This window comes from Micromonospora lacuserhaii, assembly GCF_036902735.1.
Taxonomy (GTDB): domain Bacteria; phylum Actinomycetota; class Actinomycetes; order Mycobacteriales; family Micromonosporaceae; genus Micromonospora.
In genome coordinates this window covers 1-50,671 of record NZ_JBAKHO010000041.1, presented here as the reverse complement: position 1 = coordinate 50,671, position 50,671 = coordinate 1, and the positions used below count along the sequence as shown (strand labels likewise).

At 73.8% G+C, this 50,671-nt stretch carries 43 protein-coding genes and 1 pseudogene; 28 read left to right on the top strand and 16 right to left on the bottom strand.

From position 1 onward, the window contains the following. Positions 1-228 precede the first annotated feature (228 nt). The 3 genes from V6U81_RS22060 to V6U81_RS22050 are packed head-to-tail and all read right to left on the bottom strand — an operon-like array spanning position 229 to position 2,556. Positions 229-1,779, bottom strand: a complete 1,551-nt coding sequence (locus V6U81_RS22060; RefSeq protein ID WP_420884061.1) for a PH domain-containing protein — start codon at positions 1,777-1,779, stop codon at positions 229-231. After that, positions 1,776-2,312: a PH domain-containing protein gene (locus tag V6U81_RS22055; protein WP_420884062.1), complete on the bottom strand. Its 537-nt coding sequence runs from the start codon at positions 2,310-2,312 to the stop codon at positions 1,776-1,778. Before V6U81_RS22055 ends, V6U81_RS22060 begins: the two co-directional genes overlap by 4 nt. Before the next feature lie 13 nt (positions 2,313-2,325). Further along, on the bottom strand, positions 2,326-2,556 hold the full coding sequence (locus V6U81_RS22050; protein WP_334491784.1) for a hypothetical protein: 231 nt from the start codon (positions 2,554-2,556) through the stop codon (positions 2,326-2,328). A gap of 239 nt (positions 2,557-2,795) precedes the next feature. Between V6U81_RS22050 and V6U81_RS22045 the strand changes: the two genes are divergently transcribed. From V6U81_RS22045 to V6U81_RS22015, 7 genes are all read left to right on the top strand, one after another. Next, on the top strand, positions 2,796-3,920 hold the full coding sequence (locus V6U81_RS22045; RefSeq protein ID WP_334491783.1) for an AAA family ATPase: 1,125 nt from the start codon (positions 2,796-2,798) through the stop codon (positions 3,918-3,920). Continuing rightward, on the top strand, positions 3,899-4,900 hold the full coding sequence (locus V6U81_RS22040) for a DUF58 domain-containing protein (RefSeq protein WP_334491788.1): 1,002 nt from the start codon (positions 3,899-3,901) through the stop codon (positions 4,898-4,900). The genes V6U81_RS22045 and V6U81_RS22040 overlap by 22 nt, the downstream gene beginning before the upstream one ends. After that, the gene (locus tag V6U81_RS22035; RefSeq protein ID WP_334491782.1) at positions 4,897-5,847 is read left to right on the top strand and encodes a VWA domain-containing protein; all 951 of its coding nucleotides are present in this window, start codon (positions 4,897-4,899) and stop codon (positions 5,845-5,847) included. The genes V6U81_RS22040 and V6U81_RS22035 overlap by 4 nt, the downstream gene beginning before the upstream one ends. A gap of 654 nt (positions 5,848-6,501) precedes the next feature. Continuing rightward, the gene (locus V6U81_RS22030; protein WP_334491781.1) at positions 6,502-7,206 is read left to right on the top strand and encodes a 3-oxoacyl-ACP reductase FabG; all 705 of its coding nucleotides are present in this window, start codon (positions 6,502-6,504) and stop codon (positions 7,204-7,206) included. Positions 7,207-7,227: 21 nt separating this feature from the next. Then, the gene (gene fabI, locus V6U81_RS22025) at positions 7,228-7,995 is read left to right on the top strand and encodes an enoyl-ACP reductase FabI (protein WP_334491780.1); all 768 of its coding nucleotides are present in this window, start codon (positions 7,228-7,230) and stop codon (positions 7,993-7,995) included. Between the two features lie 70 nt (positions 7,996-8,065). Continuing rightward, positions 8,066-9,097 (top strand): ferrochelatase, encoded by a 1,032-nt coding sequence (locus V6U81_RS22020; RefSeq protein ID WP_334491779.1) that lies wholly within the window; start codon positions 8,066-8,068, stop codon positions 9,095-9,097. A gap of 39 nt (positions 9,098-9,136) precedes the next feature. Further along, positions 9,137-9,916, top strand: coding sequence for an HAD-IIA family hydrolase (locus tag V6U81_RS22015; RefSeq protein ID WP_334491778.1), 780 nt, complete (start codon positions 9,137-9,139; stop codon positions 9,914-9,916). Positions 9,917-9,919: 3 nt separating this feature from the next. On the opposite strand, the gene V6U81_RS22010 is transcribed toward V6U81_RS22015, so the two are convergent. After that, complete coding sequence (locus tag V6U81_RS22010) at positions 9,920-10,714, bottom strand: hypothetical protein (protein WP_334491777.1); 795 nt, start codon at positions 10,712-10,714, stop codon at positions 9,920-9,922. A 182-nt stretch (positions 10,715-10,896) separates the two neighbouring features. On the opposite strand from V6U81_RS22010, the gene V6U81_RS22005 reads away from it, so the two are divergent. Continuing rightward, a complete protein-coding gene (locus tag V6U81_RS22005; RefSeq protein ID WP_334491776.1) occupies positions 10,897-11,709 on the top strand; it encodes a DUF3097 domain-containing protein in 813 nt (270 codons plus the stop codon). A gap of 38 nt (positions 11,710-11,747) precedes the next feature. On the opposite strand, the gene V6U81_RS22000 is transcribed toward V6U81_RS22005, so the two are convergent. Next, positions 11,748-13,058: a serine hydrolase domain-containing protein gene (locus tag V6U81_RS22000; protein WP_334491787.1), complete on the bottom strand. Its 1,311-nt coding sequence runs from the start codon at positions 13,056-13,058 to the stop codon at positions 11,748-11,750. 92 nt (positions 13,059-13,150) lie between these two features. Between V6U81_RS22000 and V6U81_RS21995 the strand changes: the two genes are divergently transcribed. The 4 genes from V6U81_RS21995 to V6U81_RS21980 all read left to right on the top strand — a co-directional run bounded on the left by V6U81_RS21995 (position 13,151) and on the right by V6U81_RS21980 (position 18,383). Continuing rightward, entirely contained in the window at positions 13,151-13,624 is a 474-nt protein-coding gene (locus V6U81_RS21995; RefSeq protein WP_334491775.1) for an NfeD family protein, read from the top strand. 5 nt (positions 13,625-13,629) lie between these two features. After that, positions 13,630-14,736 carry an SPFH domain-containing protein gene (locus V6U81_RS21990; RefSeq protein ID WP_334491774.1) on the top strand — a complete coding sequence of 369 codons (1,107 nt, stop codon included), beginning with the start codon at positions 13,630-13,632 and terminating at the stop codon, positions 14,734-14,736. A gap of 150 nt (positions 14,737-14,886) precedes the next feature. Next, entirely contained in the window at positions 14,887-15,684 is a 798-nt protein-coding gene (locus tag V6U81_RS21985) for a hypothetical protein (RefSeq protein WP_334491773.1), read from the top strand. A 452-nt stretch (positions 15,685-16,136) separates the two neighbouring features. Beyond that, entirely contained in the window at positions 16,137-18,383 is a 2,247-nt protein-coding gene (locus V6U81_RS21980) for a transglycosylase domain-containing protein (protein WP_334491771.1), read from the top strand. A 90-nt stretch (positions 18,384-18,473) separates the two neighbouring features. Here V6U81_RS21980 and V6U81_RS21975 read toward each other — a convergent pair whose 3' ends face one another. Then, a complete protein-coding gene (locus tag V6U81_RS21975; protein ID WP_334491770.1) occupies positions 18,474-18,899 on the bottom strand; it encodes a GNAT family N-acetyltransferase in 426 nt (141 codons plus the stop codon). 156 nt (positions 18,900-19,055) lie between these two features. On the opposite strand from V6U81_RS21975, the gene V6U81_RS21970 reads away from it, so the two are divergent. The 3 genes from V6U81_RS21970 to V6U81_RS21960 all read left to right on the top strand — a co-directional run bounded on the left by V6U81_RS21970 (position 19,056) and on the right by V6U81_RS21960 (position 22,443). Continuing rightward, positions 19,056-19,619 (top strand): dihydrofolate reductase family protein, encoded by a 564-nt coding sequence (locus V6U81_RS21970; RefSeq protein ID WP_334491769.1) that lies wholly within the window; start codon positions 19,056-19,058, stop codon positions 19,617-19,619. A gap of 108 nt (positions 19,620-19,727) precedes the next feature. After that, the gene (locus V6U81_RS21965) at positions 19,728-20,537 is read left to right on the top strand and encodes a TrmH family RNA methyltransferase (protein ID WP_334491768.1); all 810 of its coding nucleotides are present in this window, start codon (positions 19,728-19,730) and stop codon (positions 20,535-20,537) included. 52 nt (positions 20,538-20,589) lie between these two features. After that, the gene (locus V6U81_RS21960; RefSeq protein ID WP_477463584.1) at positions 20,590-22,443 is read left to right on the top strand and encodes a PucR family transcriptional regulator; all 1,854 of its coding nucleotides are present in this window, start codon (positions 20,590-20,592) and stop codon (positions 22,441-22,443) included. A gap of 26 nt (positions 22,444-22,469) precedes the next feature. Here the strand turns inward: V6U81_RS21960 and V6U81_RS21955 are convergent, their stop codons facing one another. Continuing rightward, positions 22,470-23,819 (bottom strand): MurL-like N-terminal domain-containing, encoded by a 1,350-nt coding sequence (locus tag V6U81_RS21955; RefSeq protein WP_334491766.1) that lies wholly within the window; start codon positions 23,817-23,819, stop codon positions 22,470-22,472. Positions 23,820-23,909: 90 nt separating this feature from the next. Here V6U81_RS21955 and murD point away from each other — a divergent pair, with 90 nt between their 5' ends. Then, positions 23,910-25,259, top strand: coding sequence for a UDP-N-acetylmuramoyl-L-alanine--D-glutamate ligase (murD, locus tag V6U81_RS21950; protein WP_334491765.1), 1,350 nt, complete (start codon positions 23,910-23,912; stop codon positions 25,257-25,259). Positions 25,260-25,264: 5 nt separating this feature from the next. Here murD and V6U81_RS21945 read toward each other — a convergent pair whose 3' ends face one another. Then, positions 25,265-26,251 carry a hypothetical protein gene (locus V6U81_RS21945; protein ID WP_334491764.1) on the bottom strand — a complete coding sequence of 329 codons (987 nt, stop codon included), beginning with the start codon at positions 26,249-26,251 and terminating at the stop codon, positions 25,265-25,267. 292 nt (positions 26,252-26,543) lie between these two features. Between V6U81_RS21945 and V6U81_RS21940 the strand changes: the two genes are divergently transcribed. Further along, a complete protein-coding gene (locus V6U81_RS21940) occupies positions 26,544-27,851 on the top strand; it encodes an aspartate aminotransferase family protein (RefSeq protein WP_334491763.1) in 1,308 nt (435 codons plus the stop codon). Between the two features lie 56 nt (positions 27,852-27,907). Further along, positions 27,908-29,416: a CoA-acylating methylmalonate-semialdehyde dehydrogenase gene (locus V6U81_RS21935; RefSeq protein ID WP_334491762.1), complete on the top strand. Its 1,509-nt coding sequence runs from the start codon at positions 27,908-27,910 to the stop codon at positions 29,414-29,416. Here the strand turns inward: V6U81_RS21935 and V6U81_RS21930 are convergent. Then, complete coding sequence (locus V6U81_RS21930) at positions 29,388-30,773, bottom strand: acyltransferase family protein (protein WP_334491761.1); 1,386 nt, start codon at positions 30,771-30,773, stop codon at positions 29,388-29,390. The two genes, V6U81_RS21935 and V6U81_RS21930, sit on opposite strands and share 29 nt — an antisense overlap. Positions 30,774-30,968: 195 nt before the next feature. On the opposite strand from V6U81_RS21930, the gene V6U81_RS21925 reads away from it, so the two are divergent. Beyond that, positions 30,969-31,526, top strand: a complete 558-nt coding sequence (locus V6U81_RS21925) for a hypothetical protein (RefSeq protein ID WP_334491760.1) — start codon at positions 30,969-30,971, stop codon at positions 31,524-31,526. 458 nt (positions 31,527-31,984) lie between these two features. On the opposite strand, the gene V6U81_RS21920 is transcribed toward V6U81_RS21925, so the two are convergent. Next, positions 31,985-32,974: an N-acetylglucosamine kinase gene (locus V6U81_RS21920; protein ID WP_334491759.1), complete on the bottom strand. Its 990-nt coding sequence runs from the start codon at positions 32,972-32,974 to the stop codon at positions 31,985-31,987. A gap of 199 nt (positions 32,975-33,173) precedes the next feature. Between V6U81_RS21920 and V6U81_RS21915 the strand changes: the two genes are divergently transcribed. From V6U81_RS21915 to V6U81_RS21895, 5 genes are read left to right on the top strand one after another with little or no spacing between them, the layout of a single operon-like run. Continuing rightward, on the top strand, positions 33,174-34,121 hold the full coding sequence (locus V6U81_RS21915) for a MurR/RpiR family transcriptional regulator (RefSeq protein ID WP_334491758.1): 948 nt from the start codon (positions 33,174-33,176) through the stop codon (positions 34,119-34,121). Further along, the gene (locus tag V6U81_RS21910; RefSeq protein WP_334491756.1) at positions 34,118-34,867 is read left to right on the top strand and encodes a sugar isomerase domain-containing protein; all 750 of its coding nucleotides are present in this window, start codon (positions 34,118-34,120) and stop codon (positions 34,865-34,867) included. Before V6U81_RS21915 ends, V6U81_RS21910 begins: the two co-directional genes overlap by 4 nt. 25 nt (positions 34,868-34,892) lie before the next feature. Beyond that, positions 34,893-36,305, top strand: coding sequence for an N-acetylglucosamine/diacetylchitobiose ABC transporter substrate-binding protein (ngcE, locus tag V6U81_RS21905; RefSeq protein ID WP_334491754.1), 1,413 nt, complete (start codon positions 34,893-34,895; stop codon positions 36,303-36,305). Between the two features lie 45 nt (positions 36,306-36,350). After that, complete coding sequence (locus V6U81_RS21900; protein WP_334491753.1) at positions 36,351-37,292, top strand: carbohydrate ABC transporter permease; 942 nt, start codon at positions 36,351-36,353, stop codon at positions 37,290-37,292. Positions 37,293-37,305: 13 nt separating this feature from the next. Next, on the top strand, positions 37,306-38,262 hold the full coding sequence (locus tag V6U81_RS21895) for a carbohydrate ABC transporter permease (RefSeq protein ID WP_334491752.1): 957 nt from the start codon (positions 37,306-37,308) through the stop codon (positions 38,260-38,262). A gap of 84 nt (positions 38,263-38,346) precedes the next feature. Here the strand turns inward: V6U81_RS21895 and V6U81_RS21890 are convergent, their stop codons facing one another. Beyond that, the gene (locus V6U81_RS21890) at positions 38,347-40,074 is read right to left on the bottom strand and encodes an ABC transporter ATP-binding protein (RefSeq protein WP_334491751.1); all 1,728 of its coding nucleotides are present in this window, start codon (positions 40,072-40,074) and stop codon (positions 38,347-38,349) included. Continuing rightward, positions 40,071-41,885 carry an ABC transporter ATP-binding protein gene (locus tag V6U81_RS21885; protein WP_334491750.1) on the bottom strand — a complete coding sequence of 605 codons (1,815 nt, stop codon included), beginning with the start codon at positions 41,883-41,885 and terminating at the stop codon, positions 40,071-40,073. The genes V6U81_RS21890 and V6U81_RS21885 overlap by 4 nt, the downstream gene beginning before the upstream one ends. 146 nt (positions 41,886-42,031) lie before the next feature. Here V6U81_RS21885 and V6U81_RS21880 point away from each other — a divergent pair, with 146 nt between their 5' ends. Continuing rightward, positions 42,032-43,711, top strand: a complete 1,680-nt coding sequence (locus V6U81_RS21880) for a bifunctional 3'-5' exonuclease/DNA polymerase (protein WP_420884060.1) — start codon at positions 42,032-42,034, stop codon at positions 43,709-43,711. A 256-nt stretch (positions 43,712-43,967) separates the two neighbouring features. Then, a complete protein-coding gene (locus V6U81_RS21875; RefSeq protein WP_334491747.1) occupies positions 43,968-45,308 on the top strand; it encodes a nicotinate phosphoribosyltransferase in 1,341 nt (446 codons plus the stop codon). 85 nt (positions 45,309-45,393) lie between these two features. Here the strand turns inward: V6U81_RS21875 and V6U81_RS21870 are convergent, their stop codons facing one another. Then, the gene (locus V6U81_RS21870) at positions 45,394-46,074 is read right to left on the bottom strand and encodes a L,D-transpeptidase family protein (RefSeq protein WP_334491746.1); all 681 of its coding nucleotides are present in this window, start codon (positions 46,072-46,074) and stop codon (positions 45,394-45,396) included. Between the two features lie 501 nt (positions 46,075-46,575). Here V6U81_RS21870 and V6U81_RS21865 point away from each other — a divergent pair. Next, entirely contained in the window at positions 46,576-47,169 is a 594-nt protein-coding gene (locus V6U81_RS21865; protein WP_334491745.1) for a nucleotidyltransferase family protein, read from the top strand. A 47-nt stretch (positions 47,170-47,216) separates the two neighbouring features. Beyond that, positions 47,217-48,284, top strand: coding sequence for an aminoglycoside phosphotransferase (locus tag V6U81_RS21860; RefSeq protein WP_334491744.1), 1,068 nt, complete (start codon positions 47,217-47,219; stop codon positions 48,282-48,284). A 4-nt stretch (positions 48,285-48,288) separates the two neighbouring features. Here the strand turns inward: V6U81_RS21860 and V6U81_RS21855 are convergent, their stop codons facing one another. The 3 genes and pseudogenes from V6U81_RS21855 to V6U81_RS21845 form a co-directional block, all read right to left on the bottom strand. Further along, entirely contained in the window at positions 48,289-49,176 is an 888-nt protein-coding gene (locus V6U81_RS21855; protein WP_334491786.1) for an amidohydrolase family protein, read from the bottom strand. Between the two features lie 5 nt (positions 49,177-49,181). Next, the gene (locus tag V6U81_RS21850) at positions 49,182-49,991 is read right to left on the bottom strand and encodes a metal-dependent hydrolase (protein WP_334491743.1); all 810 of its coding nucleotides are present in this window, start codon (positions 49,989-49,991) and stop codon (positions 49,182-49,184) included. A gap of 101 nt (positions 49,992-50,092) precedes the next feature. Further along, a pseudogene (locus V6U81_RS21845) lies at positions 50,093-50,671 on the bottom strand (hypothetical protein); the annotation flags it as partial.

Below are 50,671 nucleotides of genomic sequence, written 5' to 3'. Positions count from 1 at the left end.
GAACAACGGCATGCGCCGTCACCGGCCCCCACCACAACCCACTAACCCGTCACAAGACCCATAAATATGCCGCTGCGTCATATCGCTCGTGACACCAACACGGTGCTCCGCGGTGACTTTGTGTGACGCCGGTGCGCCCGGCGTGCCCAGCGCCGCAGGGACGTCGACCGCACCTGCCCCCGGCTGGGTCCGCGTCGACCCGTCGCCCCCGCCGCCGGCGTGTCCGGCTCAGCGGGCGGTGCGGGCGGCGTGCGCCCTTGCGGTCAACTCGGCCGCGAGCGTCCACGCCTCCGTCAGGTCGCGGTCCTGCGCGGCGGCGCCCGCGCCACCGGCCGTGTCGGCGTGCACCGTGGCCAGCCGTAGCCGCCGCTGCACCGGGCCCTGCACCACCCGGACGCTCTGGATCCGGCCGTACGGCACGATCGCCAGTTGCCGGGTCAGCAGCCCGGAGCGCACCGTGAAGGCCCGCTCGCCCAGGCCGGCCCCGAGCACCCGTACGCCGAACGGCCGCAGCCAGCGCGCCCGGGCCGGCGGCGGCGACAGCGGCAGCCCGGTCAACCGCACCGCGGGCAGCACCTCCGCGACGATCCACTCGGCGGTGCGCAGATCGCCGACGGGCAGCAGCCGGTCCGGCCGGTTGCGGTCGTCCGGCTCGCCGCTGGAGTAGCCGGCCACCTCCAGCCGTAGCCGCAGCCAGCCCTTCATCCGCCAGAGCAGCGGCCAGGTCACCCCGACCGTCTGCACCCGGTCCAGGGGCACGGTCTGCACCCGGGTCTCCAGCAGCCCGTTGCGGATCCGCAGGCTGTCGTCCTCCCGGGCCAGCCGGAAGTTCCAGTCGTCGAGCACCCGGCGGACCGGTTGCAGGATCACCCCGGCCATCGCGGTCAGCGTGCTGGCCACCCCGATGAACGACCAGGAGCCTTCGGAGAGGAACTGCACGATCACGAACGCCAGGCCGAACGGGAGCAGGAACGCCTGTGGGGTGAGCAGCTGGCTGACCAGCAGGTCGCCGTTGCGGACCTCGTGCAGGGTCGCGCCGGCCGGCTCGGCCACCGGCCCGACTCCCGTGCCGGGCCCGGCTCCCGGGGCCGCTTCGGCTCCCGCGACCGGTCCGGCGCCCGGAGTCGCCCCGACGCCCGGGGCCGCCCCGACGCCCGGGGCCGCTCCGACGCCTGGGCCCGGTCCGACGCCCGGGCTTGGTCGGGCGCCCGCGACCGGTCCGGTGGCGGCCCGGCCCGGCGCCCGGCCGGCGACCACGAGCAGCCTGCCCCGCAGCGCGGCGGCCTCGGCCACCCCCAGGTAGGCCAGCGGCGCCTCGGTCTTGCCCCCGCCGACCACCTCCAGCCGCAGCTCGGCCAGGCCGGTGAGCTGGGCGAGCAGCGGTCGGACCAGCTCCACCGCCTGGAGGCGTTCCAGCGGGATGGCCCGGGTGCGACGCCAGAGCAGCCCCTCGTACACCCGCAGCTCCCGGCCGACGATGTGGTAGCCGGTGTTCCACCAGCTGATCACCGCCAGCGCGGTCGCCCCGAGGGCCAGCACCGCGGCCAGCACCGCGAACCAGCCGAAGCCGACCCGGGACAGGGTCGACCAGGAGAGCCCGGCGATCACCACGAACAGCGACTTCGCCCCGTGCAGCACCGGGCTCAGCGGATGCAGCCGCTGCCGGGGCTCCGTATCGGCCGGCGTATCGGCGGTGGGGGCCGGCTCGGGTGGCGGCGGCCCGACCGCCCGGACCGGGTCGGGTGGGGCCGGCTCGGAGTCGCGCAGGCCGTCGGTCACAGCCCCTCCGCGCGGTCTTCACCCAGCGCGGTGAGTCGGTCGCGCAGCCGGGAGGCCTCCGCCGGGCGCAGCCCGGGCACCCGGGCGTCGCTGGCCGCGGCGGCGGTGTGCAGCTGCACGGTGGCCAGGTTGAAGGCCCGCTCGAGCGGCCCGGCGCTGACGTCGACGAACTGCATCCGGGAGTACGGCACGATGGAGAGCCGTCGGACCAGCAGCCCGTGCCGGACCAGCAGGTCGTTCTCGCGTTCGGCGTACCCCCAGGCCCGGACGGCCCGGACGATCGCCACCGCGCGCCACCCGCCGAGGAGCACCACCAGGGCGAGCACCGCGCCGAAGAGCCAGTGCCCACTGAACGCCCAGCCGAGGGCGAGCCCGACCAGCACGACGGCCAGTCCCATCGCCAGCCGCAGCAGCTCCACCCGGATCAGGTCACCGGAGATCGGCTGCCACCGGACCGTGTCCGGCCAGGGTTCCAGCGCGCTGACCGGGGCCGGTCGCGGCCCGTCGGGCACGTCGTCGTTCACCGGGAGGATCCGCTGTGGGCGCTCACGGTTCGAGCGTATGCGATTCGGAGAGGGGAGCGACCTCCCGCAGGAAGCCGCGCGCGTTGAGGAAGTCGCCGAGGGTGCCCCGGTGCTCGGGGCAGGCCAGCCAGGTCTTGCGCCGCTCCGGGTCGTGCAGCCGGGGATTGTTCCAGCGCAGCGCCCAGACGGCGGGAGCGCGGCACCCACGGGACGAACAGATCGGAGCCTGGTCGGCGGGGGTGGGTTCGGTCACCCGGGGCAGTCTAGGCCGCCGGTGCCGGAAGATTGAGCGCCGGGCGGCCACGGGGGGAGCCGCCCGGCGACGGGGTGAATCGTACACGCGCCGGACCCCTCCGTGTCCACCCTCGTTCAGCGATTCGGTCAACGGGACGGCGGGGCCGAAATCGGGTTCTCCCCGCCTCGGCTCTCAGTCGGGCATGCGAGTCTTGATGCGCACCACGCCGCGACGACCGATCATGCTGTGGAGGACCGGTGGCCCAGCCGACCACGCCCGACGCCCAGACCCCGAACGGGGCGGCCCCGGAGACACCCGCGCCGGTGGGCACGCCGGCGCCGGTGAGCACCCCGGCGCAGGACGCCAGCCTGCTGGAGCGGGCCCTGTTCGAGATCAAACGGGTCATCGTCGGGCAGGACCGGATGGTCGAGCGGATGTTCGTCGCTCTGCTCGCCCGGGGTCACTGTCTGCTGGAGGGCGTTCCCGGGGTGGCCAAGACCCTCGCCGTGGAGACGCTGGCCAAGGTGGTCGGCGGCGACTTCGCCCGGGTGCAGTTCACCCCCGACCTGGTGCCCGCCGACATCATGGGCACCCGGATCTACCGGCAGTCCAGCGAGAAGTTCGACGTCGAGCTGGGCCCGGTCTTCGTCAACTTCCTGCTCGCCGACGAGATCAACCGGGCGCCGGCGAAGGTGCAGTCCGCGCTGCTGGAGGTGATGAGCGAGCAGCAGGTCTCCATCGGCGGCGAGACCCACCGGGTGCCCAACCCGTTCCTGGTGATGGCCACCCAGAACCCGATCGAGCAGGAGGGGGTCTATCCGCTGCCGGAGGCGCAGCGGGACCGGTTCCTGATGAAGATCGTGGTCGGCTACCCCACCGACGCCGAGGAGCGGGAGATCGTCTACCGGATGGGGGTCACCCCGCCGGAGCCGGCCCGGATCTTCACCACCGACGAGCTGATCGCCCTCCAGCAGAAGGCGGACCAGGTCTTCGTGCACAACGCGCTGGTCGACTACGCGGTCCGGTTGGTGCTGGCCACCCGTACCCCGGCCGAGCACGGGATGCCCGACGTGGCCCGGCTGATCCAGTACGGCGCCAGCCCGCGCGCCTCGCTCGGCCTGGTCCGGGCCACCCGGGCGCTGGCCCTGCTCCGCGGCCGGGACTACGCGCTGCCGCAGGACGTGCAGGACATCGCGCCGGACATCCTGCGGCACCGGCTGGTGCTCAGCTACGACGCGCTCGCCGACGACGTGCCCGCCGATCACGTGGTGCACCGGGTCATGTCGACCATCCCGTTGCCGTCGGTGGCGCCCCGTCAGCAGGCGAGCCCACCGCCGCCGGTCAGCGGCCCGCCGGCCGGCTGGCCCGGGCAGCGGCCGTGACCTCACCCGTGCGCCCGCCCGACGCCGGCGGGGAGCGCACCGAAGCGGTGCTGTCCCGGTTGCAGCTGCTGGTCACCCGCAAGCTGGACGGGCTGCTCCAGGGCGACTACGCCGGGCTGCTGCCCGGGCCGGGCAGCGAGGCGGGGGAGTCCCGGGAGTACCGCCCCGGCGACGACGTACGCCGGATGGACTGGCCGGTCACCGCCCGGACGACCATGCCGCACGTGCGTCGTACGGTCGCCGACCGGGAGTTGGAGACCTGGCTCGCGGTCGACCTCTCCGCCAGCCTCGACTTCGGCACCGGACGCTGGCTCAAGCGAGACGTGGTGATCGCCGCCGCCGCCGCGCTGACCCATTTGACGGTGCGCGGCGGCAACCGGATCGGTGCGGTGATCGGCACCGGCGCGGAGGCCGCCGCGCCGGCCGGCCGATGGCGCGCCGCGCCGCCCCCGGTCGGGCCGGGCGTGCTGACCCGGGTGCCGGCCCGCTCCGGCCGCCGGGAGGCGCAGGGCCTGCTGCGGGCGCTGGCGGGCACCCCGGTGCGCCCGGGCCGCAGCGATCTCGGGACGTTGGTCGACGCGCTCAACCGGCCGCCGCGCCGCCGGGGCCTGGCGGTGGTGATCTCGGACTTCCTCGCGCCCCCGCAGCAGTGGGGACGACCGCTGCGTAAGCTGCGGGTCCGGCACGACGTGCTGGCGATCGAGGTGGTCGACCCGCGCGAGTTGGAGCTGCCCGACGTGGGGGTGCTGCCGGTGGTCGACCCGGAGACCGGTGAGCTGCACGAGGTGCAGACGGCCGATCCCGGGCTGCGCCGGCGGTACGCCGACGCGGCCGCCGCCCAGCGGGAGGCGATCGCCGCGGAGCTGCGCGCCGGGGGCGCCGGGCACCTGCGCCTGCGCACCGACCGAGACTGGCTGCTGGACATGGTGCGATTCGTGGCCGCCCAACGGCACGCCCGCACCCGGGGGACGACGCGATGATCCGTTTTCTGCAACCGTGGTGGCTGCTGGCGCTGCTGCCGGTGCTCGCCCTCGCCGCCCTCTACGTCTGGCGGCAGCGACACCGCCGGGCGTACGCGATGCGGTTCACCAATGTGGACCTCTTGCGCACCCTGGCGCCGAGGGGGCTGGGCTGGCGGCGGCACGCGGCGGCCACCGCGTTCCTGCTCGCCCTGGTGGCCCTCGCCGCCGGGATGGCCCGACCGGCGGTGGACACCAAGGAGCCGCTGGAACGCGCCACGGTGATGCTCGCCATCGACGTGTCGCTGTCGATGCAGGCCGACGACGTGGCGCCGAACCGGTTGGAGGCCGCCCAGGAGGCGGCCAAGCAGTTCGTCGGCGAGCTGCCGCAGAGCTACAACCTGGGGCTGGTCTCCTTCGCCAAGGCGGCGAACGTGCTGGTCGCCCCGACCAAGGACCGGGACGCGGTGACGGCGGCCATCGACGGGCTGACGCTGGCCGAGTCGACCGCCACCGGCGAGGCGGTCTTCACCTGCCTGGAGGCGATCCGGTCGGTGCCCGCGGACGGCGCCGCAGGCATCCCGCCGGCCCGGATCGTGCTGCTCTCCGACGGTTACCGCACGTCGGGGCGGTCGGTGGAGGAGGCCGCCGCGGCGGCGCAGGCGGCCAACGTGCCGGTCTCCACGATCGCCTTCGGCACCGACTCGGGCCAGGTCGACATCGGCGGCCAGCTCCAGCGGGTGCCGGTGGACCGGTTGGCCCTGGCGCAGCTCGCCGAGACCACCGAGGGCTACTTCTACGAGGCCGCCTCGGTCTCCGAGCTGAAGCAGGTCTACCAGGACATGGGCAGCTCGATCGGGTTCCGCACGCAGCCGCGCGAGGTCACCCAGTGGTATGCGGGGGTGGCGCTGCTGCTGGCGCTCTGCGCCGGCGGGATGAGCCTGCTCTGGACGTCCCGGATGATCTGAGGGGTCGTGGCGCCGCGCTGGCGGCGGCCGGCTGGCCGGCGGTGGTCAGTGACCGCCGCCGGCCAGCACGAACAGGACGGCCACCCAGACGGCGGCGAGGGTGAAACCCAGCGGGGCGACGTAACGGCTCATGGGAGGCTCCGGTGGCGGCGTGACGGTCCGCGCGGGCGGACCGCAGGGGTTGATCGGGGGCGCGCACACGAAGTCGTGACCGGGGTGCTCCACCGCGGGCCGTCCGACGGACGGCAGGGGTCGCCGGCCCCGGCGACGGCCGGGGGTCCAACGGGTGCGGGGAGCGGGAGCTGGGTCAGCTCTGCCGACTGAGTCGTGGCTCAGCGGGGCTGACGGTGGGCCCGGCCACGACTGGGAGGATCGCTATCTCGCACAGCGATCACCTCCTGCGGTCGGCGGGGCCCGGAACGCGGGCCGCACACCGGCCCGCAGACGCGGATCATCGTACAACGGGGACACTCGCGGCGCGCACCCGGCCGAGCGGCCGCCGGTCCCCGCCGACCGGCCTGCCGACGCGGCCGAGCGGCGGAGCGGCCCGCTCGACCGCGTACCCAGGCAGGACGCGGCCGGCGTTAGCGCTTACCTACCGGTAACGCCTAGGCTCCGAGCCGACCGAGAGATCAGTTGAGCAGAGGGGGACCCGTGGCCCGTACCGTGCTGGTGACCGGCGGCAACCGGGGGATCGGACTGGCCATCGCGCAGGCCTTCGCCAAGCAGGGCGACCGGGTGGCGGTGACCCACCGCTCCGGTGACGCTCCCGAGGGGCTGTTCGGGGTGCGCTGCGACGTCACCGACTCCGCCTCCGTCGACGCCGCCTTCGCCGCGGTCGAGGCGGAACTGGGCCCGGTCGAGGTGCTGGTCGCCAACGCCGGGATCACCGACGACACGCTGCTGATGCGGATGTCCGAGGAGCAGTTCACCGGGGTGCTGGACACCAACCTCACCGGGGCGTTCCGCTGCGCCAAGCGGGCCTCGTCGAAGATGCTCCGGGCGAAGTGGGGCCGGATGATCTTCATCTCGTCCGTCGTCGGCCTCTACGGCGGCGTCGGTCAGGTCAACTACGCCGCGAGCAAGGCCGGCCTGGTCGGGGTGGCCCGCTCGATCACCCGCGAGCTGGGCACCCGCAACATCACCGCGAACGTGGTCGCCCCCGGCTTCATCGACACCGACATGACCGCCGCGCTGCCCGAGCAGCGCCGCGCCGAGTACCGCAAGGCCATCCCGGCCGGCCGGTTCGCCGCGCCGGACGAGGTCGCCGGCGTGGTCACCTGGCTCGCCTCGGACGCCGCCGGCTACATCTCCGGCGCCGTGATCCCGGTCGACGGCGGCCTGGGCATGGGTCACTGAGAAAAACGGAGGAATCTACAGATGTCCGGACTGCTCGCCGGTAAGCGGCTGCTGGTCACCGGCGTCATCACCGACGCCTCGATCGCCTTCTCGGTGGCGAAGCTCGCCCAGGAGAACGGCGCCCAGGTCGTACTCACCGGCTACGGCCGGCTCTCCCTGGTCGAGCGGATCGCCAGGCGGCTGCCCGAGCCGGCCCCGGTGATCGAACTGGACGTGACGAACCCGGAGCAGCTGGCCGGCCTGGCCGACAAGGTGCGCGAGCACGTCGACGGCCTCGACGGGGTGGTGCACTCGATCGGCTTCGCCCCGCAGAGCTGCCTCGGCGGCGGCTTCCTCGACGCCCCCTGGGAGGACGTCGCCACCGCGTTGCAGGTCTCCACGTACTCGTACAAGTCCCTGGCCGTGGCGGCGCTGCCGCTGATGTCCGCGGGCGGCGCGGTGGTCGGCCTGACCTTCGACGCCACCAAGGCCTGGCCGGTCTACGACTGGATGGGCGTGGCCAAGGCCGGCCTGGAGTCCGCCTCCCGCTACCTGGCGCTGCACCTGGGCAAGCAGGGCATCCGCAGCAACCTGGTCGCCGCCGGCCCGCTGCGCACCATCGCCGCGAAGTCGATCCCCGGCTTCGACCAGTTCGAGGACGCCTGGACCCAGCGCGCCCCGCTCGGCTGGAGCCTCACCGACCAGGAGCCGGCCGCCCGCGCCTGCCTGGCCCTGCTCTCCGACTGGTTCCCGGCCACCACCGGCGAGATCGTGCACGTCGACGGCGGTTACCACGCGATCGGCGCCTGAGACAGGGGCGAAACCCGCTCGTCCCGGGGTGGCCGCCGGGCTGTCACGGCCGTCGGGGGAGAATGGCGCCATGGCGTACGACGCATTGGTGCTGGTCTCCTTCGGCGGCCCGGAACGGCCCGAGGACGTGCTGCCCTTCCTGCAGAACGTGACCCGGGGGCGGGGCGTGCCGCCGGAGCGGCTCGCGGAGGTCGCCGAGCACTACCTGCACTTCGGCGGGGTCTCCCCGATCAACCAACAGAACCGGGAACTGCTCGCCGCGATCCAGGAGGACTTCGCCGCGAACGGCGTGGACCTGCCGGTCTACTGGGGCAACCGGAACTGGGACCCGTTCCTCGCCGACACCGTGACCCGGATGCGCGACGACGGCGTGCAGCGCGCGCTGGCGTTCGTGACCAGCGCGTACGGCGGCTACTCCTCCTGCCGGCAGTACCAGGAGGACATCGCCGCCGCCCGGGCCGCCGTCGGCCCGGACGCCCCGGTGATCGAGAAGCTGCGCCAGTTCTGGGACCACCCGGGCTTCGTCGAGCCGCACGTCGACGCGGTGAAGGCGGCGCTGGCGCAGCTCGACCCGGCGAAGCGGGACAGCACCCGGCTGGTCTTCACCGCGCACTCCATCCCCCTCTCGGCGGCGGCCACCGCCGGCCCGCAGGGCGGCCGGTACACGGCGCAGCTGGAGGAGGCGGTCCGGCTGGTGCACGAGCGCGCCGCCGCCGACCTGCCGTACGACCTGGTCTGGCAGAGCCGCTCCGGCCCGCCGCAGGTGCCGTGGTTGGAGCCGGACATCAACGACCACCTGACCGCGCTCGCCGCGCAGGGCGTCACCAGCGTGGTGGTCAGCCCGATCGGGTTCGTCTCCGACCACCTCGAGGTGGTGTGGGACCTGGACACCGAGGCGCTGGAGACGGCCAAGCAGCTCGGCCTGGACTTCGTCCGGGCCGGCACCCCCGGCACCGACCCGCGCTTCGTGACGATGGTGCGGGAGCTGGTGGCCGAGCGCAGCGTGCCCGACGGGGAGCGGCTGCGCCGCCGCCTCGGCGAGCTGCCGATGTGGGACACCTGCCCCACGCCGTGCTGCGTGCCGGCCGTCCGCCGGCCCTGAGCCCGACCTCCGCTCCCCGACACCCCCTTGGGATGACACATGCATGACCGCAAGCCGGTGCAGAGCTGGCTCACCGACATGGACGGCGTGCTGGTGCACGAGGGCCAGCCGGTGCCGGGTGCCCCGGAGTTCATCAACCGGCTCCGCTCCTCCGGCAAGCCCTTTTTGGTGCTGACCAACAACTCGATCTACACCCCGCGCGACCTCCAGGCCCGGCTCGTCCGGATGGGCTTCGAGGTGCCCGAGCACGCGATCTGGACGGCGGCGCTGGCCACCGCCCAGTTCCTGGCCGACCAGCGGCCGGGCGGCACGGCGTACGTGATCGGGGAGGCCGGGCTGACCACCGCGCTGCACGCCGTGGGGTACGTGCTGACCGACTTCGCTCCGGACTACGTGGTGCTGGGCGAGACCCGCACCTACAGCTTCGAGGCGATCACCAAGGCGGTCCGGCTGATCAACGACGGGGCGCGGTTCATCTGCACCAACCCGGACGTGACCGGTCCGTCGGTGGAGGGCGCGCTGCCGGCCGCCGGCTCGGTGGCCGCGATGATCTCCAAGGCGACCGGGGTGGAGCCGTACTTCGTCGGGAAGCCGAACCCGATGATGATGCGCTCGGCGCTGAACACCATCAACGCGCACTCGGAGAGCACCGCGATGATCGGTGACCGGATGGACACCGACATCCTCTGCGGGCTGGAGGCGGGGCTGGAGACCATCCTGGTGTTGACCGGGATCAGCACCAGGGTCGAGGCGGAGCGCTACCCGTACCGGCCGTCGCGGATCGTCGACTCCGTGCGCGACCTGATGGACGAGATCTGACCCTCAGGGGCGCAGCGGCGCGTTGCAGGCGGCCACCAGGGCCTGCCGGCAGGCGGTGGTGAGCGGGCGCAGCGCGGCGTCACGTTGCTGCGCCTCGTAGTTGTTGATGGCGCCACCCGGGGCGCTGTGCCCGGCCAGCGCGAGCACCCGGTCCAGCACGGCCGCCCGGGCGAAGAGCCGGCGGGCGCGCGGGTCGAAGCCGGGCGGCAGGTCGGTGGTGCCGTCCGGCCGGCGCAGCGCGGCCAGCGCGCCGGCCAGCTCGGGCCGCCACTGGGCCACGTCGAGGCGGGTGAGCGCGGCGGTGGTCTCGGCGAGCGCGGCGGCCAGCTCGGCCTCCGCCTCGGCCGCGCCCGGCGAGGCGAGCGACGCCCGGGGCGCGTCGGCGGGCAGCGGGTAGACCCGCCAGAGCACCGTCTCCCAGGTCATCCCGGAGCCGGAGGTGTGGCTGCGGACCTCGGGGATCAGGCCCAGCGGGCCGGCGACGACCGCCTCGCCGACGAGCAGCGCGGCGCCGGCGAAGTCACCCGGGCCGGGCAGCCCGCGCGGGTCGCCGGGCGCGGGCAGCACGAGCCGGATCTCGTCGGGGGAGAGCTTGGCCAGCGCGGGCAGCGCCTCGCGCAGCGGCACGTCGGTCCAGGTGCCGGGGGCGTCGGCGACCAGGTGCTCCTCGTCGCCGGCGATGGACTCGGCGACCTCGTCGAAGGGCACCAGCCCGGCGCGCCACGCGCGCACCCAGGCGACCAGGCGGCTCGACCGACGCGGGGCCAGGGTGGCCGCGCCCGCTGCGGGGGAGGACATGCGGAAAGGGTACGTGCTCCCCGCCGCCCCTGTCTCGACTGCCGCTCGCGCCGCGCGCCCTGCCCCGAACTGCCCCGTTCGCCCTTTACCGCCCGGTGGTTCGGCGTGTCGTACCGTTCCGCGGCGGGCGTCGGCGGCGCGTCGGCGAGCGACGCGCCGGAGTCGGCGTTAGCGTGATCGACATGGGGCGGCGATACGGCGAGGACGTGCTGGCCGGTCAGTGGCGCCGGCGGAAGGTGACCCCCGAGGTGGACGCCGAGCCGGACCTGGTGGTCGAGGACGCGGACTCCGGCTTCTGCGGCGCGGTGGTGGGCTTCGAGTCCGGCGCGGTGGTGCTGGAGGACCGGCACGGCCGGCGGCGCAACTTCCCGCTGCTGCCCGCGGCGTTCCTGCTCGACGGTCGGCCGGTGACGCTGCGCCGGCCGGTACGCGCCCCGGTGCGGGCGACCCGCCGGCGCACCGCCTCCGGCTCGGTCGCGGTCGACAACGTGAAGGCGCAGGTCGCCAAGGCCAGCCGGATCTGGGTCGAGGGCGTGCACGACGCCGCGCTGGTCGAGCGGATCTGGGGCGACGACCTGCGGATCGAGGGGGTGGTGGTCGAGCCGCTCGACGGCATCGACGACCTCGAGGCGGAGGTGCGCACCTTCGCGCCCGGCCCGACCCGCCGCCTCGGGGTGCTGGTCGACCACCTGGTGGCCGGCTCCAAGGAGAGCCGGATCGTGGCGAAGGTGACCTCGCCGCACGTGCTGGTCACCGGCCATCCCTACGTCGACGTCTGGCAGGCGGTGAAGCCGACGGCGCTGGGCATCGCGGCCTGGCCGGTGGTGCCGCCGGGCCGGCCGTGGAAGGAGGGCGTCTGCGCGGCGCTCGGGGTGGCCGAGCCGGCGGCGATGTGGCGGCACATCCTCTCCCGGGTGGACAGCTTCGCCGACGTGGAGACACCCCTGATCAACGCCATGGAACGCCTGATCGACTTCGTCACCGAACCGGCCTGAGCGGCGGCGGCCGGTCCGCCGACTCCGCCGCGGCAGGGTCAGGGCTCCTGGTCCGGGGTACGGGTGAAGACGAAGGTGGCGATGTCCAGGGCGACCGGGCGGCCCGCCTCGTCCCGCACGACGGTGAGCACCTCGCCGTCCTGGTTGCTGCTGCGGCCCCGCCAGCGGTCCGGCCCCTCGGGGGTGAACCGGAGCATCGGCCGGCCCACCGGGCCGCCCCAGAGGTCTCCGGCGGGGTCGGGGCGGAACTCGTACTCCATCCCCATCCACCACCAGCGGCCGGTCAGCTCGGCCAGCTCGTCGGCGGGCGGGGCGGCGGGGCGCCAGGGCGTGACGGGCACCGGCTCGGTGTCGAGCACCAGGGTGAGCAGCTGCCGGGCGAGCCCGCCGAGGTGGGTCCCGCGCAGGCCGTACGAGTTGGCGAAACCGACCACGGCGGTGCGGCTCGGCCGGTGCACCGTGAGGGCGGCCACGTACCCGGGCATCGAGCCACCGTGGCCCACGTAGATCCGCTCGCCCTCCCGGTAGAGCTCCACGCCGAGGCCGTGCCCCCCGGTCCACGAGTCGAGGTCACTGATCACCACCGGCGCGCACATCGCGGTGAGGGTCTCCGGCGCGAGCAGCTCCGGCGCCGGGTCGGCGAGGAACGCCGCCCAGCGGCCCAGATCTTCCATCGTGGACCAGAGCTGGCCGGCCGGCGCCATCGCCCCGGTGTCGGTGCGCGGCTCCTCCCGCAGCGTGTCGTGCCAGGGGTGCACCACGTAGCCCCGGGCGTACGGCTCGGTGGCGTGGAAGGTGGTGCGGGCCATGCCCAGCGGATCGAGCAGCCGCTCGCGCAGCAGGGCGAACCACGGGGTGCCGGTGACCCGTTCCAGCACCCCGCCGAGCAGCCCGTACGCCAGGTTCGAGTAGTGGTAGCCGCGCAGCGGCGGGTAGGCGACCTTCGCCGGGGTGAGCCCGGCGACCAGGTCGGCCAGGGCGACGCCCTCGGTCCGCTCCCACCAGCGCCCGTCCGGCTCCCGCTGGAGGCCGCCGGCGTGGCCGAGCAGATGGCGCAGGGTGAGCGCGCCGACCGGCGTGCCGGGCAGGTGGGTCTCCAGCCGGTCGTCGAGGTCGAGTCGTCCGGCGTCGCGCTGCTGGAGGACCAGGACGGCGGTCATCGTCTTGCTGATCGAGCCGAGCCGGTACTGCAGGTCGGCCTCGGGGCGGGGGTGCTCCCCGGCGGCCGCGAGGTGGGCCAGCACGCCGTCGCGGACCACGCCCAGCACCAGCGACGGTGCCCGGCCGGTCGACTGTGCCTCGGCGACGAGGGCGTCGACCCGGCGGACGGTCTCGGGCAGCAGGGCCACGGCGGCCTCCTCGGCGTCTTCGGTGCGGTCCCGGCCGACTCTACTGATCATGACGGATTCACGGAGGTGCGGGCGCGTGTCACCCTTGGGGGGTGGACCCCGTGGTGTGGATCGTGCTGGGTGTGGTGCTGGCGGTCGCCGAGATCTTCACGACGACGCTCTTCCTGATCATGTTCGCGGCCGGCGCGTTCGCCGCCGCCGGCGCGGCCGCCCTCGGTGCCCCGGTCGCGCTCCAGGCCCTGGTCTTCGCGGTGGTCTCCGTCCTTTCGGTGGCGGTGGCCCGGCCGGTCATCCGCGGGCACGCCCGGTCGGCGATGGAGAGCGGCGACCATCCGTTCGGGGTGGAGGCGCTGGAGGGCGCGACGGCGCTGGTGATCGAGCGGGTCGACCCCGACCACGGCATGGTCAAGATCGACGGTGAGCTGTGGAGCGCGCGGCCGTACGACGCGACGCAGGTTTTCGATCCCGGTGCGCGGGTGCAGGTGATCAAGGTCCGGGGCGCCACCGCCCTGGTGTGGCAGGACGACATTTCCTCCCCCGGCCAGTTGCCGGAAGCGAAAAGGTGAGCGGTATGGAATTTGCAGCGGTCCTGTTGGCGGCCGTGGCGTTGATCGTCGTCGTCACCCTGGTCAAAGCGGTGCGGATCGTGCCGCAGCAGCGCCAGGACGTGGTGGAACGGCTCGGCAAGTACAAGCGCACGTTGAACCCGGGCCTGAACCTGCTGGTCCCGTTCATCGACGCGGTGCGCACCAAGGTGGACATGCGCGAGCAGGTGGTCAGCTTCCCGCCGCAGCCGGTGATCACCTCCGACAACCTGGTCGTGTCGATCGACACGGTCCTCTACTACAAGGTGGTCGACGCGGTCCGGGCCACCTACGAGATCGCCAACTTCATCCAGGCGATCGAGCAGCTCACGGTCACCACCCTGCGTAACGTGATCGGCTCGCTCGACCTGGAGCGGGCGCTGACCAGCCGCGAGGAGATCAATCGGCACCTCTCCGGGGTGCTGGACGAGACCACCGGCCGCTGGGGCATCAAGGTCACCCGGGTGGAGATCAAGGCGATCGAGCCGCCGGCGAGCATCCGGGACTCGATGGAGAAGCAGATGCGCGCCGAGCGGGACCGCCGGGCGGCGATCCTGACCGCCGAGGGGCACAAGCAGTCGCAGATCCTCACCGCCGAGGGCGACAAGCAGTCCGCGGTGCTGCGGGCCGACGGTGACCGGCAGGCCCGGATCCTGCAGGCCGAGGGTCAGGCCAAGGCGATCCGGACCGTCTTCGACGCGATCCACCAGGCCAACCCGAGCCAGAAGGTGCTGGCGTACCAGTACCTCCAGGCGTTGCCGCAGATCGCCAACGGCACCGCGAACAAGGTCTGGATCGTCCCGGCCGAGCTGACCAAGGCCCTCGAGGGGATGGGCGGCGCGCTCGGCGGGCTGAGCCAGATGGTCGGCGACGTGCCCACCGCGGAGGCGGCCGACCACGCCAGCCAGGTCGAGCGGGAGGCCGCGGAGGCGGCCCGGGCGGCGGCGACCGCCGCCCAGCAGATCCACGACGAGGTACGCGCCGCCGAGGCCCAGGTCACCGGCGGCAATGCCCCGCAGGGGCTGCCGGCACCCGAGCCGGTCTCCCCGGCCAGCCTGGTCAACGACCCGGCGGACCAGCGCGAACGGGGCTGATCGGCGGCCGTCCGGAGCCGGACGGCAAATGCGAGAAACGCTCATGCGGCGCCCCGGTGCCTGCCACGATCGGTCTGAGGACGGGTGGTGGCCAGGAGCCGGGGCGCCGGTGCGTCCCGCGCCGCTCGTCGGAGTCGAGCGAGGTGACGCATGAAGGACCCGGCGCACAGCCTGTTCTCCCGGACCCCGGTCCCCGGCGCGCACGACCCGTCCGGACCGCTGGGCAGCCGACGTACCGGCGGGGGATTCGGGGTGCTGCCCTTCGTCGGCGACCCCGCGCCGGCGGCGCCCGCCACCAACGCGAGCTGGGCCTGGTCGCTGCGGCGCTTCGCCCGAGCCTCGGTCTGGCTGCTGCCTGCGTACGCGGTCCTCTACGGCGTGGTGGCGATGGCCAGCGACGGCGGGGCGGGCAACGACCCGTACCCGGCCGACGGCCAGCCGCTCTACCTGGTCGGCTGGGTGGCCGCGGTCTGGCTGGGGCTGCTCGCCCTGCTGGCGCTGACCGGCCTGCTCGCGGCGACCCGCAGCCGCCGGGTCGCCGCGGCCGGCCTGCTGGCGAGCCTCGCCGGCACGGTGCTCATGCTGCCCTTCGCCGGGCTGGCCGAGCAGACGCCGGTCTTCGGCACCACGGCCCGGATGCCGGTGCTGGTCGGCGCGTTCCTCTACAGCGCGGGCTGGCTGCTGACCGGCTGGTCGGTGGCCCGGTCCGGGATGTTCGCCATCGGGGACGGGGTGATGCTCATGATCGCTGCTCCGCTGCTCGGCCTCGGCGGTGCCCTGATCGGCTCGTTGCAGACCTTCGGCGCGATCTTCGTGTTGATCTCCGGCATCGGCGTCGCCTACCGTTCCGGGCGCCTGCTGCCCGCCGAGATCGCCCGCGACGCCGCCACCGCCAGCGTCTCCACTCCCGCCAGCAACGGCCCCCAGGGCCCCCTCCCCGCCGCCTGACCTCACCGCCCCACCCAGCCCGCCGGTTGGTGTCCGGGGCCGATTCCGGATCTCGTCCCGGGGGTCGCCCGGATCGCCGATTCGGACGCTACGAACTTGATGTCGTCAGCGAATCGGACGGTCGGGAGCTCCTGGTCGAGCTGGAGAACCTTCCGGGGCCGGGCGATGTCCGCCTCGGGCCGGTGCGGGGTGGCCGGCATCCGCGATTCGTTCCCGTCATCAAGTTTGTAGCGGTGCGAGCGACCACCTGGCCCAGCCTCGCCGGTCGCCCCTTTCGTCGGCCCGGCGCCACACCACCTCGATCAAGAAGGGCACCCGTCCGGGCCAGGACGGCTGCCGAACGTCGTGATGAACGCGGGCCGGGCGGAAGGGGACGGCGCGGACGCGGGGGACGGCGAGGAGGAAGGGGGTGGGGGGAGGGCGCGAAGCGGGGAAGTTGCTGGCAGGTGACGGTGAGTTACCTGACAATCGCCGGTCGAGGTGGCCCGCTGCTCCTTGTGCTGGCAATCCTTGCAGCCATGCCCCGACCCCGGTCGCCGCTGTCGCGGCTCCTCACCGTGCTGCTCGCCGGCCTGCTCGCCGGCCTCGTCCTCGCGGTCGCCGCGCTCCCGGGCAACGTGCTCGCCGGGGTGGCCACCAAGTCGGTGCTCGGCGCGTTCGACGACCTGCCGGCGGCGCTGCGCACGCCTGCCACCCCGCAGCGCTCCTACCTCTACGCCAACGACGGCAAGACACTGCTCACCACGTTCTACGACGTGAACCGCACCGATGTGCCGCTGGCCGAGATCGCCCCGGTGATGCGGCAGGCGATCGTGGCGGCCGAGGACCGGCGCTTCTACTCGCACGGCGGCACCGACCTGCGCGGCATGGCCCGGGCCCTGGTCGCCAACGTGACCGGCGGGGGCACCTCCCAGGGCGGCTCGACGCTGACCATGCAGTACGTGCGCAACGTGCTGAAGACCGACCCCAGCCGCACCGCCGAGGAACGGCAGGCGGCCACCGACCAGACCGTCGGGCGCAAGCTCCAGGAGATCCGGTACGCCTCCGAGGTGGAGAAGACCCTCAGCAAGGACGAGATCCTCAACCGCTACCTGAACATCGCGTACTTCGGCTCCGGGGCGTACGGCATCGCGGCGGCCAGCCAGCGCTACTTCGGCACCTCGCCGGCCGACCTGACCCTCGGCCAGGCCGCCCTGCTCGCCGGCCTGGTCCAGTCCCCGGACGAGTACAGCCCGATCGACGGCGACGCCGACGCGGCGCTGGCCCGACGCGGGTACGTGCTCGACTCGATGGTCGACACCGGCGCGATCGGCGCGGACCAGGCCGCCCGGGTGAAGGCCGAGAAGCTGGCCCTGCGGCCGACCGCCCAGCCGAACGGCTGCACGGCCACCTCGACCGCCGACGCCGGCTTCTTCTGCGACTACCTGCGCCGCTGGTGGCTGAAGCAGCCCGCGTTCGGCGCCACCGCCGAGGAGCGCGAGCAGGCGCTGCGCCGCGGCGGCTACCGGGTGGTCACCTCGCTCGCCCCGGACGTCCAGGCCACCGCCGTCAAGGAGGCCCGCAAGGTCTACGCCGACGACGACAAGCGCGCCCTGCCCATCGCGGCGGTCGAGCCGGGCACCGGCCGGGTGCTGGCCATGGCCGTCAACCGGCAGTACGGCGTGGCGAGCGGCGAGACCGTCAACCCGCTGATCTCCGGCGGCGGCAGCGTCGAGGGCTACCAGGCCGGCTCCACCTTCAAGCTCTTCACCATGCTCGCCGCGCTGGAGTCCGGCAGGACCCTCTCCACCGGCTTCGACGCGCCCAGCAAGCTGCCCACCCGGTACGCGGCCGGGGAGGGCGAGGGCAACTGCGACGGCAAGTGGTGCCCGGCCAACGCCAACCCGGAGCGGATGGACGGCTACCGGATGATGTGGGACGGCTTCGGCCGCTCGGTGAACACCTACTTCGTCTGGCTGGCCGAGCAGGTCGGCGAGGACAAGGTGGTGGAGATGGCGCAGCGCCTCGGCATCACCTTCCGCGCCGAGTCGGACGCGGACTTCGCGAAGAACGACGCCGCCAACTGGGGCGCCTTCACCCTGGGCGTGGCCGCCACCACCCCGCTCGACCTGGCCAACGCGTACGCCACGGTGGCCGCCGAGGGGACGTACTGCACGCCCACGCCGGTGGTCTCGGTGACCGCGGCGGACGGCCGGAAGATCCCGGTGGGGCAGCCGTCCTGCAAGCGGGTGATCAGCGAGGACGTGGCCCGGGCGGCGACCGACGCGGCGCGCTGCCCGGTCGGCCAGCAGTCGGCGTACAACCAGTGCAACGGCGGTACGGCCGGCGGCGTCGACCGGCTCGTCGGCCGCCCGGTCGCCGGCAAGACCGGCAGCTCGGAGGGGAACGCCACCGAGACCTTCGTCGGCTTCACCCCGCAGGTGGCCGTCGCCGGGATCGCGGCCAACCCGGACGACCCGACCGACGCGGTCGGCGCGGCCGTGCAGGGCCAGGTGATCACGGCGGTGGCCCGGACGATCGCGACCGCGGTCGACGGCCAGCCGGTCCGCGACTTCACCGCGCCGAGCCGGGAACTGGTCGGTGACATGAAACGCCCCGAGCCGCCGCGCCCGTCTCCCCGCCCGACCGAGCCGCCGCAGCAGAACGACCAGGGCCTCCCCCCGGACCTGCTGCGCTGGCTGCAGAACCGCCGCGGCTGACCGCCGCGGCCCGCTGACCCGGCCCCCGCCGTCCCTCCCCCCTGAGGACGGCGGGGGCCGGTCCGGTTGGCCCAGGGAACGGCCGGGCGGTCACCGCCGGTCGGCGCCGAGCGGGCCCACCCGGAACATGCCGGTCATCCCGTCGTGCACGGCGTAGCCGAAGCGACGGTAGAGGCTCGCGGACTCGCCGGCGGCGAAGAGCCCGATGAAGGTCCGGTTCGAGGCGCGGCCCGCGATCCACTCCTCCAGCCGCCGCAGGATGGCCGCCCCGACGCCGCGCCGCTGCCGCTCCGGCACCACCGCCAGGTCCTGGAGGTAGTAGTAGATCGCCCCGTCGCCGATCAACCGGCCCAGCCCGATCACCCGGTCGCCCTCCACCGCGAGCACGCCGTGCAGCGAGCCGGCCAGCGACGCCGGGATCGCCGCCGGGTCGTACGCGTCGTCCCAGCCGACGGCCCGGGTCACCGCGACGAACTCGGCCACCGTCGGCAGCCGGTCGACCAGCCGGTACTCCATGATCGAAGACCCTAGCCGCTCGGACCGGGCCGGACCGGTGATCGGGAGGACCGGGCCCGGCAAGAAATTCCGGCCCGGCTGTCGGATCCCGCCGGCCCGCTCCGATCCACCGGTGAGAGCGCCCGCCGGGCGCGCCACCGTAAGGGAGAGCGGGACATGGGCAGGATCGTCTACTGGGTGAACCAGTCCGTCGACGGTTTCATCGAGGGCCCGAACGGGGAGTTCGACTGGCCGGTGTTGGGGCCGGAGCTCTCCGCGTACTCGCTGGAGCTGTCCGGGCGGGCCGGTGCGTTCGTCTACGGACGCAAGGTCTGGGAGATGATGTCCGGGTACTGGCCGCGGGTGGAGTCGATCTCGACGCATCCGCACGACCTCGCCTTCGCACCGATCTGGCGGCGTACCCCGAAGATCGTTGTCTCCCGTACCCTCGACGCCGCCGACCACGGCGCCCGGGTGATCGGCCGCGACCTCGCCGCCGAGGTCGCGGCGCTGCGGGCCGAGCCCGGCGGCGACCTGCTGGTCACCGGCGGCGCGGAGGCCGCCCGGGCGCTGGCCGGCCTCGGCCTGCTCGACGAGTGGCAGATCTTCGTGCACCCCGTCGTGCTCGGCGGCGGCCAGCCCGTCTTCGCCCGTCAGGACCGGCTCGGCCTGCGGCTGGCCGGCACGCGGACCTTCGACGGCGCGTCGGTGCTGCTGCGCTACGAGCGGGCGGCGGGGTGAGCGCTCAGCGCTCCCGGCGGCGCGGACGGTAGGTGCGAGCGTGGCCGGCAGCCGCTGGACCGGCCCGCCCCGATCGGCCCCGGACCGGCACCCGGCAGAATCGTCGCCGTGCCCGTCCACCAGATCACCGACCCTGACGACGACCGGATCGCCGACTACCGCGCGCTGACCGACGTCGAGCTGCGTACCCGCTGGGAGCCCCCGCACGGGCTGTTCATCGCCGAGGGGGAGCTGGTGCTGCGGCGGGCGCTGCGGGCCGGCTACCCGGCCCGGTCGTACCTGGTCGACGCCAAGCGGGTCGACCAGCTCGCCGACCTGGACACCGGGGACGCCCCGGTCTACGCCGCCACCCCGGACGTGCTCCAGCGGGCCACCGGCTTCCACGTGCACCGGGGCGTGCTCGCCTCGTTCCGGCGCAAGCCGCTGCCGGCCGCCGCCGAGGTGCTGGCCGCCGCCCGCCGGGTGGTGATCCTCGAGGACGTGAACAACCACACCAACCTGGGCGCGATCTTCCGCGCGGTCGCCGGGCTCGGGGTCGACGCCGTGCTGCTCTCGCCGACCTGCGCCGACCCGCTCTACCGGCGCAGCGTACGGGTCAGCATGGGCGAGGTCTTCGCCGTCCCGTACGCCAAGCTGGAGCCCTGGCCGGACGCGCTCGCCGAGGTGCGGGCGGCCGGCTTCACCGTGCTGGCGATGACCCCCGCCCCCGACGCGGTGCCGATCCAGCGCCTGGACGCCGCCCAGCGGGCCCGCTCCGCGCTGCTGCTGGGCGCCGAGGGCGCCGGGCTGACCCGGGCCGCGATGGACGCCAGCGACGCCCGGGTGGTCATCCCGATGCGCCGCGGCGTCGACTCGCTCAACGTCGCCGCCGCCACGGCGGTGGCCTGCTGGGAGCTGGGCCGCGACGACCCGCTCTGACCGGCGGGGCGGCCTGTCGTCGTACGGGGTGACGGACGGTAGCGTGTCGCCCGTGTTCCCTACCGTCCGTGAGGTGCTCGCGCTGGACCCGGTCCGCCACGGCGCCCCACGCCTGGTGGCCGGCGAGGCGGCCCTGGACCGGCCGGTGCGCTGGGTGCACGTCACCGAGGTGCCCGACATCGCCACCCTGCTCGGCGGCGGCGAGCTGGTGCTCACCACCGGCATCGGGCTGCCCGCCGACGACGCGGGGCTGCGTGCGTTCATCGGCGACCTGGCCGACGTCGGCGTCTCCGGGCTGGTGGTCGAGCTGGGCCGCCGCTACCTCACCGGGGTGCCCCGGGTGATGGCGGCCGCCGCCGAACGGCGCGGGCTGCCCCTGGTGGAGCTGCGCCGGGCCACCCCGTTCGTCCGGATCACCGAGGCCGTGCACGCGCTGATCGTCGACGCGCAGCTCACCGAGCTGCGCGCCACCGAGGAGATCCACCAGCGCTTCACCGAGCTGTCGGTCGAGGGCGCCGGCCCGGCCGAGGTGGTCCGGCAGGCCGCCGAGCTGGCCGGCTGCCCGGTGGTGCTGGAGAACCTCTCCCGGCAGGTGCTCGCGTACGACCCGGCGGGGGAGAGCGCCGAGCTGCTGCTGGACGGCTGGGAGCAGCACTCCCGCCGGATCCGGCCGGCCGGGCGGACCGCGTACGACGCGGACAGCGGCTGGCTGGTCACCACCGTCGGCGCCCGGGGCCACGACTGGGGGCGGCTGCTGCTGCGCTGGCCGGGCGGCGGCGACCTGGCGACCGGCCGGGGCGTCCCGGCCGACCCGACCGGCGCCGGGGCGGCCGACGGGGAACGCGACGGGCGGGCGTCGGCCGGCAGCCCGCCCACCCGGTTGACGATCCTGGTGGAACGGGCCGCCTCCACCCTCGCGCTGGGCCGGCTGATCCGCCGCGACGCCGAGGGGCTCGAACGGCAGATCCACCGCACCCTGCTGACCAACCTGCTCGACCACTCCCGTCCGGTGGACGAGGTAGCCCTGCGGGCCAAGGCGCTCGGCGTCATCCTCGACCGCCGCCACCTGGTCGGGGTGGTGGTCCGGCACCGCCTCGACGACCCGGCGGGGGAGGGCGGCGCGGGGGAGGGCGGACGGTCGGCCGAGCCCGCCCCGGAGGCCGGCCCGGCGCGGCTGCGGGACCTGGCCGAGGCGGTCGGCCAGGCGCTGCGGGAGGCGAAGCTGACCGGCCTGACCAGCGCGGTGGACGACCAGGCGGTGGGCGCGCTGCTCGCCCTGCCGGACGCGGCCGCCGAGGAGCGCGCGCTGGCCGCGTTCGCCACCGCGCTGCGCCGGATCCGCGTCGACGCCACCCCGTCGCGGCCGCCGGCCGGCCGGTCCGAGGCGGGATCGGCCGCGGGCCGACCGGAGGCCGGCGGATCGCGGCGGCCGACGTCCGCCGGTGCCCCGGGACCGGACGCGGTGATCGTGGCGGCCGGTTCCGGCGTGGGCAGCCTGCGGGAGGCACGACGCTCGCTGATCGAGGCCCGGCAGGTCGCCGACGCCGCCCGCCGGGACCGGCGCGACCTGCCGATCTTCCGGCTGCCGCACGTCGGGCTGGCCGGGCTGCTGCACCTGCTGCGCGACGAGCCGCGGGTGCAGACCTTCGTCGAGCGGGAACTCGGGGCGCTGCTCGCCCACGACGCCCGGCACCCCCGCGACCAGCTGCTCGGCACCCTGCGGGCGTACCTCGAACAGGGCCGCAACAAGTCGGCGGCGGCCGCCGCGGCGCACCTGTCCCGGCCGGCGTTCTACGAGCGGTTGGCCCGGATCGCCCGCATCCTCGACGTCGACCTCGACTCGGTCGACGCCTGCCTCTCCCTGCACGTCGCCCTGCTCGCCCTGGACGCCATCCGCACCCCCTGAGGGGAGCCGGCGGGAATCCGCACCGATCAGGCGAGGGCGTCGAGGGCCTTGGCGTACGCGGCGGGGACGAAGTTCGGGCCGCCGGGGGTGAAGACGTCCGAGTGCGCCGCCGTCGACCAGGCGGTCTCCGGCACGGCGTCGACCAGGGCGCGGACCACCGGGGCGTCGCGCCACTGCTCCTGCTCGGCGAGCAGGCTCAGCGCCACCACCGACTCCTCCACCTCGCCGACGCACTCGAACGGCTTGTGCCCGTCGACGCCCAGCAGCTCCCGGTAGCCGGGGATCTGGGTCTCGTCGGCCAGCAGGTCGCCGCCGAAGATGCCCACCACCCGCTCGCGCGGCATGAACGGCGCCATGGCCAGGAAGACGAACCGGCACTTCGGGCAGTTGCGGCACCAGCGCTCGCTCGCGTCGCGCAGCTTGAACGCGGCGTTGCAGCTGGTCACCACCGCGTCGTACCGGTCGATCCCGGCGAAGAGCCGGGCGATGTGCAGCTCCGACAGCGACCGCAGCAGCGAGAAGTACGGCTCGGTGAGCCCGGCGTGCTCGGCCAGCGCCGCCCGCAGCAGCCCCTCCGCCTCGACGCCCTTGGACCACTGGTGGTTGATCTCCTGACCGTTCCAGAGCAGGTTCGGGTCGGACGCCGAACGCTCGTTGGACATCACCACCGGGCCGAGGCCGTGCAGCACCGCGGTGGCGACCGCGATCAGCGAGTTGATCGCGGTGACCGGGATGTGGCCGTTGAGCGCGCCCGCCGCGTTCAGGTCGAACAGCACCGGGTCGATCCGCCGCCGGGCGGCCAGCGCGGGCAGCCCGGACGCCTCGTTGACCGACACGATCACGTGGTTCGGGTTGACCGAGAAGGGCACCGGGTCGAGGCCGGCCCGGCGCAGCGCCTCCAGGCTGACGATGGAGTCCTTGCCACCACCCACGGCGGAGAGCGGCCGGCGGTCCGAGTCGTCGTACACCCGGGGTGGCGACACCTCGCCGGCCGGCACCTCCGGACGCAGCTCGAGCACGTGCGGCAGCTGGTTGCGGTAGGCGTACTCGGCGAGGCCCTTGGTGTAGATCCCGGTGACCAGCTCGGCGGCGGCCGCGCCCAGCGGCGCCGGCAGCACCAGCCGGCGCGGCGCGGCGGCCTTGTAGTAGCTGACCCCGGCGACCACGTGCAGCAGCTCCAGGACCCGGTTCAGGGTGGCCACCGTCTCGTCCGAGGGCGGCTCGGCCGGCAGCGGCAGCGTGATCACCTCGGTGAACCGCTGCTCGCCGTCAGGACCGGTCAGCGCGTAGTCGAACAACGCCTCACCGGTGGCGAGATCGATCGAGTAGGACGGGAAGGCGAAGGCGTCCATCCGCCGGAGCTGCTCGTTGGGCACACGCCATACTAGGCCCTGGTTCGTCCGGCCGTGTCCGGCTGCGGCCGGACCGTGCCCGAGCACCGCCGTCGTGAGTCCCGAGGAGAGCCCGTGCGCCTGTCTGACCTGCGCGGACGTACCGTCGCCGTCTGGGGGGCGGGCCGCGAGGGCCGCGCCGCCGTGACCGCCATCGCCGCGCACGGCCCGGCCGACCTGGTCGCCGTCGACGACAGCGCCAACTTCCTCACCCTGCCCTGGGAGGGTTCGCTCGCCGCCGCCGCGCCCCTGGTCACCGGCGAGGAGGGGTTCGCCCGGCTGGCCGCCGCCGACGTGGTGGTCCGCTCCCCGGGCGTGCCGAACACCCACCCGTGGATGGTGGAGCTGCGCGCGCGGGGGGTCATCGTCACCCAGGGCACCGCGCTCTGGATGGCCGACCACGCCGACCGGACCGTCGGGGTCACCGGCAGCAAGGGCAAGAGCACCACGTCCAGCCTGATCAGTCACCTGCTCACCGCGATGGACCGGCCCAACGTCTTCGGCGGCAACATCGGCGTGCCCACCCTCGACCTGCCCGAGGCCGACCAGTACGTGCTGGAACTCTCCAGCTACCAGTGCAGCGACCTCACCGACTCGCCCGCCGTCGCGGTCGTCACCGCCCTCTTCCCCGAGCACCTGGACGCGCACGGCGGTGAGGCCGAGTACTACCGGGACAAGCTCAACCTGATCGCGTACGGCCCGCGCACCGTGGTGGTCAACGGCGCCGACCCGCGTCTCGCCCTGGAGCTGGGCGACCGGGCGGCCATCCGCGCCGGCCTGCCGGACACCGCGCACGTCGCCACCGGCCCGGACGGAACGCCCTGGTTCCACCTCGCCGACCAACCGCTCTTCCCGCGCGCCGTGCTGCCGCTGGTGGGCCGGCACAACGAGGGCAACCTCTGCGTGGCGCTCGCCGTCCTCGACGCGCTCGGCGTCGACGTGGTGGCCCGCAAGGACACCCTCGCGGTCGCCGTCGCCGAGTTCCAGGGGCTGGCCCACCGGCTCACCGAGATCGTCGACCCCTCCGGCCTGACCTTCGTCGACGACACCCTCGCCACCAGCCCGTACGCGGCCATGCACGCCATCGACGCGTACGAGGGGCGGCCGCTGACCGTCATCCTCGGCGGGACCGACCGGGGGTTGGACTACGCCCCGCTGGCCGAGCACCTGGCCGAGCGGGAGATCACCGTGATCGGCATCCCGGACAGCGGCCCCCGGATCGTCGAGGCGCTGGCCGGCCTGCCCAAGGTGCGTACCGAGGTGGTCGACGACCTGGTCGACGCGGTCCGGCGGGCCCGGGAGCTGACCCCGGCCGGCGGGGTGGTGCTGCTCTCGCCCGCCGCGCCCAGCTACGGGCGGTTCCGCAACTTCGAGCACCGCTCCGAGGTGTTCGCCCAGGCCGTCCGGGACACCGCCCCGGCCTGACCGTCTCAGCGCAGCGGGAGCCCGGGGCGGGCCGGATGCAGCGCCGCGTGCAGGGCGCGCAGGGACCGGATCGCCGACCGGATCTCCTGGAGGTAGCGCCCCGGCGTCAGGGTGGGCTCCGGCACCCCGGCCAGCTCCACCAGGCCCGGGTCGACCCCGACCGTCTCGATGTCGCAGCCGTACGGCAGGGCCAGGGTGCGCAGGGCGTCGCCGTGCTGGAACGGCACGTAGATCGCGGCGGTCACCATCAGCACCCGGTCGCCGGGGGAGAGCCGGACGTGCTCGGCCCAGAACCGCTGGGTGTCCGCGGTGTGCGCGCGCCGGCGCTGCGGCTCGCTGGACGGGGCGGCCAGCACGCGTACCGGGGGCAGGCCGGGGGGCCGGTAGGTCCGCGAGGACCAGGAGTGGTGCGGGTGGCCGGCGTCGTGGCCGTCCCGCTCGGCCGGCGCGTCGACCCCGAAGGACCGGCGGACCGCCGCGTCCAGGGCGTCGACCTCGGTGTCGCCGTCGATGCCCACCCCGGTGAGCACGGCCCGCTCCACCTCGGACAGCGGGCGGAAGCTGCCGAGCACCGCCACCTCGCCGGTCACGGCCGGGCCGGTGCGCACCAGGTGGGCGGCGTACGCGACGCGGCGCAGGCAGGCGTGCGCGAGTCCGCCGAGGACCGTCAGGTGGGCGTACCCGGGCCGGGCCGGCGCCGCCGGGTGGACCAGGCCGAGCGCGGCGGCCGCGTCGAGCACCCGCCCGGCGGTACGCGCGTCGAACGCCGGTTCCCGGGCGTCGGGGCGTTCCCGCCCCTGCCGGAAGTCCCAGTGCCGGGCGGAGAAGTCGTCCAGCCCGGCCAGCACCGCCGCCAGGTCACCGGGTGGCCAGTCGCCGCCGAAGTGCCCGACCAGTTCCCGCAGCGGCGCGGACCCGACCCAGGCCCGTACGTCCGCCGCGATCCGCTCGGCGGCCGTCCCGGTCGGCAGGGCCGTGTCCGCTCTCCGCACCAGCCGGATGCTACCGCCCATCAGATTTCGCGCGCGCCGGTTGGACGCGCTGACCGACGTGACGGGGAGCTGAGCCAGCCATCCCGGGGGCGGTACGGAATGAGTGGCCCACCGGTGCCCTAACCGTCGGGAAGGACTGCGACGATCGGGTTCGGGTCCGAAAACGGTGGCGACCGCCTGACGTGCTGTCAGGTGCCGGCGGTCGCTGCGCTACACAGTGACAGTTGTCCCTGCCGGTGGGTGGTGGAAGCGTGCGGGGAACGCGAAACCGCCGCCGCTGAAGGGTGCCCCGATGACCTCCGACGACCTGCTGGCCAGACATCGGGCCGTGCTGCCCTCCTGGATGCCGCTCTACTACGCCGAGCCGATCGAGCTGGTCTCCGGGTCCGGTCGTCGGGTGACCGACGCCCAGGGCCGTAGCTACCTGGACTTCTTCGGCGGGGTGCTGACCAACATGATCGGCTACGACATCCCGGAGATCCGGGAGGCGGTCGAGCGGCAACTGCGCACCGGGATCGTGCACAGCTCCACGCTCTACCTGATCCGCCAGCAGGTGGAGCTGGCCGAGAAGATCGCCCGGCTCTCCGGCATCCCGGACGCCCGGGTCTTCTTCACCAACTCCGGCACCGAGGCGAACGAGGCGGCCCTGCTGGTGGCCACCAACCACCGCCGCTCGCACCAGATCCTGGCGGTGCGCAACAGCTACCACGGCCGGTCGTACGCGGCGATGGGCGTGACCGGGAACCGGAGCTGGACGGCGAGCGCGCTCAACCCGCTCCAGGTGGCCTGGCTGCACTCGGGCGAGCGACTGCGCGGCCTGCTGTCCCGGCTGGACGAGGCGGACCGGATCGACGCGGCGGTGGAGGACCTGCGCGAGGTGCTGGCCACCCAGACCTCCGGCGACGTGGCCTGCCTGATCGCGGAGCCGATCCAGGGCGTCGGCGGCTTCGTCGCCCCGCCGGACGGGCTCTTCGCCGGCTGGAAGAAGGTCCTGGACGAGCACGGCATCCTGCTGATCTCCGACGAGGTGCAGACCGGCTGGGGTCGGACCGGTGAGCACTTCTGGGGCTACCAGGCGCACGGCGTCACCCCGGACCTGCTCACCTTCGCCAAGGGCGTCGGTAACGGCTTCGCGCTGGCCGGCGTGGTCGGCCGGGCCGACGTGCTGGAGTCGGTGCCGGCGATCAGCTTCTCCACCTTCGGCGGCAACCCGGTCTCCACCGCCGCCGGCAACGCCGTCCTGGACTACCTGCGCGACCACGACCTCCAGGCCAACGCGGCCCGCACCGGCGCGATCCTCGCCGACGGCCTGCGGGCCGCGGTGGGCGGGCTCGACTGCGTCGCCGAGGTACGCGGCAAGGGGTTGATGCTCGGCATCGAGTTCGTCCGACCGGGCACCACCGAGCCCGACCCGGTGCTGACCACCCGGGTCTTCGAGGCGTGCCGGGCCGGTGGCCTGCTCGCCGGCAAGGGCGGCCTGTACGGCAACGTGCTGCGGATGGGTCCACCGCTGACCCTGACCGAGGACGAGGCCCGGGAGGGCCTGGCCATCCTGGTCGAGGCGATCCGCTCCTGCGCGTCGGCGGAGGTGGCGGCGTGAGCGCGAGGAGTGAGCCGGTCCTGCGAGCCCCGCAGTCGCGAACGGAGAGTGGTCCAGTGAGCACGGCGGACAGCGGGACGGTCATCGGGCACTTCGTCGACGGCAAGCGCACCTCCGGCGGCTCCGAGCGGCGCGGGGACGTCTTCGACCCGGCCACCGGCCGGCGTACCGGCAGCGTGGAGCTGGCCTGCGCCGGGGACGTCGCGGTGGCGGTCGAGGCCGCCGAGCGCGCGGCCCGGGCCTGGCGGGACACCTCCCTGGCGAAGCGGACGGCGGTGCTCTTCGCCTTCCGGGAACTGGTCCACACCCGCCGCGACCGGCTCGCCGAGGTGATCACCGCCGAGCACGGCAAGGTCCTCGCCGACGCCGCCGGCGAGGTGCAGCGCGGCCTGGAGGTCATCGAGTACGCCTGCGGCATCCCCTCGGCGCTGCGCGGCGGCTTCAGCGAGAACGTCTCCACCGAGGTCGACTCGTACAGCCTGCGCCAGCCGCTCGGGGTGGTCGCGGTGATCTCGCCGTTCAACTTCCCGGTGATGGTCCCGCTGTGGTTCGTGCCGGTCGCCGTGGCGTGCGGCAACGCCGTGGTGCTCAAGCCGAGCGAGAAGGACCCGAGTGCGGCGCTGCTGCTCGCCGAGTGGTTCGCCGAGGCGGGCCTGCCCGACGGGGTGCTGAACGTGGTCAACGGCGACAAGGAGGCGGTCGACGCGTTACTCGACCACCCGGCGGTGAAGGCGGTGTCGTTCGTCGGCTCCACCCCGGTCGCCCGGTACGTGCACCAGCGCGGGGCGATGTCCGGCAAGCGGGTGCAGGCGCTCGGCGGGGCGAAGAACCACATGGTGGTGCTGCCCGACGCCGACCTGGACCTGGCCGCCGACGCGGCGGTCAACGCCGGGTTCGGCTCGGCGGGGGAGCGGTGCATGGCGGTCTCCGCGCTGGTCGCGGTGGAGCCGGTCGCCGACGCCCTGGTCGGGAAGATCGCCGACCGGATGGCCGGGCTGCGCACCGGTGACGGCCGGCGTGGCTGCGACATGGGTCCGCTGGTCACCGCCGCGCACGCCGAGCGGGTCCGGTCGTACGTGGAGTCGGGTGTGGCGGCCGGCGCGGTCCCGGTGGTGGACGGTCGGGACGTCACCCCGGACGGCGAGGCGGGCGGCTTCTGGCTCGGCCCGACCCTCTTCGACCGGGTCACGCCCGACATGTCGATCTACACCGACGAGATCTTCGGCCCGGTGCTCAGCGTCGTCCGGGTCGGCTCGTACGACGAGGCGGTGGAGCTGGTCAACGCCAACCCGTACGGCAACGGCACGGCGATCTTCACCAACGACGGCGGCGCGGCCCGGCGCTACCAGCACGAGGTGGAGGTCGGCATGGTCGGCATCAACGTGCCGATCCCGGTGCCGATGGCGTACTACTCGTTCGGCGGGTGGAAGTCCTCGCTCTTCGGCGACCTGCACGCGCACGGCGAGGACGGGGTGCGTTTCTTCACCCGGGGCAAGGTGGTCACCAGCCGCTGGCTCGACCCGCGCCACGGCGGGGTCAACCTCGGCTTCCCCACCCAGACCTGAGCAGCCGCAGCACGCCCGCCCCGGCCAGGTACGCCAGCAGCGCCGGGACGGGCGTGCCGAACGGTTCCGGGGCCCGCCCCGGGGTCGCGCTGTTGACCAGCAGCCCGAGCACCACGGCGGCGTACCCGGCGACGGTCAGCGGGGCCCGCGCCGGGGTGGCCCGGCCGGCCCGGCGCCCGGTGCGGTGCCGGGCGCTGCGCGCCTCGATCGCCCCGAAGACCGCGACCAGCACGGCCAGGACCGCCGCGAGCATCAGCAGCCAGGGCACCCGCCAACCCCACCAGGCGGCCGAGCCCACCGCCGGGGTGGGCAGCAGCCCGAGCGCGTCGAGGAGCCCGACCAGCAGGAGCGTGGCGGTCAGGTGCCAGAGGAAGACGGTCAGCACCACCAGGTTGACCCCGATCACCAGCTGCCAGGGGCCGGGCCGTCGCAGCCACCGTTGCGCCGGGTCGCGCAGCAGCAGGATCAGGCCGAGCTGGGTGGCGGCCACGGCCAGCAGCGCCAGGCTGGGCGGCCCGGCGTTGTCCAGCCGTTCACCCGGCACGTGCAGCATGTTCACCGGCCACGGACCGACGACGGTCAGCAGCACCAGCGCGGCCAGACCGACGGTGAAGAAGGTCAGCGCGGCGCGGCGCGAGGTGGGCAGCCGCCGCTGGCGTACCCCCGGGCGGTCGGATTCGGACGGCCCGGCGGGTTCGCTCTGGGAGCGGGCGTCGTGCCAGGCGAAGCCGAGCTGGTGCACGGCCAGCCAGCCGAAGAGATAGTTGCCGTTCCCCAGCTCCGCCGGGCCGATGAGCCGGCCCAGGTCACCGAGGCCGACCAGGGCGACCAGCGCCAGCGGCACGGCCAGGCCGAAGCGGCGGTGCAGGGCGTACATCGGCGGGGTGAGGGCGACCACGACCAGGTAGGCGACCAGGAACCAGAGCGGGATGGTGGCGAACCAGATCACCACGCGCACCTGGGTCGGGTCGACGTCCCGTAGTCGGGCGACCGCGGCGGCGGCGGTGAGCACCAGCAGCAGGGCGCTGGTGGGGCGGATCAGCCGGGCGCTGCGGTCCAGCAGCCACCCGGTGGCGTCGCCGCCGCGGGCCCGCAGCCGGGTCAGCGACGCCGCGTTGGCGTAGCCTCCGACCAGGAAGAAGACCGGCATCACCTGGGCCAGCCAGGTCAGCGGGTACGCCCACGGCAGGTCGCCGAGCGCCGAGTGCCCGGTGGGCCGGCCGGCGGCGTCCCGGGTGATCACGGTGACGCTCCAGTGTCCGAGAACGACCATGGTGATGGCGAGCGCGCGGAGCAGGTCGACGTACCGTTCCCGGCCGGCCGGGGTGCGCTCGGCGAGCTCGCGCAGGCGGCGCATGGGCTCAGGCTATGCCAGCCGCGGGTGGCCGGTGGTGATAACGGTTGGGCCGTCCGGTCTTCACGTTGGGCGGCGGGTGCGGTCGGGCCGCGGGCAGCTCATGGGGCCGCGGCGGGTGCCGGTGAACGGGGCAGCGACGCCGGTGACGCTCCTCTATGGTGGGCCGGCACATTCACCGAAACTTGCGGGGATCTCATGTTCGTTCTCTACACCCTCCTGCTGATGCTCAGCGGAATCGCGCTCGTCGTCCTCGGCGCCGTCTTCCGTGACCAGGGCGTCGGCTCCCGGATCCTGAACGTGGTGGTCGGCCTCGCCTTCTTCGGCTACGGCTTCTACCTGCTCTTCCTCTTCCCCGGCGGCACCTACCGCATCTTCCTCTACGCGTTCGTGGTGCCGGTGCTGCTGATCGTCCAGGCGGTCAAGGCCCGCAACGAGGCCAAGCAGGAGGCCGAGCAGCAGCGGCTTGTCGTCGGTCCGCAGGGCGGAGCTGCGGCGGGGTACGGCGTCCCGCCGCAGTCGGGCCAGTACGGTGTCCCGCCGCAGTCCGCCCAGTACGGTGTCCCGCCGCAGTCGGGCCAGTACGGCCAGCCGGGCCAGCCTGCCCCGCAGGGGTCGTACGGTCCGCAGGCGCAGCCGGGCGGCTACCCGGCGCCGCAGGGGCAGGCCTATCCCGGGCCGCAGGGGTATCCCGCGCCGCAGGCGCAGTCCTACCCGGGGCAGCCGCAGCACGGGCAGGGCTATCCCGCCTCCTGATCCGACCCGCCGACGGCGCTGGCCGGGCGTCCCCGGGAGGTCCGGCCAGCACCATCGGTGGTGGAGTGGTGTGGCCGGCGACACCGGGCGGTCGCTGCCCGCGTTCGTACCGTCGGGTGATCGACCGCACTAGCCACCCACCGTTCGTGCTTCTGAAGCACGACGACCCGCCCGTGCGTAACTGCGGCGGTCGCAGTCATCGCCGGGTTCAACCCTCCGGTCGGCTGGGGCTGATTCGTTCGCGTCATCAACTTTGTAGCGTCTGCAGGTGCTGGTCTGCGTCGCGGCGCGTCAACGGGCATCGCACTGCAGGCAACCCGTGCGGGCAGACGGTCGGTGCAGCGATCTGGCGGGCGTTGACCGATTCTGATCACCTCGTCCGCGCGCTGACGCCGAATGACTTCTCCCCGGTGCTCGGCCACCGGTTCACCCTCCGTACGACGGCCCGCCCCTGCGGGTCAGGTCGTCGCCGGCACCAGCAGGGCGTGCAGGGCGGTGGGGTCGGTGACCTCAGGCAGATCGCGGGCGGCGAGCCAGGCGGCGGCCGCCGCGCCGTCCCCGGCCGAGCGGACCGGGGCGGCCGGCCAGCGGCGGGCCACCTCGGCGCGGACCGCCGTGGCCAGGGGCGTGTCCCCGGTGAGCAGGCCGCCGCCGAGCACGATCGGCTCGACCGCGCCGGCCGGCCGGATCCGCGCCGCGCTGGTGGCCAGGTGGGCGGCGGCCTCGTCGATCAACGCCGTCGCGACCGGCTCGCCCTCGGCGGCGGCGGTCGCCACCAGCGGCGCCAGCCGGGCCAGTTCCACCGGGGGGCGTTGGGTGACCGCCTGGACCAGCGCGTCCACGGTGTTCCGTGGGCGGGGGGCCACCTCCGCCGAGCCGAGCAGCCCGGTGAGCACCCGGCGGCCGAGCGGGCCGGGTGTGGCGCCCGCGTCCAGGTCGGTCAGCAGTCGGCGGACCGCCTCACGACCCAGCCAGAAACCGGAGCCGGCGTCGCCGAGCAGCCAGCCGTGACCGTCGGCGACCCGGTCCAGCCGCAGGTCGCGTACCTGCGCGGCGATCGCGCCGGTGCCGGCGATCAGCACCGTGCCGTCCGGCGAGGCGGTGCCCGAGGCGTACCCGACGAGGGCGTCGCCGTGCACCGTGTACGGGCAGCTCAGTCCGGCCTCCGACCAGGCCCGGTCGAAGGCGGCGCGGCCCTGCGGGTCGGCGAGCAGCCGGCCCGCCCCGGCCAGGCCGATGGTGCCGGCGCGGACCCGGGCGGGGTCCGTCACGGCCAGCGCGTCGCGCAGGGCGGTCAGCACTTTCGCGGCGCCCTGCTCGGCGCCGTGGCTGGTCGGGTTGCCGCCGCCGCCCCGGCCGCTGCCGAGGCGCTTCCCGGTGAGGGTGAGCGCGACGGCGCGGGTGGACGTACCCCCGACGTCGAGGCCGACCACGACGGTGTCGGACATCGCACCAACCCTTCCCGATGCGGCGCTGCGGGCGCTGTTCATGCTGGTCGGCCCGGTGCGATGAGGCAAGATCGCGGACCGTCGGGCGACTGTGCGCCAGGTAACAGTTTGAAAACTTCGCCCACACTCTTGACACGGAGGGGCCTTCAGTAAGAACTTTTACCACTAACAGTTAACACTCTTTTCGAAAGGCGCTCCCATGGTTGATCACGAGGTGGACACCCCCGCGGGGACCGCGGTGGTCGACGCCGACGCGGTCGACCGGCGGGGCGCCGACGGGGTGCTGGCCAGGGTCAGGGCCGGGCTGGGAGAGCTGACGGGGGCGTTGCGCCGGGTCGCCGAGCACGTGCTCAGCGACCCGGAGGCAGCGGCCCGGGCGACCATCGTGGAGCTGGCCGAGCGCAGCGGCACCTCGCCGGCCACCATCACCCGGTTCTGCCGGGCGATGGGCTTCGACGGCTACGCCGACCTGCGGCTGGGCATCGCGTCGGAGACCGGCCGGGCCCGCTCCGCCGGCTGGACGGTTGACATCGGACGGGAGATCCAGCCCAGCGACCCCCTCGGCCGGGTGCTCGACCAGATCATGGCCGCCGACACCCGGGCCATGCACGACACCGCCGCGCTGCTCGACCTCGCCGAGGTGGAACGGGCCGCCGTCGCCATCGCAGGTGCGGCCCGGGTGAACATCTTCGGCGCCAGCGGCAGCGCCCTGGTCGGCGCGGAGATGCAGTTCAGCCTGCACCGCATCGGGGTGGCCGCCTGGGCCTGGAGCGACGTGCACGAGGGGCTGGCCAGCGCCGCGCTGCTCGGCGCCGGGGACGTCGCTCTCGGCGTCTCGCACACCGGCCAGACCCGGGAGACCATCGAGATGCTCGCCGAGGCCGGCAGTCGGGGCGCCACCACCGTGGCGCTGACCGGCTTCCCCCGCTCACCGCTGGCCGAGCTGGCCGACATCGTGCTGCTCACCGCCAGCCAGGCCACCACCTTCCGGCCGGACGCCCTCTCCGCCCGGCACCCCCAGCTCGTCGTGCTCGACCTGCTTTACATCGCCGTCGCGCAACGCACCCATGACCGCGCCCACGCGGCCTTCCGGCGTACCGCCCAGGCCGTCGACGGGCACAAGGCCGCGAAGGGGACCAGCTCATGATCAGTGCCCGGGGGTACGCCGACGCGGTCCGACCCGTCCTCGACCGGCTGGTCGACAGCCAGTCTGAGGCCATCGCCCGCGCCGCCGACACGATCGCGACGAGCCTGCGCGCCGGCGGGATGCTCCAGGCGTTCGGCGCCGGCCACTCCGAGGCGTTCGCCGCCGAGCTGGTCGCCCGCGCCGGCGGGCTGGTGCCGGCCAACCGGATCTCCCTGCACGACCTCGTGCTGCACGGCGACGCGCCCCGCGACGTGCTCGCCGACCCCAAGCTCGAACGCGACCCGGCGGTGGCCCACGAGCTCTACGCCCTGGCCGGGCCGCAGCCGCGGGACGTCTTCCTGGTCGCCTCCCAGTCCGGCATCAACGGCTCGGTGGTCGAGCTGGCGCTGCTGGTCAAGGAGCGCGGCCACCCGCTGATCGCGGTCACCTCGGTCGCGCACACCGCACGGGTCGCCCCGCGGCACCCGTCCGGACGCCGGCTCGTCGATCTCGCCGACGTCGTGCTGGACAACGGCGCGCCGTACGGCGACGCACTGCTGCCGCTCGAGGGCGGCGGCGCGGTCTGTGCGGTCTCCTCGGTCACCGCCGCGCTGCTGGCGCAGCTGCTGACCGCGGAGGTCGTACGACGGTTCCACCAGGCCGGAGAGGTACCCCCTATCTACCTCTCCGCCAACGTCCCCGGTGGGGACGAGCACAACCTCGCCCTCGAGTCGCGGTACGCCGGGCGTCTCCGGCGCACCGCCTGACCCGACACCACAAGGAGAGACGACGATGTCGATTACCCCCGAGATCCCTGGTGACCTCAGCCGCCGGACCCTGCTGCGGCGGGCCGCCGCAGCGGGTCTCCTCGTCACCCCGGCCGCCGGCCTGCTCAGCGCCTGCGCCGGCAGCGAGCCGACCAAGTCCGACGACGCCGGCACCGCGAAGAGCAAGGACAACCCGTTCGGCATCAAGGACGGCAGCGCCGTCAAGGTGGTCATCTTCAACGGCGGCCTGGGTGACCAGTGGGCCAAGGAGGACAAGGCGGTCTTCAACGCGAAGCACGCCAACGTCACGGTCAACATGAGCTCCACCCAGAAGATCAAGACCGAAGAGCAGCCCAAGATGACCACTCAGCCGAGTGACGTCGTCATGAACTCGGGCGCCGACATGATGGACATCAGCACCCTGATCAACGAGGGCGCGATCGATCCGCTGGACGACCTGCTCACCGCGCCGGCCTGGGACGGCGACGGCACGGTGGCCGACTCGCTGCTGCCGGGCACCGTCGAGGACGGCACCTTCCAGGGCAAGTTCTACGTGGTCAACGTCGCCTACACGGTCTGGGGCAACTGGTACAACGGCGCGCTCTTCACCAAGGAGGGTTGGGAGCCGCCGAAGACCTTCGACGACTTCTTCGCCCTCGCCCCGAAGATCAAGGCCAAGGGCATCGCGCCGTACGTGCACGACGCGGTGCACGGCTACTACCCGCGCTGGGCGCTGATGGCGACGATCTGGAAGTCCGCCGGCAGGCAGGCCGTGATCGACATCGACAACCTGAAGGAGAACGCCTGGAAGGCGGACGGCGTCCTGCCGGCGCTGCAGGCGTGGGAGAAGCTGGTCAAGGACAAGCTGCTGCTGCCCGGCAAGCTCGACCACACCCAGTCCCAGCAGGCCTGGCTCGACGGCAAGGCGGCGTTCATCCAGGTCGGCACCTGGCTGAAGAACGAGATGTCGGCGACCATCCCGCCGGGCTTCGAGATGAAGCTGTCGGACTACTGGGGCCTCGGCGCCAGCGACAAGGCGCCGAAGGACGTGTTCGCCGGCGCCGGCGAGGGCATCGTGGTGCCGAGCAAGGCCCCGAACAAGGCGGCGGCCAAGGAGTTCCTCCGGGCCGTCCTCTCCAAGTCGGGTTCGGCCAAGTTCGCCGAGCTGACCAAGTCGCTCGCCTCGACCAAGGGCTCCGGCGACAACGTCCAGGACACGTCGCTGACCACCGCCAACGAGCTGATGAAGAACGCCCCCAAGGACCTGATCAAGGTCAAGATCTGGGACTTCTACGCCGACCTCGACAAGGAGAGCCAGAACCTCTCCGAGGAGCTGATGGCCGGCCGGCTCACCGCGCAGCAGTTCGTCGACAAGATGCAGGCGGCCGCCGACAAGGTCGCCAAGGACTCGTCGATCAAGAAGCAGACCCGCGCCTGACGGTCGCGCCGGACCATCCGACCCGAACGAGAGAGTGAGTGGGGAATGCGGCACGGTGTTGCGCGTTTCGTCACCGGATTCCTGGCCCTGCCCGTCGCGCTGTACCTCTTCTACGTGGTGTGGCCCTTCGCGCAGGCGGCCGGGTACTCGCTGACGAACTGGGGAGGGTACTCCGACAAGCAGGAGTTCGTCGGGCTGGACAACTACGTCCGGCTGGTCTCCGACGAGCTGATCAGGAAGGCGTTCTGGCACAACGTGTTCTTCCTGGTCACCGTGCCGCTGTTCACCATCGCCCTGGCCCTGTTCCTCGCGTTCCTGCTCAACGTGGGCGGACGCGAGGACAGGGCGGGCATCCGGGGGGTCTTCGGCTCCGCCGTCTACAAGGTGATCTTCTTCTTCCCGCAGGTGCTGTCGCTGGTGGTCATCGCCGTGATGTGGCAGCAGATCTACCGCACCGACAACCAGGGCCTGATCAACGGCCTGCTGATCAAGGTCGGGCTGGTCGACGCCGACAACCCGATCGCCTTCACCGCCGACCCGGAGCCGTTCCTCGGCGTACCGGCGGTGCTCTGGTGGCTGCTGCTGATCGCGGTGTGGAGCGGAGCCGGCTTCTACATGGTGCTCTTCTCCGCGGCGATGCAGTCGATCCCGAGGGACATCTACGAGGCGGCGCTCCTCGACGGCGCCGGCCGCTTCCACACGTTCTTCCGGATCACGTTGCCGCTGCTCCGGGACACCATCTCGGTGGCCTGGGTCTACCTGGGCTTCATCGCCCTGGACATGTACGCCCTGGTGTTCGTGATGACGCCCAGCCAGGGCGGACCGAACCACGCCAGCGAGATCTTCGCGTCGGTGCTCAACTTCACCGCGTTCCAGAAGGGCCAGTTCGGCTACGCCTGCGCGATGGGCGTGTCGCTGGCGATCTTCACGATCCTGCTGGCCGCGGCGCAGTTGAGGATCACCCGTCGTGAGCGTATCGAGTTCTAAGGGAGGCTGGACGATGAGCACAGCGACGCACGGTGGTCTGATCCGGCCCGACCAGACCCCACCCACCCGGCCGGCGCCCCCGCGACGGACGCAGTCCCGCGCCGGCGCCGTCGGCACGCGGATCTTCAACGGCTTCTCCCACCTGTTCCTGGCGGTCTGGGCCGTGATGGTGATCTACCCGCTGCTGTGGGTGGTGATGTCGGCGTTCAAGGCCGACTCGGAGGTCATCCGCGAGCCGCTGTCGCTGATCCCCGACACGCTGCACTGGGACAACTTCAGCCGGGCCTGGGGCCAGGGACACCTCGGCGCGTTCTTCCTGAACACCCTGCTGGTGCTGGTCGGCAGCGTCTTCCTGACCATGCTGCTCGGCTCGATGGCCGCCTACGTGCTGGCCCGCTACGAGTTTCGGGGCAACCGGCTCATCTACTACATGTTCCTGTCCGGGCTGACGCTGCCGATCTATCTCGCCGCCGTGCCGCTGTTCAAGGGCGTCTACAACATGGGCGTCGTCTTCCCGCTGCTCGGCCCGAACAAGCACGTCATGCTGGTCATGGTCTACGTCGCCTGGTCACTGTCGTTCACGATTTTCTTCATGCACTCGTTCTTCAAGACGCTGCCGGACTCGATCGCCGAGGCCGCGATGGTCGACGGGGCGTCGCACAGCCGGCTCTTCTTCAGCGTCATGCTGCCGATGGCCAAGCCGGGCCTGATCAGCATCGGCATCTTCAACGTGCTCGGCCAGTGGAACCAGTGGTACCTGCCGACCCTGCTCATGCAGTCCGTCGCGGGCGAGCCGAAGAACCAGGTCATCTCCCAGGGCCTGATCGAACTCTCCGTCAACCAGGGCTACAAGTCCGACTGGTCGGGCCTCTTCGCCGGCGTGACCATGGCGATGCTCCCCGTGCTCATCGTCTACGTCGTCTTCCAACGCCAGGTCCAGTCCGGCCTGACCGCCAACATCAGCAAGTAGTCCCTTCTCCCGCCCGAGCTCGGCAGCACTTTCACGGAAGGAGTGGCTGTTCCGCGCCGGATAGCCACTCCTTCCGTTCAGGGGTCAGTGGTGCCAGGAGTGCCAGAGGGCCGCGTAGACGCCGTCGGCGCGGACCAGTTCGTCATGGCTGCCGATCTCGGTGATCCGGCCGTCGACCAGCACGGCGACCCGGTCCGCGTCGTGCGCGGTGTTGAGCCGGTGCGCGATCGCGATGACGGTCCGCCCGGTGAGCAGGGCGGCGAGGGCCCGCTCGGTCCGTCGTGCGGTGGTCGGGTCCAGGGCCGCGGTCGCCTCGTCGAGGATCAGCGTGTGCGGGTCGGCGAGCACCAGTCGGGCCAGCGCGAGCTGCTGGGCCTCGGCCGCGCCGAGCTGGCGGGCCCCGTCGCCGAGCGCGGTGTCCAGCCCGTCGGGCAGCGCGGCGAACCAGTCGGCCCCCACCGCGGCCAGCGCGGACCGCATCCGGTCGTCGGAGGCGTCCGGGGCGGCGAAGGCGAGGTTGTCGCGGACCGAGCCGATGAAGACGTGGTGCTCCTGGGTGACCAGGGCGATCCGGCGGCGACGCTCCGCCGGGTCGAGGTCGGTGACCGGGCAGCCGCCGATGCTGACCACACCCTGGCGGGGCGCGTCGATCCCGGCGAGCAGCCGGGCCAGGGTGGACTTGCCGGCCCCTGACGGGCCGACCACGGCCAGCCGCTCCCCGGGCCGTACCTCCAGGTCGATGCCGTGCAGGACGTCGTGCCCGGCGTACGCGAACCGCGCGCCGCGCACCACCAGCCGCTCGCCCCGCGGCGCGGCGGTCCGGCCGGGTGGTTCCGGGGGCACCAGGCCGACCCCGAGCACCCGGGCGAACGACGCGAAACCGCGCTGTGCCTGCTCCGTCCACTGCAGCAGCCGGTCCAGCGGCTCGATCGCCTGTTGCAGGTAGAGCGCGGCCGCGACGACGGCGCCGAGCGAGACCAACCCCCGGGAGAGCAGGTACCCCCCGACGAGCAGCACCGCGGCGACCGGCAGCGGGTAGCTCGCCTCCACCACGGAGAAGAAGACGGTACGCAGCCTGAGCGTCGCCCGCCGGGCCTGCCACACCCGGGCGATGTCCCCGGTTCCGTGCCCGATCCGCTCGTCGGCCAACCGGAGTGCCTCGACCGTCCGGGCCCCCTCGGCGGTGGCGGTCAGCGTCCCGGTCAGCTCGGCGGCGGCGGCCCCCTCGACCAGGTACGCGGGACTGGCCCGCCGCAGGTACCAGCGGGCCACCACCCAGATCACCGGCAGCGCGGTCAGCGCCACCAGGCCGAGCAGCGGGTGCAGCAGGAAGATCGCCCCGAACAGCAGCGTCAGCTGCACCGAGGCGATGACGATGGTGGGCACCACGTCCCGGACGGTGGTCCCGACGGTGGCGACGTCGACCGAGCTGCGGGTGGCCAGATCGCCGGAGCCGGCCCGCTCGACGACGGAGACCGGCAACCCGAGCGTGGCCCGGACGAAGTCCTCGCGCAGTTCGGCGACGGCCCGCTCGCCGAATCGGTGGCCGGTGTACTGCGCGTAGCGGGAGAGCAGCGCCTGGACCAGCACGCAGCCACCGATCGCCAGCGCCAACCGGTCGACGGTGGCCACGCCCGTGCCCGCGGTGACCCGGTCGACGATCCGACCCAGCAGCCACGGCGGGGCGAGCCCGGCGATCGCGGCGGCACCCTGCAACACCAGCACCACCGCGACGGAGCGTCGGTGCCGGCCGATCAGGTCCCGCAGCGCCCGGCGGACGGCGGGGCGGTCGGCCACCGGCAGCCCGCTCACCGGAGCGCCCCCTCGGCGTCGTCGGCCCGGTCCACGTCCGGGTCCGCGCTGTCCCGGGCCACCAGGCGCCGGTAGTCGGGGTCCCGGTCCAGCAGGTCGGCGTGGCTGCCGGTGGCGACGATCCGGCCGGCGCGCAGGTGGGCGACCGTGTCGGCCCGCCCCAGCAGCAGCGGCGAGGTGGCCAGCACCAGCGTGGTTCGGCCGGCACGCGCCTCGCGCAGCCGCTGCGCGATCCGGGCCTCGGTGTGCGCGTCCACCGCCGACGTCGGGTCGACGAGGATCAGCACCTCCGGCTCGGTCAGCAGCGCGCGGGCCAGCCGTACCCGTTGCCGCTGGCCGCCGGAGAGCGTCCGGGCCCGGGTGTCGAGCGGGGTGTCCAGCCCGGCCGGCAGGGCGTCGGCGACGTCCTCGGCCGACGCGGTGTGCAGGGCGGCGACGATCCGGTCGTCGTCATCGGTGGGCCGGGGGTCGCCGCCGGCCGGCCGGGGAAGCAGGACCTCGCGCAGCGGGCCGGCGAAGAGGTACGAGTCGTGGTCGGCGACCAGGATCCGGGCCCGCACCTCGTCCAGCGCGAACCTGGCCAGCGGCACGCCGCCCCAGGTGACGTCGCTGGCCACGTACCGGCCGAGCCGGTCGGCCAGCGCCCCGGCGGCGGCCGGGTCGTCGGCCGCCACGACGGTCAGCCGGCCGGCGCGGACGGTCAGCCCGGTCACCGGGTCGTGCAGGTCCGCGGCGCGGACCGGCGCGGCGGCGGCCTCCGCCGGCCGGGTCTCGGGCACTGTGCGACCTCCGACGGTCCGGGGGCCGCCGACGTCGTCCGGAGCCAGCTCGAGCAGGGCGATGATCCGGCGGGCGGCGACCCGCCCGCGGATCAGCTGGTGGCTGCCCTCGAGCAGAAACCAGACTGGCACGACGAGGGTCGCCACGTAGCCGTAGACCGCGACCAGTTCCCCGATGCTGATCTCGCCGCCCACCGCCATCCGGGCCGCCAACCAGACCACCGCCGCGAGGAACAACCCGGGGATGGCGACCGTCGCCGCGTCGATCCAGCTGTTCACCGCGCCGACCCGGTAGCCCTCGGCCAGCAGCTCCCGGGACCGGGCGGCGTACCGGCGGGCGAACAGGCCCCGGCCACCGACGCCGGCGAGCACCCGCAGCCCGGCCACGATGTCGCCGGACCGGGCGGTGAGGGCGCCCTGCTGCTGCCGGTAGACCGACTCGGCCCGCTCGAGGCGGCGCAGCAGGGGCCCGACGACCAGCCCGACCGCCGGCACGCCGACCAGCACGCAGAGCGCGAGGAAGGGGGAGATCGACCAGAGCACGACGGCGATGACCCCGTACGCGGCGACCGCGCCGACCCCCGGCCCGGTCAGCGTCAGCACCTGCGCCGTCCAGTCGATGTCGGAGCCGCCGACGGTGGCCACCTCGCCCGCGTCGACCCGGCGGGGCAGCGCCGCGCCGATCCGGGACACCTGCCGCAGCACGACGGCGGCCGAGCGGGCCTTCGCGTCCTCCCGGATGTAGGTCATCGTGCGGTGCCGCATGATGCCCAGGTACGACAGCCCGACGCCGGCCACCACGATCGCCGCGACCCAGAACCACAGGGCCCGGGTGTCCTTCCCGCGCAGCCCGTCGTCGACCGCGCGGGAGATCAGCCAGGGCCGGACCGACAGCCCGATCATCCAGGCCGTGCCGAGCAGACTGCCGCGCAGCACCCGCCAGGGCTGGCGACGGACCAGCCACCAGAGATAGCGCAGCGGCCCCCGGGTGTCCGGAGTCCCGGGGTCGGGATGGGGAATCCGTGGGGGCATCCGGACACGCTACCGAGCCGGCCGGCGGCGCACCGACCCGTTTATGCCCCGTCGTCCTCCTCCCGGCCGCCCGTCGGCTCGCATTCGGGGCGGGTGCCGGACGTGCGGACCTGCCGGTGTCACAGGGGCGAGGCAGAATCGCATCCGTGCTGGTGGCGGTGGTGTCCGACGAGCGGGGCGGGGGAGTGCTCCAGCCGCTGCGTGGGGACGGCTCGCCCGCCGGTCCGGCCGAGCCGGTCACCGACCTGGCCGCCGCGGTCGCCGCGCACGAGGCCGCCGCCCGTCCGCGCTGGGTGTGGGGGTCCGGGGCGACGCTCTACCCGGCGCTGCTGCGCGCCGGGGTGCGGCTGGACCGTTGCCACGACGTCGAGCTGACCGAGGCGCTGCTGCTCGGGCACGCCGGCCGTTGGGGTGAGCCGCGCTCGCTCGCCGCCGCGTACGCCCGGCTCACCGGTGCGGCCGTGCCGCCCGACCCGCCGCCCCGGCAGCCGGCCCCGCCCGGCGACGGCCAGGGGTCGCTCTTCGAGGCCGTCCCCGGGCCGCCGGGCCCGGGCATCGAGGCGCTGGCCCGGGTGTACGCCGACCAGCTCGCCCGGGTCGCCGCGACCGCGCACCCCGGCCGGTTCCGGCTGCTGGTCGCCGCCGAGTCGGCCGGTGCGCTGGTCGCGGTGGAGATGGCCGCCGCCGGCCTGCCGTGGCGCGCCGACGTGCACGACGCCATCCTCGGTGAGCTGCTCGGCGAGGCGTCCCCGGTGGGCGGGCCGCCCCGCCGGCTGGCCGAGCTGGCCGCCCTGATCGCCGACGCGTTCGGCGTTCGCCAGTTGCACGCCGACTCCCCGGCGGAGTTGCTGCGGGCCTTCGCCCGGGTCGGGGTCGAGCTGCCCAACACGCGGGCCTGGGTGCTGCGCGGCGTCGACCATCCGGCGGTGCCGCTGGTGCTGGAATACAAGGAGCTCTACCGGATCTGGACGGCGCACGGCCGGGCCTGGCGGGACGCCTGGGTCTCCGACGGCCGGTTCCAGCCGGAGTACGTCCCCGGCGGGGTGGTCTCCGGGCGGTGGGCCACCCGGGGCGGCGGGGCGTTGCAGATCCCCAAGGTGATCCGGCGGGCGGTGATGGCCGACCCGGGCTGGCGGCTGGTGGTGGCCGACGCCGGCCAGTTGGAGCCCCGCGTGCTCGCCGCCGTCTCCGGCGACGCCCGGCTCGCCGCGGCGGGCGGGGCCGGCGACCTCTACGCCGCCCTCGCCCAGGACGCCTTCGCCGGTGACCGGCCCCGGGCCAAGGTGGCCCTGCTCGGCGCGATGTACGGCCAGACCGGCGGGGCGGCGCTGCCCGCGCTGGCGGTGCTCAAGCGCAGCTACCCGACCGCGTTCGGGTACGTCGAGGCGGCCGCCCGCACCGGCGAGGCGGGCGGGTTGGTCCGCTCCTGGCTGGGGCGTACCTGCCCGCCGGGGACGGCCGGCTTCACCGGCGGTGACGACGGGGCGCCCGATCCGGACCTCGGGGGCGACCCGCAGTCGCCGCGGGCCCGGGCGGCCCGGTCGCGCGGCCGGTTCACCCGGAACTTCGTCATCCAGGCCACCGCGGCCGAGTGGGCGTCCACGCTGCTCGCCACGCTCCGCGGCGAGCTGGCCGGCACCGAGGCGGAGCTGGTCTTCTTCCAGCACGACGAGGTGATCGTGCACTGCCCGGCGGAGCGGGCCGAGGCGGTCGCCGAGGCGGTGACCCGGTCGGGGGTGCGGGCGTCGGCGCTGCTCTTCGGCGACACTCCGGTCCGCTTCCCGCTGGACGTGTCCATCGTCGACTGCTACGCCGACGCGACCTGAGGGCGCGCCGGCCACCTCGGTGCTGCTCCGCCGTCGCCGCGTGGTGCTCCAGACCCCGCGACCTTCGACGACGATGATGGATATCCGACCCGCTGCGCCGCCGGATCGAAGACAGTGGGAGCGTGAACCCGCAGCTGTCCGGCAACGGATGCCGTCCCGGCGCCTTTAGCGACCGCCGGTCCTCGGCGGTGCCGACGCCGCCCGGGCCTGGAGCGGGCTGGCCCGCTGATGGCGGCGGCGGGCGGGTGGGGGCGGCATGACCGGCTTGCGTACCGACCTGTACGAGCTGCGGATGGCGGCCAGCTATCTGCGCCGCGACATGGTGGACGAGGCCACGTTCAGCCTCTTCGTCCGCCGACTGCCACCCCGGCGTGGGTTCCTGGTCGCCGCCGGGCTGGCCGAGGCGCTGGCGTTCCTGGAAGGCTTCGCGTTCGACGACGAGGAGTTGGGCTATCTGCGGGACGTCGTCGGGCTCGACCCGCCGACCCTGACGGCCCTTGCCGGGATGCGGTTCACCGGGGACGTCTGGGCCGTGCCGGAGGGCCGGGTGGTGTTCGCCGACGAGCCGCTGCTGGAGGTGACCGCGCCCATCGCCGAGGCGCAGCTGGTGGAGACGGCGGTGCTCAACCTGCTCACCTTCCAGACCACGGTGGCCAGCAAAGCGGCCCGCTGCCGGCTCGCCGCCCCGGAGGCGCAGCTGATCGACTTCGCGTTCCGCCGTACCCACGGGATCGACGCCGGGGCGGGCGTGGCCCGGGCGTCGGCCATCGCCGGCTTCGCCGCGACCAGCGACGTGGAGGCCGCGAGGCGCTACGGCCTCCGACCGTCGGGAACGATGGCTCACTCGTACGTCGAGGCGTTTCCCGACGAGCGTGCCGCGTTCCGCGCGTTCGCCACCGACTTTCCCACGAACCCGGTGTTCCTCGTCGACACCTATGACACCCCTGCCGGTGTGCGGGCCGCCGTCGACGTGGTCACCGAGCTGGGGTTGACCGGGCCGCTGGGGATCCGGCTCGACTCGGGCGATCTCGCCGCGCTGGCCCGGGAGGCGCGCGCGATCCTGGACGGCGCCGGGCTCACCCGGGCGCAGATCGTGGCCAGCGGCAGCCTCGACGAGGACGTCATCGCCGCCCTCGTCGACCAGGGCGCGCCGATCGACGCCTATGGCGTCGGTACGCGGATGGGCGTCTCCTTCGACGCGCCCTCCCTGGACAGCGCCTACAAGCTCGTCGCCTTCGGCGACCGGCCGGTGCTCAAGCTGTCGCCCGGCAAGGCCACCCTGCCAGGCCCCAAGCAGGTCTTTCGTGATCCCAGCGGGGAGAGCGGCGATGTGGTCGGGATGCGCGACGAACCGCCACCGGCCGGCCGTGAGCCGCTGCTCGAGCCGGTGATGCGCGGCGGACGTCGCCTGGATGCGGCCGATCCGGCCGGCGAGGTGCGGGCCGCCCGCGACCGGTTCGACGCGGACCTTGCCTGGCTGCCCGACGCGGCGCGCCGGTTGGTCGATCCGATCCCGCCCACCGTCGCGGTCAGCCCCGGACTCGCCGCGCTCCGCGACCGGGTGACCGCACAGGTGGGGACAGGCGGCAGGTTCTGACCCCGGCGCGGCGAGGCCGACGCGGGGAGCGGCACATCGTCGACGGCGGCCACCGGGGGAGCGGGGGCCGCCGTCGTGGCGATGGTCAGCGGTAGATGTGCACCGGTACGCCGACACCGATGATCGACCACAGGCGGTTCATGGCCGGGATCGGCACCCGGACGCAGCCGTGGCTGGCCGGGTAGGTGGGGACGGACGTGGCGCCGTGCACCGCGTAGCCGTAGTAGAAGTAGTTCGGCCGCCACAGCAGGCCGAGCGAACTCTCCCGCCAGCCGTCGATCCGGCGCTGGATCTTGAAGTTGCCGGTCGGCGTCGGGGTGCTGGACTTTCCGCTCGACGCGTCCAGGATGCGTACGACCGACCCCGCGCGTGCCAGGTACAGCACCTGCCTGGTCAGGTTCGTCTCCAGCGAGTAGCCGGAGTGGGTGTATCTCGGCCTCGGGATCACCGGGTGGTCCAGGGCTGCCCAGGTCTGCGGCCCGACGATCCCGTCCCGGGTCAGGCTGTTCACCTTCTGGAAGGCGACGACCGCGTGGTACGTCGAGGGTCCGAAGATCCCGTCGGCGGCGCCCACGTCGTAGTGCAGTGCGGCGAGCCGCCGCTGGAGGTTGGTCACGGCGGTGCCCCGCGAACCCTGCCGCAGTACGGGCTGGGTCGTGGCCAGAGCCTGGGTGGTGAGGGCAGTGGCGGCCATGGTGGAGGTGCCACCGGCCGCCGAGGCTGACTGGGCGGGAATGATCAGGCTGGCGGCGACCAGGACGACCACCCCGAGAGCCCTGCCTGAGCGAGGGTGTCGTCTGGGTGTGTTGGGTGTGACGGGAAGCATCGTTCCTCCCTTCGGAACTCTGTCACCTGACCGTAGTTCGCCGAGTCGATGGGCCGCTGTCCCCCTGCAACAATTAACCCTGATGCCTGAACGGGTGCCGCGGACCTGCCGTCGGTTGTTCTTCGAGGTCAGGGCCGTGGTGGCAGGTTCAACCGCCGCGCCGACTCCCGCAGATGCGGTGCACTGTCGGTTGACGCGCATGTCGTCGTCGGATGTGGACAGACAGACGCCCGCACGCCGGCTACCGCCTGGGAGTCTCGGCCAGGGCGGCAGCGGTCGGTAGGCCCGGCGGTCTCAGCTGCGTCAATTATCCGTTTCGCCCCGACACTCATCGCCACGGTAGTCGTTGCACCCGGTGTGCGTAGGAGGGGACGGAAGCGGCCACCCGCTGCGGCGGTGCCCGTCAACAGTGGAGGTGGCCCGCTGAGTCGGATCGCAGGAATGATCATCGCAGCGGGCGGGGGACGCCGGATCGGCGGACCCGAAGCGCTGCTGCACCAGGGGGAGAAGCCCCTGGTGAACCAGATGATCGACACGATGACCGAGGCGGGCTGCGAGCAGATCGTGGTCGTCCTGGGCGCCGCCGCCGACCAGGTCCGGGAGACCGCCGACCTGAGCCGGGCCACGGTGGTGGTCAACCGGGCCTGGGGCACCGGGGTCGGCTCCTCCATCCGGGCCGGCCTGGCCGCTCTCACCGACGACAAGATCGAGGCGGTGGCGGTGGTGCCAGTGGACATGCCCGGCCTGACCGCCGCCGCGGTGCGCCGGGTCACCGCGCTGCCGTACCCGGACGTGCTGGTCTGCGCCACCTACGACGGGCTGCGCGGCTACCCGATGCTCTTCGGCCGCCGGCACTGGTCCGGCATCGCCACCCTGGCCAGCGCGGACGTCGGTGCCCGGCCGTACCTGCTGGCGCACAAGGACCAGATCGTCGACATCTCCTGCGACTCGGTGGCCGACGGCAGCCGGGTGGACACGCCCGAGCTGATGGCCCTCTACGGGCTCACCGTGCCGCCGCAGCGGGTCGGCGTCTGAGCCGGCGCGGGACGGCGACGGAGGGCCCGACGGGCTAGGGTCACGGCGTGCGACCCCCCGCGGACCTGCTCGAACCCGACGCGCCGGCCGAGGCGCTGACCCACAACCCGCTCAACGGGGTCACCGGCGGCATCTGGCGGACCCGGTACGCCGGCCGCCCCGCGGTGCTCAAGCTGATCACCCCGCCGGGGGCGGGCAGCGGCCCGGCGCACTGGGCCGGCAGCGACGACCCGGGGCACTGGAACTACTGGCGGCGCGAGGTCGAGGCGTACCGCAGCGGGCTGGCCACCACCGGCTGGGCCGACGCCGGCCTGACCGGGCCCGCGCCGCTGGCCGTCGAGGACCGTCCGGACGGCAGCGTGGCGCTCTGGCTGACCGAGGCGGCCGGTCGGCCGGGCACCGAGTGCACGGTGGACGACCTGCACGACGTGGCCCGACGGCTGGGCGTGGCGCACGCCGCCCGGCTCGCCGCACCCGTCGCGGCCGTGCCGACCGCCCGTAAGTCGGCGCCGCCGCCCGGCCACGACTGGCTGGCCCGGGACTGGCTGCGCGACTACACGCTCAGCCGGCCGGTCACCGAGCCGGTGCGGTGGGACCATCCGGTGGCCGTCGCGGCCTGGCCGGAGCCGCTCCGCGCCGGCCTGCGGACGCTCTGGCGGCGGCGGCACGACGTCCTCGCCGCCACCGACCGGCTGCCTCGCACCCTGAGCCACCACGACGTCTGGCCGACCAACCTGATCCTCACCGACGCCGGCCCGGTGCTGCTGGACTGGTCCTTCGTCGGCCCCGGCCCGATCGGCGAGGACGCCGCCAACCTGGTCCTCGACACCTTCCTCGACGGCCTGGTCGACGTCGGGCTGCTGCCCGACGTGGCCGCCGCCGTGCTGGACGGCTACCTCGACGGGCTGCGCGGCGCCGTCGACCCGGGGACGGTCGTCCGCGCGGTCCGGGCGACCGGCGCGGCGAAGTACTTCTGGCTCGCGCCGGTGATGCTCAACCGGGCGGGCGGCGCCACCGGCCAGACCTACGACCGGCGGGACGAGGCGGCGATCTTCGCCGGCCGCCGGCCCGTGCTGGACCTGCTCGCCGCCTGGGCCGCCGACACACTCGGATGACCGGTCAGCGCAGGTCGAACAGGGCGGCGGCGCTGTCCCAGCAGACCGCCCGCAGCCAGTCGTCGCCCAGGTCGAGCCGGACCAACCCGGCCAACTGCGTGGCGTACGGGTAGGGGATGTTCGGGAAGTCGCTGCCCAGCAGGATCTTCCCGGCCAAGCCCAGCTCGCGCAGCCGGGGCAGCTCGTCGGTGGGGAACGGCACGAAGCGGTCGAAGAACGGGGTGAACGCCATGGTGGTGTCCAGCCGGACCCGCTCGTACCGCTCGGCGAGGTCGAGGAAGGCGGCGTAGTCGGGCGCGCCGAGATGCGCCACGATCGCGGCCAGCCGGGGGTGCCGGTCCAGCAGCGCGGCGAAGCCCTCCGGCCCGGTGTGCGCGGTGCCGACCGGGGCGTGCCCGGCGTGCACCACCACCGGGGTCCCGGTCTCGGCGAGCAGCCCCCACACCCGGTCCAGCGCCGGGTCGGTCGGCGTGAACCCGCCGACCTGGACGTGCACCTTGAACACCCGCGCGCCCTCGGCGAGGGCGTCGGCGACGTACCGGTCGGCCCCGGGCTCGGGGAAGAAGGTCGCCGAGGGCAGGCAGCCGGGGGTGGCGCGGGCGAAGTCCAGCGTCCACCGGTTCAGCTCGGCCGCCATCTCGGGCCGGTGCGGGTACGCCAGCGCGCTGAACGCCCGTACGCCCATCCGCCGCAGGTGCGCCACCCGCTCCTGGTCGCTCCACCGGTACCGGATCGGCCACTCGGTGCCGACCAGCGGCCCGGCCGCGTCGAAGTACGCCCAGACCCGGCGCAGCAGCCGGGGCGGCAGGAAGTGCACGTGCACGTCGGCCAGCCCGGGCAGGCCGAGCTCCCGCCAGAACGCGGGTACGGCGTCGTCGTCGGTGGGCGGCAGCGCGCTCACACCTCGATGTTGAAGCGGTGCAGCACCGACGGGGCCACCAGACCGACGGCGGCGAGGACGGAGAGCAGGGTGAGCGCGGTGCGCAGCACCACCACCTCCGCCTTGCTGCCGGTGCGCAGGGCGATGCTGTTGGGCAGGCCGACCATCGTCCACATCCGCCGTTTGATCGGGATGGGCCAGAGGATCGGCACGCCGGCCTTGGTGATCATGTCGCCGAGGATGTGCACGAAGCAGCCCACCCCGACGGCGAGCCCGATCATCGGGTAGCCCCGGTCGCCCGGCAGGTTGGCGAACGTGTACCAGGCCGCGCCGGCCGAGGCGAGGGTCACGATCACCCAGCCGGCGCGCTCGGCCCACTCGTCGAAGAGCCCGCGCAGGGCCAGGCCGATCATGAAGAACAGGATGCCCACCACGGCCCACTTGCCGTACGCGGTGCAGAGCGCGGTGGTGCCCCAGCCGACCAGCGCGGTGAACGGCAGGGTGTGGGTCAGCGTCCGGTGGCCGTTGTTGCGGCGCGGGTCGCGGCTGAGCTTGGTCGCGTAGTAGACGCCGAGCGAGATCTTCTCCATCACCTCGGCGATGAAGAGCGAGAAGACCCCGAAGGTCCGGGCCACGGTGGCGCCGCCCTGGTTGCGGGTCACCTTGCCGGAGAGGTCGAGGTCGGGGAAGAGCGCGCCGCCGGCGCAGACCGCCGTGCCGACCGCCAGCGCCAGCGGCGACTGGTGGTAGTCGGTGAAGTGGTCCAGCGCCCATGATCCGGTCAGCCACACGGCCGCGCCGGACAGCGCGTGGGACGGTCCCATCATGTCGCCTCGCCCCTCCCCAGGTTCTTGATCCACAAAACTACGCCACTGTGTCAGAGTGGCCTGCGAGGGGCAATCATCCGGACGGTCCACAGGGGATGGTGTCAGGCGGGGGCCAACCTGAAGCTCTGCCGGATCATCAGCAAGTATGTCGCGTTGACCTGCCAGTCGAACTCGTTCGTCAACCATGCGACGGTGTACGCCCGCCCGGGGTTGACGGTCAGGATCATCCGGGCGCTGTGCACCTGTTCGCCGGCGGCGGTGGTCCAGGCGCACTCCCACAGCGCTCCGCCCTGGAACATGTCCAGCGGGCTGATGTCGATTCGGCGGTAGGCGGCCAGCTTGCCCGCCCCGGTGAGCCGGCGCTCCTCGGTCTTCCAGTACGCGACCGGGTCGGCCGGGGCGGCGCCGGCCGCCACGCTGAGCACCCGGGCGCCGCGGGGCTCCCGGAAGCAGGTGGCCGCCCCGTCGGGGTAGCGCAGCCAGCCGATCGGGACGGCGATCTGGAAGCCGGTCGGATCCTCGTACCAGGTCCAGCCGCGCACCAACCCGTACCGGGCGCCGGACGGCGGGGGCGCCGACGGGACCGGGCGGGCGTCGGCGGGGGCGGGCGCGGCGCAGGGGAAGGCGCCGGGGCGGGCCGCCGTCGTACCGCCGCCGGAGCCCGGCGCGGACGGCGTGCC

Coding starts and splice junctions, on each gene's coding strand:
- V6U81_RS22015 (WP_334491778.1), top strand. CDS start 9,137: ATGCATGACCGCAAGCCGGTGCAGAGCTGGCTCACCGACATGGACGGC.
- V6U81_RS21990 (WP_334491774.1), top strand. CDS start 13,630: ATGGAATTTGCAGCGGTCCTGTTGGCGGCCGTGGCGTTGATCGTCGTC.
- V6U81_RS22035 (WP_334491782.1), top strand. CDS start 4,897: ATGATCCGTTTTCTGCAACCGTGGTGGCTGCTGGCGCTGCTGCCGGTG.
- V6U81_RS21875 (WP_334491747.1), top strand. CDS start 43,968: ATGACCGGCTTGCGTACCGACCTGTACGAGCTGCGGATGGCGGCCAGC.
- V6U81_RS21930 (WP_334491761.1), bottom strand. CDS start 30,773: ATGCGCCGCCTGCGCGAGCTCGCCGAGCGCACCCCGGCCGGCCGGGAA.
- V6U81_RS21920 (WP_334491759.1), bottom strand. CDS start 32,974: ATGTCCGACACCGTCGTGGTCGGCCTCGACGTCGGGGGTACGTCCACC.
- V6U81_RS21885 (WP_334491750.1), bottom strand. CDS start 41,885: ATGCCCCCACGGATTCCCCATCCCGACCCCGGGACTCCGGACACCCGG.
- V6U81_RS21910 (WP_334491756.1), top strand. CDS start 34,118: ATGATCAGTGCCCGGGGGTACGCCGACGCGGTCCGACCCGTCCTCGAC.
- V6U81_RS21900 (WP_334491753.1), top strand. CDS start 36,351: ATGCGGCACGGTGTTGCGCGTTTCGTCACCGGATTCCTGGCCCTGCCC.
- V6U81_RS22005 (WP_334491776.1), top strand. CDS start 10,897: ATGGGGCGGCGATACGGCGAGGACGTGCTGGCCGGTCAGTGGCGCCGG.
- V6U81_RS21895 (WP_334491752.1), top strand. CDS start 37,306: ATGAGCACAGCGACGCACGGTGGTCTGATCCGGCCCGACCAGACCCCA.
- V6U81_RS21925 (WP_334491760.1), top strand. CDS start 30,969: ATGTTCGTTCTCTACACCCTCCTGCTGATGCTCAGCGGAATCGCGCTC.
- V6U81_RS21940 (WP_334491763.1), top strand. CDS start 26,544: ATGACCTCCGACGACCTGCTGGCCAGACATCGGGCCGTGCTGCCCTCC.
- V6U81_RS22010 (WP_334491777.1), bottom strand. CDS start 10,714: ATGTCCTCCCCCGCAGCGGGCGCGGCCACCCTGGCCCCGCGTCGGTCG.
- V6U81_RS21915 (WP_334491758.1), top strand. CDS start 33,174: ATGGTTGATCACGAGGTGGACACCCCCGCGGGGACCGCGGTGGTCGAC.
- V6U81_RS21850 (WP_334491743.1), bottom strand. CDS start 49,991: ATGATGGGACCGTCCCACGCGCTGTCCGGCGCGGCCGTGTGGCTGACC.
- V6U81_RS22020 (WP_334491779.1), top strand. CDS start 8,066: ATGGCGTACGACGCATTGGTGCTGGTCTCCTTCGGCGGCCCGGAACGG.
- V6U81_RS21970 (WP_334491769.1), top strand. CDS start 19,056: ATGGGCAGGATCGTCTACTGGGTGAACCAGTCCGTCGACGGTTTCATC.
- fabI (WP_334491780.1), top strand. CDS start 7,228: ATGTCCGGACTGCTCGCCGGTAAGCGGCTGCTGGTCACCGGCGTCATC.
- V6U81_RS21865 (WP_334491745.1), top strand. CDS start 46,576: ATGATCATCGCAGCGGGCGGGGGACGCCGGATCGGCGGACCCGAAGCG.
- V6U81_RS21985 (WP_334491773.1), top strand. CDS start 14,887: ATGAAGGACCCGGCGCACAGCCTGTTCTCCCGGACCCCGGTCCCCGGC.
- ngcE (WP_334491754.1), top strand. CDS start 34,893: ATGTCGATTACCCCCGAGATCCCTGGTGACCTCAGCCGCCGGACCCTG.
- V6U81_RS21975 (WP_334491770.1), bottom strand. CDS start 18,899: ATGGAGTACCGGCTGGTCGACCGGCTGCCGACGGTGGCCGAGTTCGTC.